A 57415-nucleotide genomic window follows, 5' to 3' on the forward strand; every position below is an offset into this window, starting at 1 on the left:
GAAAGACACAGCCATATTACTAGTAAAAAAAGTGCATAAATAGACTTCATTACGATTCCTTGTTAAATATGTCTAACGCCCAAATTTAGCGCGGAAAGCCGCGCAGCGGGTTGACGTCGCAGCCAGCGCTTTTTGCTGGCGATAATATTTTTTTGTTATGTTCACTTGCTATTTGAAATGCACCCATGCAAAAAGCTTTAAAAAATACAATTAGTTAATCCAGCAAAAGCCTATCCTGAAAAGGTTTGGCTGACTAACTTTGAAAAGTTCTCTTTCTGGTAATCTTCCATTGATGCGTAAAATGCAACGCACCCAAGCACTAAAACCAAAGCAGTGTATGCAGCTGTTCTTCTTAAATTTTTACTCATGTGTAACTCCGTGATTATTATTTGAGGTGAACATAACGCTGCCATAATTTGCAGCATGGAGCAAAGCGAAATGCTGTCAAATTAATGGCTTTGTTAAGCATCTTTTCATAAGGAAAGGTAATGTTCTGCATAGTAACTTTGCATAAATTCCAAGGCCTGCTCTTCTGACCAATCATATTCACCATCTACTAGATTAATAAATTCTGCTTTAAACATCTCAGTTTGTTTAAATGCTTGGAACTTTTTATCTCTATATGCAAGAAACTCTGAATGAGACATATTTAAATGACCAATGACTGAGCCGCTTTTAATATTTATGATCTGATATTTTTCATAAGTAGAACCGTAGCCCATATGAACATAATTTGTCATTTCACCATCAGGTATAATCAAAGCTCCATTAAACCAGTCAGCAACAACCTGCTTTTTCTCAGGAAAAACGGTTTCTATTATGCTCCTACGCTCTCTTTTATCCTTAGATGGGTCACTGTCAATCTCTATAGTCATATTAACAAGGACAAGACTCTCATTTTTGATTTCCCATGTCGCTAGGTATCCCCTCCAGTTAGAGGACCATATTACGGCTTCTTCTGGCGGCTCCCAGTTAACACTTTGCAAAAATGATTCCAATGGATTTGTATTTAAAGAAAACTCCTCGCCATTAATTAATATTTTATCTGGGCTCTGTGCTGTAGCTTCAGCTCTAGCCGACAGAAAGAGCAAAATCAAAATTGTAAGTACTTGTCGAATCATGGTGTATCCCTAGATGCTTAACGCAGCCAGCAGCGGATTTGAGGTCCAGGCCACGCAGTGGCCGTTTGTGGCTGCACTTGTTGAACGAAGCCGCTACGCGGCAGAGTGGATCATCAGCTGTACTTCTTATGCCCTTCAATCGTGAAGGCTCTGTAAGGAGTATTATCATGAATACCAACGAGCAACACCGCTTTAATAATTTGTATCAAGAATATCTTAATGCGTTAACCTTGCAAGGAAAAAGTCCTAAAACGGTTGATATGTATAGCCGCTATTTGCGCCAGGTTTCACTGTTTTTTGACACCTGCCCGGATGCCCTCACCGCCGCTGAGCTTAAAGGTTACTTCTTGTCTTTGGTGGAAACCAAATCCTGGAGTGCGGTTAAAATTGCCCGCAACGCGATTCAGTTTTTTTACCGCCATGTGCTGAATAAACCCTGGGATTGGATCCCCATTGTTAAACCGCCCGTGGTGCAAACCCTGCAAGACGTGCTATCCCCCGCTGAAGTGGCGGCCATTATCAATGCGACCCGTGAACTGCGCTATCAAACCTATTATTGGGTGACCTACAGCTTAGGTTTACGTTTAAGCGAAGCGCTGAACTTAACCATCGCTGATATCGACAGCCACCTGATGCGGGTGCATCTGCGCTTTACTAAAAGCAAAAAAGACCGCTTTGTGCCCTTGCCACAAACCACCTTAACGGCACTGCGCCGCTATTGGGCAACGCATCGTCATCCCACATTATTGTTTCCCGGTGGCAAAGCGCCGCATGTGCGTGAGGGTAAGCCAATGGTGATGGATAAAGGTGGCGTGCAGCAGACCATTAAGCTCGTCGCGAAACACTGCGGCATCAGCAAAAACGTGCATGTGCATACCTTAAGGCATTCGTTCGCCACCCACTTACTGCAACGCGGCGTCAGCTTACGTGCCATTCAAACCCATTTAGGCCATGCCAGCCCGATTACTACCGCCCGCTATACCCGAATGACCGAGGAAGTAACACAGAACAGCGCCCTGATGATTAACGACATGCTAAGTCTGCTGAACATTACCTGGGCTGATGCCAATGCGCCGGAGGCGGATGATGAGTAGCCTGGCCGCTATCTTACGTGACCAGCAGACTGATTTTATCCGCGATTATGGCGCACGGATGCGGGGCGTGCACCACCGTGCTATCGCGCATATCCTCGCGTGCCACACCCCGCAGTGCGGTGAAATTCATAGCCATTGCAAGGACTGCCAGCAAGATACGGTGCACTATTGCTCTTGTGGTGACCGTTTCTGCCCGGCCTGTCAGCACAACGCCAACAGTGACTGGCTTGCCCGGCAACAACAAAAACTGCTGCCGGTTAACTATTATCTGGTGACTTTTACCGTACCTCGGCAACTGCGGCCTTTTATCTGGCATCATCAACGCTGGGCTTACCCCGCGCTGTTTGATTGCGCTGTCGCAACCTTGCAGTCCTTCTTTACGCGCGATAAGAAACTACAAGGTAATGCCGGGTTAACCGCCGTGCTGCACACCCATGCCCGTAATCTGGATTATCATCCGCATGTACATCTTATTGTGCCGGCAGGCAGCCTGAATAAACGCCGCAATCTCTGGCGTGAAAAAAACAGCAAATACCTGTTCAAAACCGATAACTTAGCAGAGGTGTTTCGCGCTAAGTTTATACAGGCACTGACACAGGCTGGCTATCGTTTGCCGTATCAATGCCCTAAAAAGTGGAATGCTGATTGTGAGTGCGTCGGTAGCGGTAACAGCGCCTTAACTTACCTGGCCCGTTACTTATACCGTGGGGTAATTAGCGAAGATAACATCTTGTCTTATCAACACGGCAGGGTCACCTTCAGGTACAAAAACAGTTCCACTAAGCAATACCAGCGCATTACCGAGCCTGCCGTCGATTTTTTATGGCGGGTGCTGCAGCATGTGTTACCCAAAGGCTTTCGGCGCACCCGGGACTATGGTTTTTTACACGGCAACGCCAGGCGCACCTTATTGCGTATTCAATTGCTGCTTAAAGTCAGGTTATCGCCGCCACCCAGCCGGCAACAGAGTAAAAAGTGCTGCCCGCATTGGCAGGGCCAGTTACACATAATCTGGGTCAAACATCGCTGGGAGGCCACAACGGCAAAACAGTCAGCACATTTAAAACGAACCAACTAAGCAAGGGATTGCGCCAAGGCACAGGATGCGCCCCACCCGTGATAAAAATACTGAACCTGGAGGTGAGTAACGGCTAAACGAAAACATAAAAGAACAACGGATTGCTGCTGACAAAAGCGGCGATTATGGCTAAACTCGCCCCTAATTTACTGCCGCTAACCAGCGCAACCCAAGCCACTCAGGCTGTCATCGATATATCTACTATATAAGCAGAAAAACCAACCACCGGGCTTGTCCAACAACAGGATTAAGTCGCGGCTGCGCGCGACCTATCCTTGTTTATTAGACGCCAACTGCATCCGCCCCCACTTGTAGAAATTTAGAACTCTGACGAGTTTCTTTTGCCCCGCGACTCCTCCGGCAAGCTCTCAGATTCTGTGAGCATGGTGCGTTCGCTCAAAGCAGGCCGACCGCGACAATCGCCGTAAAAAAGACGTTTGTAGAAATTATGTCCATACAGGTCCGGCCCAATAAATTCGCTCTCTAGATCATGGCACTGTCACCGCCGGCAATACTCGCCTGTATGTACCTTGCCACCATTAGTTACCGTTTGCGTGATGAAGTCATAACAGCCGGGCTTAGTCGAGGGGGTGTAGCGAATGTAATAATCTTTTCCCTTAAAGCTGTAATCCATGCTCCGGCTTCCATCTGCATTTTCTGTAAAGACGAGATCCTGAACCCCGCCTTGCGGTGGCCGACCGGGCGCAGCACCACCCCCATTTGCCGTCGCGAGTGGCCGCACGCGGGGGAGTCGTTCGAAGTCGGCCACTTTGCCCATCAGGCACTGCACGATATACGGCGCATCGGTGGAGGTGTGATAGCGATAGCCGTAGTTTGCATCCTGCTGTCCGTTGCACAGGTCCAGATCTCCCTCGGCGATTACCGACCCATCTGGGTTGTTGTCGCCATAGATCGGAAAGCCATCAAAAGCCCAGCCGATGATCGCATCATCTCCAGCATTGGCCATCTGCGCGATCATGCAGGTCGGTTTGGCGTGGTAGTGATAGTCATCACCGCGCCCCGCATGGCCACCACAGACATCAAGCTGTCCGGTCTGAAGCGTATCGTGGTGAGCCTGATGGTGGGCCAAATCCTCCTGGCTCATTTCGCCGCCCGCGGTGTAGTCGTAGATCGGCACACCGTTTACTGCGACGCCCAAAGCAGCATCCCGAGTAAGCGGCGTTGTGCCTAGGGTCGGGGAAAGAATGATCGGTGCACCATATTCAGCCGGGACCGGCACCTGCTCGTTTGTACCGACAATCCCAGTCATCTTTTTATGGTCCGGGTAGGTGTCAGAGTGAATGATCGCGTGGCTGTCGGTGCACCTGACGGTGACGCGCGTATCGAACCCCGCGTCGGAAACTGACTCTTTGACAGCGGAGCAGTGGTCGTCATGGGCGGCTGCGGTGGAGACGGTGGCGATCAACATTAGCGTGGCCATCGTAATTGTGGCGGGATGGGTCATGTCTATGGCTCCGTTCTGTAGGGGCGATTGACTACGAAGCGGCAGAGGATGGTGTTGCTTTGCTCTAGATCGGGCCCCCAGATCAACTTGGCTTCGTCTACCCAGTCGATCCGGTCATAGCCGTCTTTTGGGCTGACCTCGCGTTCGGTATAAACACTTGCCTTTGGCCAGTCCGAGGCGTCAAAGCCTGCCTGATCCCAGCCAGCGGGCTCCTCTCTCACCTGAAAGGTACAGGCACCTTTGCCCGCAACGGGATTTGCCTCGCGTTCACAGGATTTGTCTAGCGGCGCGCTATGAATAACCAAGCACTGCCACTTCGCGTTGCTGACGACGACAGGCTCACCTGAGCCATCCTTGATCTGCAGGATGACGCCCCCGTCCCCCATCTGTTGCCGCCGCGTCCCAATATATTCCAGACCGGTGTCATTTTCTTTGAAATCCTTTGCTACGAGACCAATGACGAAAGGTCGCTCTGCTACGAACTCGAAGCTCTCGGCATTGAACGAGCGCTCGGTCGTGATGGGCACGCTGTCTTCGGCCACTTTCGTGCCATTGATTCGCATTTCGAACCAGTTGTCGGCCCAGACGTCTGCGGTAAAGGTCTCCGCAGAGAATACAGGCGAGGTAAGGCAGAGTAATGCCAAGGTGGCGATGGTACGTTTCATGTAGTAATCCTCACGGTGAGCGCCCAAGTTGGAGTGTTGGATGGCTTATTAGTTCTCCATTGGCGTCTAACAAATTATTAGTTTGGAAAACCCCTTCTATCAATCGCGGGATTTTCCCTTCTATCATGATTTTACATTTCGCTAAATTAGCCAACATTTTTCACTAAATCAACTACATATTTAGAGCGTGCTGCTGTAGCTATGCGTGAAAGCGGGTTTTAAGCTCGCGATCCACAAATTTACACCATATTTACTATAACTGTTTATATATACATATATTAATTACGATATGTGGCTTTTCATCGTTTTAATGACGCAGAGGAGGATACGGCAGCCACTTTTATCAGTGTGTCGATATGAAAACGGCATAAAAAAACCTGCCGTAGCAGGTTTTTTATTTCGTTAAGTTGGCTTTAGCCTAACCAGACGCGGGCGTTGCGGAACATACGCATCCACGGGCTGTCTTCTTGCCAGCCGTCTGGCTGCCAGGAGTTGGCTACTGCGCGGAATACCCGTTCTGGGTGTGGCATCATAATGCTGACACGCCCATCCGTTGTGGTAAGTGCCGTAATACCGGCAGCTGAACCGTTCGGGTTTTGCGGGTATTGCTCAGTAACTTTACCGTAGTGATCAACAAAACGCATGGCTACGGTGCCGCTGTGGTTGGCTTTAGCGAATGCTTCGCCAGAGGCAAATTCAGCATGGCCTTCACCGTGCGATACGGCAATTGGCATACGTGAACCGGCCATACCATTGAAGAACAATGACGGGCTTTGCTGAATTTCAACCAAACTAAAGCGCGCTTCAAAACGCTCAGACTTATTGCGCACAAAGTGTGGCCACAAATCTGCGCCCGGGATCAGGCTCTTTAAGTTTGACATCATCTGACAGCCGTTACACACACCTAGTGAGAAGGTGCTGTTACGCTCGAAAAATTCGGCAAACTGCTTACGGGCCATATCATTAAACAATACTGATTTTGCCCAGCCTTCACCGGCGCCTAATACGTCACCGTAAGAGAAGCCGCCACAGGCAACCAAGCCGTTAAAATCGCTAAGCTTGGCTCGGCCAGCTAAAATGTCGCTCATATGCACGTCAACGGCTGTAAAGCCCGCACGGTTAAAGGCAGCGGCCATTTCCACGTGCGAGTTAACGCCCTGCTCGCGCAGTATGGCAACTTTGGGTGCGGCGCCTTTTAAGATATAAGGCGCTGCGACATCTTCGTTAACATCGAAGCTGAGTTTTACATTTAAACCCGGATCGGCAGCATCGGCTTTGGCGGAAAATTCTTGTTTGGCGCCTTCAGGGTTATCACGCAGTGCCTGCATTTGATAAGTTGTTTCCGCCCAGATGCAACGTAAGCGAATACGGCTGTCGCTTAAAATAACCTTGTCGCCACGGCTGAATACCAGCTCGTCGTTGTTACTTACGCTACCAATAACATGGCTGCAATTACCCAACTGGTGCTGCGCCAGCACCTGCTTAACGTACTGAAGCTCGCTGTTGCTTACCTGAATAACCGCGCCTGGCTCTTCACAGAACAATACCGCCATATCGTCGTTACCCAGCGCACTAACATCGGCGCGCACACCGGCTTTACCGGCGAAAGCCATTTCAGCCAGGGTAACAAACAAACCGCCGTCTGAGCGGTCATGATACGCAAGTAGCTTCTGCTCACGCGTAAGTTGCTGCACAGCATGGAAGAAATTAATTAGCAGTTCAGGGCTGTCTAAATCAACCGGCGTCTGGCCCAGTTGCTTATACACCTGCGCTAAACAGGATGCGCCTAAACGGTTCTGGCCCTGGCCTAAATCAATAAGTATCAGGCTGGTATCGCCTTTGTCGGTGCGCAACTGTGGTGTTACCGTTTTACGAATATCTTCTATGCGGGCAAAGGCGGTGATCACCAGCGACAACGGCGAGGTTACTGCTTTGTCTTCACCGTTTTGCTGCCATTTGGTTTTCATTGACATCGAGTCTTTGCCTACCGGAATAGTGACTTCCAGCGCAGGGCAAAGTTCTTCGCCAATGGCTTTAACCGCGGCGTACAAACCGGCATCTTCACCCGGGTGCCCGGCAGCGGCCATCCAGTTAGCCGATAACTTAACGCGCTTCAAATCACCAATGTCGGTAGCCGCAATGTTAGTAATGGCTTCGGCCACTGCTAAACGGGCTGAGGCGGCAAAGTCTAGCAGTGCCACGGGTGTGCGTTCGCCCATTGCCATAGCTTCGCCATGATACGTATCGTAGCTGGCGGCGGTAACACCACAGTTCGCCACAGGAACCTGCCACGGGCCAACCATTTGATCGCGCGCCACTAAACCGGTAACGCTGCGATCACCAATTGTAACCAGGAAGGTTTTTTCGGCAATGGCTGGTAAACGTAACAAACGCTCTGCCGCATCTTTTACCGTAACGCCGGTTAAATCCAATGCTTTGCCTGCGGTTTGTACGCTTTGTACATCGCGGTGCATTTTCGGCGCCTTGCCCAGCAAGACGTTAAGCGGTAAATCTATGGGTGTACTGCCAAAATGAGTGTCAGTAAGGGTTAAATGCTGCTCTGCTGTGGCTTCGCCAACAACCGCGAACGGTGCACGCTCACGTTTACATATTTGCTCAAACACCGGCATTTTGTCTGCCGGAATGGCCATAACGTAGCGCTCTTGCGACTCATTACACCAAATTTGCAGCGGTGACATGCCCGGTTCGTCGTTTGGCACATTGCGCAGTTCAAACTTACCGCCAACGCCGCCGTCGTTTACCAGCTCCGGAAAGGCGTTAGATAAACCACCGGCACCTACGTCGTGGATAAATACGATAGGGTTGTCATCACCCAGCTGCCAGCAGCGGTCGATAACCTCCTGACAACGGCGTTCAATTTCCGGGTTCTCGCGCTGTACTGATGCAAAGTCTAAATCTTCTGCCGACTGGCCTGACGCCATTGACGATGCCGCACCGCCGCCCAAGCCAATGTTCATTGCCGGGCCGCCCAATACCACTAACTTGGCACCAACCGGTAAATCACCTTTTTGCACATGCTCTGCGCGAATATTACCTAAACCACCGGCCAACATTATCGGCTTGTGGTAGCCCCGCACTTCTTCGCCATTGTGGCTGGGTACTTTTTCTTCGTAAGTACGGAAGTAACCGTTAATGGCCGGGCGACCAAATTCGTTGTTAAACGCTGCGCCACCTAATGGGCCTTCCAGAATAATGTCTAATGCCGACACGATACGCTCTGGCTTGCCAAAGTCCGTTTCCCAGGGCTGTTCGAAACCTGGAATACGCAGGTTAGACACAGAAAAACCGACTAAACCAGCTTTGGGCTTAGAGCCTACACCGGTGGCGCCTTCGTCACGAATTTCACCGCCTGAACCGGTTGCTGCGCCTGGGTAAGGTGAAATTGCCGTTGGGTGGTTATGAGTTTCTACCTTCATCAACACATGGATTTCTTCATGGTGATACTGGTAAGTATTGTTGCCAGGCTGGGCAAAGAAACGCCCTGCCGTTGAACCTTCCATTACCGCGGCGTTGTCTTTATAGGCAGACAACACGTAGTCCGGTGTTTGTTCGAAGGTATTTTTAATCATTTTAAACAGCGATTTAGGCTGTTCTACGCCATCGATAGTCCAATCGGCGTTAAAAATTTTGTGGCGGCAATGTTCCGAGTTCGCCTGGGCGAACATATACAACTCAATGTCGTTCGGGTTGCGGTTAAGTGCTGTGAAGTTGTCGTACAGGTAATCAATTTCATCATCGGCCAGTGCCAGGCCCATTTCGGTATTGGCCTTTGCCAAGGCCGCTTTGCCACCGTTGATAATGTCTACTGAACTTACCGGTGCTGGTGCCGCTTTGGCAAACAGTGCTGTCGCCTGTTGGAAGTCGTTAAACACCACTTCCATCATACGGTCGTGCAGTAAGGCTGCAACCTGCGCTAACTGGGCAGCATTCAGTGCTGTTGCCGCTTCAACGTAGTAAGCAATACCACGCTCTAAGCGCGATACCTTGGCTAAACCACAGTTGCGGGCAATGTCGGTTGCCTTTGATGACCAGGGCGAAATAGTGCCGGGGCGCGGGGTTACCAATACTAATTGGCCATGAGGCTCATGGCTTGCAATAGCCGGCCCATAGGTGAGCAGTTTATCCAGCGTTTGCTGTTGCGCATCAGTCAATGCGCTGCTGATATCTGCAAAATGGACAAACTCAGCATAAATATTGCTGACGGTTAAGCCACTTTGGCCGCATTGGTCTAGTAACTTCTGAATTCTGAAATCGGACAGTGCTGGTGCACCACGCAGGATCAACATAGGTTTTCTTTTCCCGTGGGTTGAACGACGATGGAACCTAAAACAGGCGCGCCATTATAAAGAAATTTCTGCCTAAGTGGTATGAGTAAACACTGACGTCGAACAAGAAGTTTGCTATAACAGCCCCAATCAAGCTTGTAACGAGTGGAACTGCATGCGTAGAAGTGGCTTTTTGCTACTGGTATTAGTCTGGCTTATTGGCTGTAGCCCCGAACCACAGCAAAGCCAGCTTTATAATATATATCAGAGAGATAACATAAGGGTTGGTGTACTACATGGCCCCACAAGTTACTATGTTGGCATTGATGGCCCAACCGGTTTCGAGCTGGAACTGACTCAGGCACTGGCTGACAAGCTGGGTGTGACATTAGAATTATTTCCCAGTTATCATTTAGACGAGTTACTACAAAAGCTCGATAGTGGGCAGGTAGATTTTATTGCCGGTGGACTTACGCTAACCGAATTGCGCCAGGGCAAATACCGTGCTTCACCAGCGTATCGTTGGATAAACGAAGTGTTAGTGTTTAAACAAGGCAATGTATGGCCGCGCTCGATAAATGAACTTACCGACAGTGTAGTGGTGGTAAAAGACAGTAGCCATGCTGAAACCCTGCAACAACTTACTCAGGAACACCCTGAACTTGTCTGGCGACAGCATCCAACATTAGACGCCGATGAAATTCTGCAGCAGGTAGTCGACGGCAATATTACCTATACGCTGACGGACTCTAATCAGTTGGCTCTCAACCGGCGTTTTTACCCTAACTTAAGCATTGCTTTTACCGTTCGTGACAATTTACCCGTTACCTGGTTATTGGCAGATAATCAGGACGATTCATTGTATGCCGTATTAATTGAATTTTTTGGCGCTATGTACCAGGGCGGTGAACTTATCGCATTGGAAGATAAATACTTTGGTCATGTACAACAGTTTGATTATGTTGACACCCTGGCTTATATCGAGTCGATTGAGCAAACCCTTCCAGCCATAAAGCCCTGGTTTGTGCAGTACGCAGGTGAACTGGATTGGCGCCTGCTGGCGGCACTCAGTTATCAGGAATCGCACTGGAACCCTAAGGCTAAAAGTCCAACGGGCGTGCGCGGTCTGATGATGCTTACTTTGCCAACGGCGCAACAAATGGGTGTCACCAGCAGGCTGGATCCTCAGCAGAGCATTCAGGGAGGCAGCCGTTATTTGCATCGGTTGGTTACCCGTATCCCTGAACGAATTGCCATGCCAGATAGGCTTTGGTTTGCTTTAGCATCCTATAACATTGGCTGGGGCCATGTAGAAGATGCCAGAGTATTGACACAACGCGACGGTGCAGACCCGGACAAATGGCTGGATGTTAAACAGCGTTTGCCTCAACTGCGGCAAAAAAGTGTTTATCAGACGACAAAATATGGTTATGCCCGCGGTGACGAAGCGGTAACCTATGTCGAAAATATCCGTCGCTACTACGATACCTTGCTATGGGTCGATGAACGCCAGCAAGCAGAACAGCGGTTACAACAACAGAAACAACGCTTAAGCGAACAAATCAGTACAGAAATATTGCCACCACTGCCGAATGAGAACAACTAGTATGCATATTGAAACTTGCCACTGTTGTGCCCATAGTAGCGTTTATTAAGTTTTAAGAGACATGACATGCTAAAACGAAAAAAACCACAGCTACAGGCTAAACGTCGGCGCTTAGTCGACGTTGCGTCTAGTCGGCGCCGGATTAAACGTAATCTCGCAGTGAAGAAGTTACATCAACGCCGGCGTCATTATCTGGGTTTTGTTATTCAAGCCGAAGAGCACGTTTAAGCGCTTTTTGCTCCGCTCTTCGCCGCTTGAAAAAACTGGATAATTGTTCGGCGCACTGCGCTGCCAAAACGCCAGACACAATGTCTAGTTGATGATTAAACTGATGATGTTGTACCACATTAAGTACGGAACCGGCAGCACCGGTTTTGGCATCATGGGTACCAAAAATAAGTCGTTTTATTCGACTATGTACCATAACACCTGCACACATACAGCATGGCTCTAATGTTACATATAAACTACAGTCAACCAGACGATAATTCCCCACATTAACAGCAGCGGCACGAATCGCCTGCATTTCAGCATGAGCTGACGGGTCATTTAAACTGATCATCTGGTTCCAGCCCTCGCCCAGAATGTGATCATTCTTTACCAGAACCGCACCTACCGGTACTTCGCCCTGTTGTTCTGCTCTTGCTGCTAGCGTAATCGCATGCTGCATCCAGTGTTCGTCAGTCATAATGGCTTACAATTAATCGCTAGATAGAACACAAAGTTTACCACTATATTATGGTGTAATTGACTAACTTTTATGTAATAGCAAATTAAACTGAATAGCGAAAAATAGGTAACAACATGATATTTATATATTTATTGTTTGGCATCCATTTTGCTTTCATATAAAAAAACGGGAGGCAACACCATGGGACCATTTGAAATTGCAGCGTTAGCGATCATTGGCGGCATATCACTGTCGGCTTTCAAGATTTATCACGGCAACAAAAACAATGCTGACTCACGCGAGCTGGACGAGCTGAAAACAGAACAAGAACGAATTAAACAGCGTTTAGCAACACTTGAGTCAATAGTGACCGACAAATCTTATCAATTAAAAGACCAAATTAACCGTCTGTAACCGTTGTGGTTTATACCGCTTCTGACAGCGTGGCAGTTATCGTTCAATATGTTACACTGCCCCCAACTGCTGACAGGAGCTAACAATGTCGACGGAAATTCTGGTTAATCGAGCACGCGCCATCTGCGATCAAAATGGCGCCCGTTTTACCGCAATCCGAGAAAAAGTATTTCGCTTGCTGGCCAACCTTAGTGGCGGTATTGGCGCATATGAACTATTGGAACAACTAAAACAAACAGAGCCTGGTGCAAAACCCGCAACCGTATATCGGGCACTGGAATTTTTAACCGAACAAGGCTTTATTCATAAAATTGAATCAAGCAATGCATTTTTGCTCTGTCATCATTTTGGCCAACATCATCCTGCGCAGCTTTTGATCTGTGACCAATGTGGTAATGTAACTGAGTTACACTCAGATTTGTTGCAGGAAGAATTTAACCGTCAGGCAGTAGCGCAGGGTTTTGTTATTCAGCATCAGACCATTGAAGCGCATGGTTTGTGTAAAGATTGCAAAGCAGTACAATAAAACTTATTTATATCAAGGATCTGGCTTGTTAATTCACTAAAAGCTTTCTAATCTTAATAAGCTATAGCCCTTATCCCGTATTCTGATAGGCAAAAACATGAATGTTGAGTTTATAAATCCGTTTTTATCGTCTTTGGTCAATGTGTTAAGTACCATGGCCAATACCACTATCGTTCCAGGGCAGCCCCGGATTAAAAAAGATGAAGTCGCCCGTGGCGATGTGTCTGGCTTAATTGGCATGGTAAGCCCGCAAACCAAAGGCTCGTTCTCTATTACCTTTGAAGAGTCATTAGCGGTAGAAATTATGTTTCGTATGCTGGGCGAACGGCCTAAAGGTATTACTGCCGATGTGACTGACATGGTTGGTGAAATTACCAACATGGTTACCGGTGGTGCAAAGCGGGTACTAGGCGAAAAAGGTTACGACTTTACCATGGCCACCCCGGTTGTGGTATCTGGCAAAAACCACACTATTTCGCATAAATCAGAAGGCGCAAAGATTTTAATGCCGTTTGATTCGGATTTTGGCAAGGTACATATCGAAGTCAGCTTTGATAAGTAACTGTTGCTTCCTCAATAAAACATAACTCGATCTTCAATACTTGATCGGAAAAATGATGCTACTTCATTTCTGCAGTTGCAGATTGTAGTTATCAAAATGTGTTTACAACACCTTAGCAACCAAATTGTTAGTATCATGGTGTACGTAAATGAACTTAGCTTACATTTAACGTAAAAACGACTTTGACCCGAATGACTTGAACAAAAAATTTAAAATTTAAAAGAGATTGGCACTCTGCATACTTTTAAGGTACACCAGTAGAATGCCATCTCCGGATATCATAATACTCTTAAAATTAAGACTTATCTAAAAAGACGTATCACCACAAAATGCTATGCCGTTTCTCGGGTCACCCACCAAGTTCAAACGGCCTCCGGGAAAGTAAATATTTTGGTGGTTGTGAACCGGGCCAAATCGACCACCTTCGTATCCGTCATAAGAATATATATTGCTACCGGCGAACCAAGTGTCTTGAGCAACAGCAATGAGGCCATCTATAGGATTTCCTGAGAATATACTTGGAGGAAGATTTCCGTCTCTAGTTTGGAGAAACGTCTTCCAGACTATGCCTTTAGTATATTTTTCTACATATAAAACGCTATCGCGAGTAACAATCGAAATTCCTGTCTTGTTATTTCCAAATATACCATGTATTTCCCCAGCACCAGCGTCCTTGAATACTTGTTTTCTAACCCAAGTCCCGCGATAACTCGTCAGATAAGCTAATTCTTCTCCATTAGTAATAACTATCCCAGTCTTATTGTTACCAACAATACCTCGTATATTAAAAGGTGGCCTCGGAAGACTTTTCCAAACGTTGGCAGCATAAGAATCCATATACTTAATTGTATAACCATCTTCACCAACAACAATAGGTCCTGATTGATTCTCACCAGCGAGGAATTTAACAGGAATGCCGGGATCGCTAATGTCAGCTATATACCCTGATGCGTAAGACTCGATTCGTTTAATAGTCCTATTTTTGTGTCCCCCTGCAATAATAAGACCTGAGCTATTATTGCCAGCCAACAGACCGCAATTCATAGGCAAAGGAAAATAGTAGCCTCTAAGTTCTTTGAAATTGGTAATAACACTTACACTATCAGCAGAAGCATTAGTTACAACGCCACACATTGACACAACTAAAGCCAATAAATTTACTAAAATAACTCTCATAGATAACACTCCTCGTTAAATCAATGAGGATTGTACACGCTAAATAAACCAAATCAATAAATCACACGCAAACTTATAACAAATTAATCACATTGGCCATTTAAAATTTATTGATAAAGTTGAGTATTGTTTGTGGGCAGTGCAAAAAATCACTGAACCAAGTCCCAGTGACGATTACCTTAGTGAATCGGATGTCAAGACTCAGGCAGATTGGCTTAGATAGCTAAACTGTACGCGGCTGGTAATATTGCAAAGTAACTCGTAAGGAATGGTATCTACCCGCCGCGCCAGCTCTTCTACGGGTAAATCTGCTCCCCAAAGAACCACCTTATCGCCAACTGCGACTGGAGCAGTACCAATATCTACCGTAATCATATCCATAGATACCCGCCCAACGATAGGATGGCATTTGCCGTTAATTAACACATCGGCGTTGTTACCGGCGCCCCGTGGGTAGCCATCACCATAACCGATTGCTACAACGGCTAAGCGTGTGTTGTGTGCCGCTATCCAGCTACCACCATACCCCACAGCATCACCTGCGCTAACCTCGCGTACCGCTATCACGCTACTGCACAATGTCATGACCGGTTGCAGTTGATGATCGGCACTGCATTGCGCCGCCATAGGGGATACACCGTACAGCATTAAACCCGGGCGTACCCAGTCGCCATGGCTTTGTGGCCAATTAAGCACCGCAGCTGAATTTGCCAGCGATAGCTCGCCCGGCGCACCTTGTAAGGTCTGTTGAAACAGCTGTAGCTGTTTTAGTGTGGCTGGGTTTTGTAGCTCATCTGAACTGGCAAAATGCGTCATCAGACGCATTGGCCCTTGTACATTCGGGCTTTGCTGTAAACGCTGATATAGTTCGGCAAATTCATGCGGATAAATACCCAGCCGGTGCATACCAGAATCAACTTTTAACCACACCCGTACTGGCGCATCCAACACTGCGGCCAATAGCGCTTCAGCCTGCTCACGATGGTGAATAACCAGCTGCAGGTTAGACGCCACCACTTGTTGTAATTCATCGGCATGAAAAAAGCCCTCCAGCAGCACGATAGGTTTAGTTATACCGCCTGCCCGCAATGCTAAGGCTTCATCGATGCGCGCCACGCCTAATGCATCAGCATGCTTTAAGGCCTGTGCTACGGCTAACATGCCGTGGCCGTAAGCATTCGCTTTAAGTACGGCGAGTACTTTGCTGTTGGGTGCCAGCTGTTTTACCTGCTGATAATTATGGCTTAAGGCATTAAGATCAATAATGGCTTGTGGCCGCCGGCTATGCATTAATCGTCCTCGAACCGCGCGCTACCGGCATAGTTGTCAAAGCGTGAATAACGGCCGTGGAAAGTTAAGCGTACCCGGCCTATCGGGCCGTTCCGCTGCTTGCCAATGATGACCTCTGCCGTGCCTTTATCCGCGCTGTCGTCGTTGTACACTTCGTCACGGTAGATAAACATAATTAAGTCGGCATCCTGCTCGATAGAACCGGACTCACGTAAATCGGAGTTTACCGGCCGTTTATCAGCGCGCTGCTCCAGTGAACGGTTTAGCTGCGACAATGCGACCACCGGTACTTTTAATTCTTTCGCCAGGGCTTTGAGTGAACGTGAAATTTCGGCAATTTCCAAGGTACGGTTTTCGCTCATACCCGGCACAGTCATTAACTGTAAGTAGTCGACCATGATCATGCTTAAGCCGCCGTGTTCACGTGCCACCCGGCGCGCCCGTGAGCGTACTTCGGTGGGTGTTAACCCCGAGCCATCGTCGATATACATTTTTCCTTTGGTGTTCAAAAGCTCTATTGCAGAAGACAGCCGCGCCCAATCTTCATCTTCCAGCTGGCCGGTACGCACCTTAGTTTGGTCAATACGGCCTAAAGAGGCCAGCATACGCATCATAATTTGTTCGGACGGCATCTCTAAGCTGAAAATCAGCACCGGCTTGTCACTGGTAATAGCGGCGTGTTCACACAGGTTCATCGCAAAGGTGGTTTTACCCATTGAAGGCCGCGCAGCGACGATAATTAAGTCTGACGGCTGCATACCGTTGGTCATTTTATCTAAATCGACATAGCCGGTAGACACCCCGGTCACCCCGTCGTAAGGCGAGCGAAACAGCTCATCAATTTTCTCAATGGTTTTGGCCAGTATGCTATTGATTGGCTCTGGGCCTTCATTGGCATTGGTGCGCTGTTCGGCAATTTTAAATACTTTGGTCTCGGCAAAGTCCAGCAACTCAGCCGAGCTGCGCCCCTGCGTGTCGTAACCGGCATCAGCAATATCATGCGCCACAGAAATCATATCGCGCACAACAGCGCGCTCACGCACGATTTCGGCATAGGCCAGAATATTCGCTGCGCTGGGGGTATTTTTGGCAATTTCACCTAAATAGGCAAAACCACCGACATCATCCAGTTTGAGGTTGGCTTCTAAATCTTCTGATACGGTAATAATATCGATGGGCTGGGTAGCCTCGGCCAAACGTGACATGGCGGCGAAAATAAACCGATGCGCGCGCAGATAAAAGTCTTGCTCGACCACTTTTTCAGCTACACGGTCCCAGGCATCGTTATCCAGCATTAAACCGCCAAGTACTGACTGTTCAGCCTCTATAGAATGGGGCGGCATTTTTACCGCGGCAACTTGCTTATCTTTAGTACTGCTCATATCACCGGTATCAGTTAGCGAAAACAGCATAATGCTAACCTGCCACAAGCAGATCACAAAGCGATGTCAGAGAAATTTTTATATGAAGGCAAAAATACGAGAAAAGAAAGAAGAGAAAACAAACAAGAGAAAAAGCACACCGCAAGCGCAGTGTGCTTTTAAGCAATTAAGCTTCTGCGATTACAACAACTTTAACCGTTGCAGTAACTTCAGCGTGTAACTGAACGTCGATATCGTATTCGCCAGTTTCACGTAAAGTACCTGTAGGCAGTTTAACTTCTGCTTTAGATACCTTAACGCCAGCTTCAGTGATCGCATCAGCGATATCACGGGTGCCAACTGAACCGAACAGTTTGCCTTCGTCACCGGCTTTAGAAGCGATAGTCACTTCACCCAGCGCAGCAAGTTTGGCAGCACGATCATTTGAAGCAGCTAAGTCAGATGCTAATTTAGCTTCTAATTCAGCGCGACGTGCTTCGAATTTTTCGATGTTAGCCTTGGTTGCCGGAACTGCTTTACCCTGTGGGAATAAGAAGTTACGTGCATAGCCAGACTTAACAGCTACATTGTCACCTAAACCACCAAGGTTAGCGACTTTGTCTAACAGAATAATTTGCATTACTTATACCCCTTCTGTATTAACTGTGTGAGTCGCTGTACGGTAACAGAGCCAGGTAGCGTGCGCGCTTGATAGCACGAGCCAGTTGGCGCTGATACTTAGCGCTGGTACCAGTAATACGGCTAGGTACGATCTTGCCGCTTTCTGTAACGTAGTTTTTCAGAACAGCGGTATCTTTGTAATCAATCTCTACAGTGCCTTCTGCAGAAAAACGGCAGAATTTACGGCGACGGAAAAAACGTGACATTTGCCTGTCTCCTAACTTATATGTTCAATTTGTTGCGCATGCAGCACCAGCTTAGCTTGTCCGCTGCGGCTTTGGTGGCGGTTTAAAAAACCAGTCACCTTTACCATGTTGCCCAACGTTAACTGTCGGGTATGTTGTGTTAGTGCGGCTCCGGTTAGTACAACCTGAATTCTGACGTAGGCTTGGCGGTTTAAGCCGGCTTCCATCTGATTACTGCGGTGTTCTAACACCAGAACCGTATGCGGTATTCCCGCCGGACTCTCGCTATGTTCAGGTTGACGGCAGATACTGCCAACCAGTACGGTGCAATTGTCCATTAACAACAACTTACTCTTCGTTTGCTACTTGCTCTTCATGTTCGCGAGGAGCACGCTCACGACGTTCATCACGTACTTTAGCCATTGGTGATGGCTCAACTACGGCACCATCGGTGCGCATAATCAGGTTACGTAATACCGCGTCGTTGTAGCGGAAGTTAGTTTCCAGCTCATCAATCACAGTTTGTGGTGCTTCTACGTTCATCAGAACATAGTGAGCTTTATGCAACTTCTGGATTGGGTAAGCCAGTTGACGACGGCCCCAGTCTTCCAGACGGTGAATAGAACCACCCGCTTCTTTGATCGCGCCAGTGTAGCGCTCGATCATGCCAGGTACTTGTTCACTCTGATCAGGGTGAACCATAAAAACGATTTCGTAATGACGCATTGTAGCTCCTTACGGTTAGTAAGCCTCGGGGGAACTCGGCCGGGGTTCTCATGGAGGCAAGGAACGTTGGTGTATGGCCGAAGGTCGCGTATTTTACGGACTTAGCGGGCAAATAACAAGCAGATATTTCAGTTAACTACGCTGGCGCACTGCTTCGAACAAGCAAATGCCGGCTGCTACCGATACATTAAGGCTGGATACGGTGCCAAACATCGGAATTTTTACCAGGCTGTCACAGGTTTCGCGGGTTAACCGGCGCAGGCCTTCACCTTCAGCACCCAGCACTATCGCCAACGGGCCTTTAAAATCAGCCTGATAAATCGTTGTTTCAGTTTCACCGGCAGTACCCACCACCCATAAACCAGCATCCTGCAATTCGCGCAAGGTACGGGCTAAGTTGGTGATGGTAATGAAAGGTACGCTCTCTGCTGCGCCACAGGCCACTTTACGCACTACTGACGTTAGCTTTACTGAACGGTCTTTTGGCGAGACCACCGCATGCACACCGGCGGCATCGGCACTACGTAAAATAGCACCTAAATTATGCGGGTCGGTAACGCCATCAAGAACCAGAATAAAGGGTTTATCATGCTGCGCAACAATAGCAGCTAAATCAGCTTCGCTGCCGCTGCTTTGTAAACGGGCTTTGGCAATAATACCCTGATGCTGGCCGCCGACCATATCGTCCAGCGTTTTTCTGTTACAAAACTGAACCGATATACCACCCTGACGGGCTTGCTGGATTAACGGCTGCATGCGTTTATCGTCGCGATCTTTCATCACGAACATTTCCAGCACATCTTGCGGTGCACGTTGCAGTAATGCGCCTACCGCATGAATACCAAAGACCAGATCTGCGTTCATTGTTAACCCTTAATGCCGACACGTAAAAAAGGCCGGCAGTTTACCTGAATTTATTGTATTAACGAACCGGTTTGCCCACGCCAACACGCCGTGAATATGTCCCTATAGGCTCGACTCAGGCATCCATGCCTTCAACGGTTGGCTTAGGGCAAGCCGATTCTCATTTAGAAAAGCTATCTACTTAGCTTTACGCCGTGGCTTTTTCCGTGCGGTAATATTGCGTGCGCCTTTAGGTTTGGCTTCGCCGCCTTTGGCCGGTGCGCTTGCCGCTTTACCGGTCGCACGTTTACCGCCTTTGCCAGCACCTTGCTTAGACGCCTTGATTTGCTCTTTGCTAACAATCCGTCTTGGCTCGCCCACTAAAACTAAATCAATTTTGCGTGCTTCCAGATTTACCGCTGCCACTTTGACTTTAAGTAAATCGCCCATCCGATAGGTGATTTTACCATGCTCGCCCGTGAGCGTATGACGCTCGGCATCAAAGTGGTAGTAATCGTTTTGCAACGAGGTGACATGCACCAGGCCTTCGATATAAAGCTCAGTTAAACGCACAAACAAACCAAAGCTGGTAACGGTAGATACCACGCCGTCAAACTCTGTACCTAAGTGATCTTGCATATACTCGCATTTAAGCCAGTCTGCTACTTCACGGGTAGCATCATCGGCACGGCGCTCTGTCATTGAACATTGCTCACCTAAAGGCGTAATTTCAGCCTCGGTGTAAGCGCGTGCGCCGGTTACCTGTTGGTTTTGTTTTGCCAGTAAAGCTTTAATACCCCGGTGTAATATCAAATCAGGATAACGCCGAATAGGTGAGGTAAAATGCGCATAAGCTTCCAGCGCTAAACCAAAGTGGCCTTGGTTGTCGCCCTGATAAACCGCCTGCTTCATTGAACGTAACATGGTGGTTTCAATTAGCTCGCGATCCGGCCGGTCACCAATTTTTGCCAGCGTTTGCGTTAACTCAAGTGGTGTTGGCTCAGCAGAGATATTGGCTTCGATACCCAGCTCGGCCAAAAAACGACGGAAATTGTCAAAACGATCACCATCCGGCCGCTCGTGAACGCGAAACAAGGTATGGGCTTCGTGCTTTTCGATAAAGCGCGCGGCGGCTACGTTGGCCATGATCATACATTCTTCAATGATCTTATGTGACTCGACCCGGTGCACGGGTACAATTTGCTCTATTTTACGGTGACTGTTAAACACAAACCGAGTTTCTACCGTTTCAAATTCTATTGCGCCGCGCTGACCACGCACCTTAGCCAATTTGTGATACAGACTATTTAGCGTTTCAATGTTAGTGAGGTTAGCCGCATATTGCTGGCGTAATTCAGGGTCGCCCTGCAGAATTTTATGCACCTTGTTATAGGTTAAACGCGCACTGGAATGCATCACAGCTTCATAAAACTGGTAACTATCCAGTTTACCGTTCGCGTTAATGTGCATATCAGCCACTAAACATAAGCGATCGGTATGGGGGTTTAACGAGCACAAACCATTGGATAAGGCTTCAGGTAACATCGGTACTACATGGTCAGGAAAATACACCGAATTACCGCGTTCCAGGGCACTTTTGTCCAGTGCCGTTTCTGGCAAGACATAAGCGCTCACATCCGCAATAGCGACCCATAAACGCCAGCCTCCGTTGTCTTTGGCTTCTGCGTATACCGCATCATCAAAGTCACGCGCGTCTTCGCCATCAATAGTAATTAACCCTAATTGGGTTAAATCAATACGGCCTTGCTTGGCTTCTGCAGGTACTTCTTCGCCGTATTTGGCAACTTGTTTTAATACTGCATCAGAGAACTCATGCGGAATTTGATGGTTGCGAATCGCAATTTCAATTTCCATACCGGGCGCCATATGCTCACCCAACACTTCAATAACCTTGCCTACGCCATTAACCCGCTTAGACGGACGCTGCGTTATCTCAACCAGTACAACCTGGCCATGACGTGCTGCACCTTGTTCACCATCGGGGATAACAATATCCTGCGTTATACGCGGGTCATCCGGCACCACTACGCCTAAGGCGAAATCTTTGTAATAACGCCCGACTATTGGCTCGCTACGTGGCTCTAACACACGTACTACACGAGCTTCAATTTTGTCTTTACTGTTTACGCTTTGTGCGGTTGCCAATACCTTATCGCCATGCAACAAGCGCTGCATTTCAAAATTAGGGATAAACCAGTCAGGCCCGCCCTGCTCCAGCTTTAAAAAACCAAAACCTTCGCGATGGCCCAATACAGTACCTTTTACCAGGTCCATGTTGTCTACTAAGCCGTATCGGCGGTTTTTGGTATAAATTAACTGACCATCACGCTCCATAGCACGCAGTCGTTTTTTCAACGCAAAAATAGCGTCATCATCAGTTAAACCAAGCTCTGCAACTAATTCTTCAAAGTAAGCGGGGCTTTGGCGTTTTTCGATGTGCTCGAGAATAAATTCACGACTAGGGATGGGGTTGTCATATTTTTCCTGCTCACGCGCAAGATGCGGATCATTTACCGTCATTAAGTTGTCTTTTGTTTCCTAAATTATGTTAAGTGTAACAGCTAAACGGCAGTATGAGTATGAACTTCATTTTACTGGCCGTTTCGCGTTTGCTACCACCCGCGCAGGCATTTTCTTTGCCAACTGGGCGAGTAAGCGGGTTATTTGCTGATGCACATTGGTATCAGCTGTTACCGCATGGTGTAACCAGCGATAACTTTGTTCAAAATCTTGTGGACTGCCATCGCCATTAACTAATATTTGAGCCAGGCGTAATTGCGCTTTTAAATTACCTAACGCAGAGGCTTCCCGTAAATAAACTATAGCATTATCGATATCTGGTTGAACAAAACGCCCAATGTGGTAGTAGCGTCCAACCTGTTCCAGCCCCTCCGGTAAACCTTGGGATGCCGACTGCAACATTAAATCCCAGCCACGTTCAATATTGCGTGGCACACAAACACCGTAAGCTAACATATCACCGTACAAAAACTGATACACCGGCAGCTGCATGATATCTGCCCGAGCTTCAATATCAAGCACCAGCTGACAGTCGTCGGCCTTTACCCGTTGCAAATGCGTGTTCTCACGGATAAGCATGACAAGCTCATCCTGAGAGTACAACTGTATGGCTTCAAGTTCTTGCGCCTGAACACCAATACACTGCAGTAATGTTGCAACCAGAAGACATTTTAACGGTTTAATCATAATATGCGCCTGAAAATTGTCAGCTATAACCTTATCGGCCGTTCATTGCTATAAATAAGCAATTTTCGCGCCGGTTATTGCTCATTGTTCATGGCCCAAGGTGATCTAAGCATGGGTTTTACTTTTGGCGTACGTATTGACATAGCGGCCGCACTTACTGAGGCTTCATTGCAGCCATTTCCATCAATATACCCTAACGCCTTCGCATACAGGGGATCTGTTGTTACACCCCAGTCACCTGTAATGTTGTTCGTTACAGGGCATTCTGGCTGTAAGCCGTCAAAGTAGTCTCCTTGGTTCTGTGCATTCACGGTCTGAAAATTAATGGCAAACAACACATGGTCGCCAATTATATCAGGTTGCATGCCAACGGGTTTACCGCACGTTGTCTCACCAATTTGTACTACATCGACAAACGGTGCTAATGCATTAATGACGAGCTCACTGGCAGAGCAACTACTTGGTGACGTCAACACAAATAGCCTGTCTAAATTCAGCACTGTGCGCCCTGCTCCTGTTGAGAAAATAGTGCTGCTATTTTTTCCGCTATTTTTGTCATTGTACTGATACTTGACAAAAACCTGCCCTTGCACAGCATTACGGGCAATTTGCGTACTTAGCTGATTAGCTACGCGGATCAAACCACCGCCGTTATAACGCAAGTCTAATACCAGCTCATCAATATTTTGTTGTCCAAAGTAAGCAAACGCTTGTTCCAGCTCGATTTCTGACAACTCAATAAAGCTGTTAAACACCAGATAACCAACGCGTTTATCACCTTGCATGGCAACAGAGCGGTGCAACACAGTATTCGTTGTTACCTGACGTTTGATTAAATCAGCCGACATTTCACTAGTATCAGGCTTTGTCCAAACAAAATTGCGTACAACGCCATCCTGGTTAGGACCATAAATATCATCGGAGGTTACAGTGCCGGCATCAAGTTGACTTAGCCAACTAGCAACACTTACCCCTTCAATTTCAATAATTTTATCACCACGGCGCAAGCCACTTTGTGCCGCAGAACCATCATCAAACACGTAGGCAATTTGCAATGCGGTATTATTATCCGTTCGTACTGTTGAAAAACCATAGCCAAAATAAGTCGCATTAATGTAACGGTCTTCGTATTCTTGTTGCGTTATAGCAAAACTATAACGATCTTGCGGTGCAGCGACTGCATCAAGTAAAGCTTGAGGTGTGTTGTAATCTGCCGGATTAATGGTAGCCGGCAAGTCCTTGTACCATAAATAGTCCTGTTGCAGCGCGCAAAAAATCTTCGCGTTTAATTCGGGTCGCTGACACAGAGCAGTTTGGCTACTACCTTCTTCGCTACTGCTACCACAGCCAATCAACATCACTATGACCAGGCAAAAAATACTATTTCGCATCGTTAGCTCCCGCAAAACTATTTGCTATAGCATAAAACAAAAACGCTACCTGTAGGCAGCGTTTTTTATACGTTCTAACTTAGTATTTAGATGTCGTCAAGCAAACGGATGACGCAACACTATAGTCTGTACCCGATCTGGCCCGGTAGACACAATATCAACCGGTACACCGGTCAACTGCTCTAAGCGGCTGATATAGTTACGCGCAGCTTGAGGCAATTGCGCAAGTGTCTGCACACCAAAGGTGCTGTCCTGCCAACCGGGTAATTCTTCATAAACCGGTGTAACCAGCTCATAGCCTTCAGCCGCCAAAGGTGGCACTTCAGTGACATTGCCTGCGGCGTCTTTATAGCCAATACAAATTTTTATGGTATCCAGGCCATCTAACACGTCAAGCTTGGTTAAACAGAAGCCTGAAATGCTGTTTAACTGCACAGCACGTTTCACCGCGACGGCATCAAACCAGCCACAACGGCGCTTACGGCCTGTGGTAGCACCAAACTCATGGCCTTTGACACCAAGGTGTTCACCAACAGCACAATCGAGCTCCGTTGGAAACGGACCAGAACCAACACGCGTGGTATAGGCTTTGACGATACCCAGCACATAGTCAATGTAACGAGGTCCAAAACCGGCACCTGTGGCAACACCACCCGCTGTCGTATTGGACGATGTAACGTATGGGTAGGTGCCATGGTCAATATCCAACAAGGTGCCCTGGGCGCCCTCAAACATAATTTCCTGGCCAGCTTTACGAGCACGGTCAAGTAATTCTGTAACGTCAACCACTAGCGGTTTAAGTATCTCAGCAATGGCCAAAGCATTGTCCAAAGTCGTTTGATAATCAACGGCAGGCACTTTGTAGTACTGAGTCAGCGTAAAGTTATGCAAATCCATTACTGTTTTTAACTTTTCAGCAAACAGTTCAGGATTAAACAAATCGCCGACACGCAAACCGCGACGGGCAACTTTATCTTCATACGCGGGGCCAATACCACGACCCGTGGTACCGATAGGTTTATCACCACGCGCCAGCTCACGTGCTTTGTCCAATTCAACGTGGAACGGCAAAATAAGCGGACAGGCTTCACTCAACAGTAAACGCTCTTTAACCGGTACGCCACGCTGCTCCAGCATGGTCATTTCCTTTAAGAACGCTTCAGGTGATAACACTACACCATTACCAATGACGCATTTGACGTTTGCACGTAAAATGCCCGATGGAATTAAATGCAATACGGTTTTTTCACCATCGATAACCAACGTATGGCCAGCATTGTGTCCGCCCTGATAGCGCACAACAAAGCTTGCTTTGTCTGTTAATAAATCGACGATTTTACCTTTACCTTCGTCACCCCATTGGGTGCCGAGCACTACGACGTTTTTGGCCATGGTTCCTACATCATGGGAAAAATTAGGCGGGGATTCTACCAAATTGGTAAGCAAGTTTCAGCCGTCTGGATGAAAAAAAGCCGCTTTTTTATCAGCGGCAGATTTTATAGTTTTTATTCAATAAGTTAAACGCTACCCTATCGCAAGCAGCTTAGGTCATACTCGTCACTGTTGTGATACAACGCAAAACCAAAACGCAAACGATCACCACGATAATCTGTTTCAATACCGCTAAGCTTCAACGTTTTTGCCAAGTCAGCGACCTCGGCGGCGCTGCCACAGCGAAAAGTTAAAAAATGCCCATGACAACTAAGGTCTTTACTGAGTAGTTTATCCACATTTAACTGAGGATGATTAAGGCTAGCTAACTTTGTTAGAAAAGCCTGCTGTAGCTGTTGTACATACTGATGAATACGTCCCACACTAATACCTTGCTGTTTAAATAAACGTAGCACCGCATTAAGACGATACAGCGCGGTGAAGTCCATCGTTGCACCCGCAAAACGATAACCATCTTCGCTGTACAAAACGGTCGCTGATTTTTCAGCCGCTAAGGTACCAAATTCAGCAAACCAGCCGGTGTATAACGGGCGGTCACTGTTGCCTAATGGCACCGACATAAAACAACATCCTTCACCACCCTGCGCATATTTATAACTTCCAGACAAATAAAATATCCGTTCAGCAATGGTCGACAAATCGGTAGGAAGTGCCATGAAACCATGATAGCCATCAATGGCGATCATGGCGTCGCTACCGGCCGCTAACTGCAGCACAAAAGTGGTTAAATCTGTTAATGCGACACCAGAATTGAAAAACACCTGGCTGCAAAATATCAGCTGGTAAGGTTGACTGGCTGCGGCAGCAACAAAGCGCTGTTCAAAACTATCAAAAGGTTGTGTGGGGATAATATCAACCTGCACATTGTCATATTCTGACAACCGTTTAACCTGCCTTGTAAAGCTATAAAACTCACTGTCAGTTGTTAAAATTCGTAGTGGCTTGCGTAAATCAAAGCAACTTAATAAGCGCATTACCAGTTCATGCGTATTTGGCGCAAATACCAGCTGCTCAGGCTGAGGTAACTGCAATATATCAGCGATTAATTGCTGCGTTTGTGGCACTTTTTCGCCAAAAATGTAATGCCATTTGTCATCAACTAAACGGGCAGTATCGTCCCAGTACTCCAACATTGCCTCGCGGGTAACATCTGGCCAATAGTGGTGAGAATGGCAAGCAAAATGTTGTTTGCCTTTGTTTTCCTGCAAAAAGCGCTGATAAAACTGCTGGTACATGGCTGCTCCGCTAGCTATTTTGACAAAAAAGGCCCTAACGGGCCTTTTTAAAATGGATTATTATCAGTTCTGTACTTTGTCTGACTTCATATATTTAAAGAAGTCGTTATCCGGTTGTACAACTAACACATCATTCTTACTATCAAAGCTCTTTTTATACGCTTCCATACTGCGTACGAAAGAGAAGAACTCAGGGTTTTTATTGTAGGCATCCGCATAGACTTTCGCTGCCAGAGCATCACCATCACCACGTACGGTACGTGAATTACGTTCAGCATCTGCAACCATTACCGTGACACGCGCATCAACGTCAGCCCGGATAATCTCTGCTTCTTCCATACCTTTTGAACGGTGTTCGCGCGCTACAGCTTGGCGCTCTGCTCGCATACGGGCAAAAATAGAATTACTGATTTCGTTTGGTAAGTTAATTTGCTTTACGCGAACGTCAATCACTTCAATACCAAACTCGTTTGCAGATGCCGCAACCTGAGACAAGGCTCCTTCCATCAGCTGCGTACGCTCACCAGAGACAATTTCTTTAATTGTCCGGGCACCAAATTCAGAACGAAGGCCGTTGTTAATAATGCCTTTAAGACGAGCTTCTGCTTGCGCCTTATTACCGCCGCGCGTTGCAACGTAATAGGCACCAAAATCGCGAATACGCCATTTTACATAACTGTCGACTAATAAATCTTTCTTTTCAGCCGTTACGAAGCGATCAGCAGGGTCATCTAAAGTCTGCACCCGAGCATCAAACATTTTAACATCTTCAATAAACGGTAACTTTATATGCAAGCCAGGTGAAAACACTTTAACGTTGTTTTCAGCGTCTTCCTGGATTTTACCAAACTGAATTACAATAGCGCGCTGCCCTTCTGGTACAACAAATAAAGAAGATACAACGATAACGCCCACTACAACCAAAATAGCAACTAGAAAATTTTTCATACCTTACCCCCTACCACTGCGCGGTTCACTGCCACGGGCAGTGTTTTGTCTTGGCTCAGTATTATTACTATCTAACTGAGTACGCGGTGAAGAAAGCGTTGCTGGTTGACTGCGTTCTGTCATTCCGCCTTGACCATTCATCATCTTATCAAGAGGAAGATACATGATATTATTGCCATTTTTCACATCAACAAGCACTTTAGACGTATTGCTATACACTTGTTCCATCGTCTCAATGTACATGCGATCACGCGTTACCTTAGGTGCTGCGATGTATTCAGGTAATAGTTTCTCAAAGCGTGCCACTTCACCTTGTGCCTTTAACACAATTTGCTGTTTGTAGGCTTCGGCTTCCTGCATAACACGGTTGACCTGACCACGAGCGCGCGGTTCAATTTCACGGGCATAGGCATCTGCTTCTTTAACAAAGCGTTCCTGATCTTCCTGTGCAGAAATAGCATCATCAAAAGCAGCGCGAACTTCTTCTGGTGGCCGTGCATCACGGAAATAAACATCAACCACACTTAAACCCAACTTGTAGGGCTCGATTATGGCCTCTAGCTCTGCTCGAGTGCTTTGACGCACCACTTCCCGGCCGCGGGTTAATACGTCGTCCATAATAGAATGGCCGATAACAAAACGTAACGCCGAGTCTGTCGCTTCTTTCAAGCTGTTGTCTGCATCAACAACAGAAAACAGGTATAACATTGGGTCCAGCACTTTATACTGCACTTCAAACGTCACCCGGACCAAATTCTGATCTTGCGTCAGCATAAAGCCATCGGTACGCAGTGTACGAACTTCGTCGACGTCGATTGGGATAACCGTATCAACAAAAGTCGGTTTCCAGTGAATACCGGCTGTTACTTCACTATGGTACTGACCAAAACGTAAAATCACGCCGCGTTCTGCAGTTTGAATAGTGTAAAAGCCACTAAAAGCCCAAACCAGTGCGGCAACGATTAATACCAGCATAAATGCCGCTGTTACGCCGCCGTTACTGTCACCACCAGATGATTTTCCACCGCCGAAGATCCCACCGAACTTTTTACCGAAGTTGCGAAATACTTCATCCAGATCGGGTGGGCCCTGATCACGACCGCCTTGCTTCCAAGGGTCGTTGTTTTTGCCATTATTGCCGGGCTCATTCCAAGCCATGCTCTACTCCGTTCTAAGTTATAAAATAAGGGTTAATGTATCAAATAACTGCCGTGCTGACGACATAGTTTTCCAACACGCCGTCCGATTGCTTAATACAGCGTTGCCAAACTGATTCACTCAGTTTTAAGGTCAACTCGCAGTTTCCATCGTCATCAAACCGTTCCGAAACAATGCAATGCAGTTGATGAAAACGTGCCCGCCATGCCGCTTTATGAGGCGGCAATAACAATACCATGTCAATAAAGCGTTCTGATAACAGCTGAGACAAGGCTTGCTCTAACAAATCAACGCCAAGACCCTTTGCTGCAGACAAAAACACTGCGGTTGGTTGGCCGTATTCGTTATATTCAATACGTGGCGCTTGCTCAAGCAGGTCAATTTTATTGAAAACGATTAACTGCGGTAGCTGATCAGCGTCTATTTCTTCAAGTACAGCAGCAACTTGCTGCATATTGTGATCTTTGCGTGGGTCAGCAACATCAACCACATGCAACTGTAAATCCGCGTCACGGGTTTCTTGCAATGTAGATTTAAATGCTGCCACCAGGTCGTGGGGTAAATGCCGGATAAAGCCTACGGTGTCAGCCAAGATTATCTCGCCGACACCTTTTAATTTGAGCTTACGTAGGGTGGGGTCTAACGTCGCGAACAGTTGATCTGCCGCATAGACATCAGCATGAGTCATCCGATTAAACAACGTCGATTTACCTGCATTGGTATATCCAACCACAGATACCACCGGTACTTCTGCCCGTTGACGTGAGCGGCGCCCTTGCTCGCGTTGCTTTTCCAATTTAGCTAACCGAGTTTGCAACGCTTTAACGCGTTCACGCAGTAAACGCCTATCGGTTTCTAGTTGGGTTTCACCTGGCCCACGTAAACCAATCCCCCCTTTTTGCCGGTCTAAACTATCCCAACCCCGCACCAAGCGCGATGCCAAATGCTGTAATTGCGCCAGTTCAACTTGCAGCTTGCCTTCGAAAGTACGTGCGCGCTGCGCAAATATATCCAAAATAAGCGTGGTACGGTCAATAACCCGGCATAAGCATTGTCGTTCAAGATTACGGGTTTGTGCCGGGCTCAGAGAGTGATTAAATATCACTACCGTAGCCTGCGTTTGCTCGACCAGCTCTGCAACTTCATTTGCTTTGCCAGAACCAATAAAAAATTTTGCATCGGGTGCACTGCGACTTGCCGTCACAACTTGCACACACTCAACACCAGCCGACGACACCAGCAGTTTGAGCTCACTCAAATCTTCGCTGGTGTGGTGCTGGGAAAAATTAACATGGACAAGGATCGCTTGTTCCGGAATAACGTTAATGACAGACAAGCGAACAACCCCTAATGTTATTCTGTGTCGTCTTCGTCACTCTGGCCATTATTGTGAACCACCATAGTATTCACGGCGCGAGCCGGCACTACAGTAGAGATAGCATGTTTATATACCATCTGACTCACCGTATTTTTCAGCAGAATAACGAACTGATCGAAAGATTCGATTTGACCCTGAAGTTTAATACCATTCACCAAATAAATTGATACTGGAATACGTTCCCGTCTCAAGGTGTTCAAAAATGGGTCTTGTAAAGATTGGCCCTTTGCCATGTGCCGCTTTCCTTTTTTTATTAGTCCGACTTATATAGGTATTATTTTTTTTATTTCAAGTTGTTAAAACATCTTTTTCTTTAACTTGTTTAGCTTAGCGAAGATAAAACGGCTTGCAAGTTTTCCTCCAACGATGCGTCGCTTTTTAACCATGTTAGTTCTTGCCAACCTCGTAACCAGGTAAGCTGCCGCTTTGCCAACTGACGTGTTGCAGCAATTCCGCGCTCTGTCATTTGTGCATAACTGCATTCACCATCCAAATATTGCCACATTTGCCGGTACCCGACACAACGCATTGAAGGCAAATCCGCATGTAAATCGCCTCTTTGTCGCAAAGCAACCACTTCAGCTTCGAAACCTGCTTTCAACATCTGTTCAAAACGCTCTGCGATACGCTGATGCAGAACGGCTCTCTCTACTGGCGCTATAGCGAATTGGTACACAGGAAAAGCAAAAGGTTCCCCTTTTTCTGCAGTTAATTCGGTCAAACTACGTCCGGTAATTCTATACACCTCAAGTGCGCGGTTTATACGCTGAGGATCATTGGGATGGATCCGTTGGGCAGAAACAGCATCAACTTTTGCCAGTTCTGCATGTAACGCAGCCCACCCTAACTTTGCGGCCTCTAGCTCAAGTTGCTGCCGTACTGCACTATCCGCTTCAGGTAATGGCGAAATGCCGTCCAGCAAAGCCTTGAAATACAGCATGGTTCCGCCAACCAAGACTGGAATGTTACCACGATGTTTAATTTCAGCAACTAACCTGATCGTATCCGCTCTGAAATCTGCAGCAGAATAACTCTGTGCCGGGTCAATAATATCAATAAGGTGATGTGGTGCCAGCGCTAGCTCTGCAGCTGTAGGCTTGGCCGTTCCAATATCCATACCACGGTATACCAGCGCACTATCAACACTAATGAGTTCTACCGGTAATTGTTTATATAATTCGGTCGCCAGAGCTGTTTTACCTGAGGCCGTTGGCCCCATTAAAAAAATCACTCCATTTGAGGCTGGCGTCATGAGCTCTGCTCCGATAACACACACAGGGTATCATCAAGCTGTAGTGGTGTACTTACCCAGTACTGGCTTGCTGCCAAAACCTGTGGAACCGAGTTTAACACTGCTGAGGCCATTACCCTATTAGCATTAAGTAGCATTGCCAATAGCGGTGTTACTACGTCGAGCTCTGGCGTCAGACTTAGCTTATCAAGCCACTCGGGTAACCATTGGCTTATCACTGTGTGTCGCAACCAGCCTGGCACTGCGCGTATTATCAAAGTCTGATCGTTCAACAACATGTCAAAACCCGCCAGGCTAAACTGTTCAGCCTGCTCAGTTAGTCGTGCTAGCTGTGCAGCACTGACCGTAATACGTTGCGGCAACAATATTGGCATCGGTTGCTGGCGGTGTGCTTTAAAGTACGCCACTAACGTAGGGACCAGATCAATTACCAGTATGGTGTCGTCTTGTTGGCGCAACACATAACGATTGGCAGCAATAAGCGGTTGCACACTGGCTATATCTTCTTGCGGCGGCGAAGCCTTAATACTTTGAGCGCTAACCTGCTCGACCGCTGCCTGTGACTGTTGCCAATATGACAATTCTCTGTTGACAGCACCAGCCGATGTTCGCCCAGCTGACGGCTGCCGATAATTGCTCTGACCACGATGGTCACGACTATTTTGCTGTTGGTACGAGGGCGCCACTGGTTCTTGCACGCTATGCTCTGCGGGTAAAGCAGCGCTTAATTCTGAGTGGGGTGTTAACTGTGATAAGGCATCGGTTAGTGCTGACACGACAAAATCATGAATTAATCTGGCCTGATGAAAACGCACTTCATGCTTAGCCGGATGCACGTTAACATCAACCTGGCGCGGGTCCAGTTCTAAATACAATACAAAAGCGGGCTGCTGCTCTGGCTGTAAGCTATCAGCATATGCCTGGCGAATGGCATGGTTCAGTAATTTATCCCGCATCATCCGGCCGTTAACATAGCTGTACTGACACTGTAACTGAGCTGAGCATGCGCCAGGCGCCACAATCCAGCCCCAAATTTTTACGTCACCGTACTGGTTTTCAATAAAGGCGGCGTGTTCAGCAAAAGCACGGCCACACAGTGTGGCAACACGTTTTTGACGCTGCTCTGCAGTTACGGCGGCTTTCAAACGACGTACACTCTGACCATTATGTGTCAATTGCCAGCTTACATCGTAGCGGCTTAATGCCAGGCGCTTAACCAGCTCATCGATATGGCCAAACTCAGTTTTATCGGTTCGCAAAAACTTACGCCGCGCGGGCGTATTAAAAAACAGATCCAATACTTCAATACTGGTACCGGTAGGATGAGCCGCCGGGCGAATATCAACCTGCATGTCTCGTCCTGCAGCGCTGGCTTGCCACGCTGCAGTTTGTTCCGCTGTACGGGAGGTCAATGTTAGTCTGGATACCGAGCTGATACTCGCCAACGCTTCGCCGCGAAAGCCCAGGCTGTTAATCGCTTCCAGATCGTCTAAATCGGCAATTTTGCTTGTAGCATGCCGGCTAAGAGCCAACACCAGTTCCTGCTCAACAATACCACTGCCATTGTCACGTACCCGTATGAGTTTACTGCCCCCCTTTTCAATATCAATATCGATATGGTCGGCACCGGCGTCCAAACTGTTCTCGACTAACTCTTTGACGACAGACGCGGGACGTTCAACAACTTCACCTGCCGCAATCTGGTTAGCCAATTGCGGCGGTAAGATACGGATAGGCATTGTTAGGGTATCCGCAGTGTTTGACCAATACGAATGCTATCAGATGTTAACTGATTAACATTACGTAACTCATCCACAGAGACGTTATAACGCTGTGCCAATAAAGAGAGAGACTCGCCAGCGCTAACCCGGTGCTCTTTAGCCCGTTGCATCGCAAACAACGAATCTGCAGGAGGCGCCTTTTCAAAATGTCGCTTTAATGCGGTAAACAAAGATGTCGCCAGTTTTGACTGATGGCTACCCGATTTTAGTAAAGCTTCTTCTTTAGGGTTGGAAATAAACCCCACCTCAACCAAAATAGAAGGAATATCAGGTGCTTTCAGCACACCTAAACTCGCTGCTTGCGGCTCTCTTTTGTGTAAATAAGCAATTTTATCCAGCTCTTGCAACACTTCATTCGCCGCCTGATAAGCCGTAACCATGGAGTGATTCATCGACAAGTCCAACACGGTTTGCGCCAGATAACGTTCATTGGCTGAATCTTTAATAATCTCAGCAACACCGCCCAGCAGCTCGGAATGACGCTCGGTTTGCTCCAGCATACGACCTACTTCAGTGGTCGCGCGACGCAATGATAATACCCATACCGACGCACCACGCGGCTGCGGTGATGTAAAGGCATCCGCATGTATTGAAACCAATAAGTCAGCTTGCTGGCCTCGGGCGATTTCAGTACGCTTATTGACGTGAAGATAATAATCATTGGTACGGACCATCATTGCCTTCATGCCTGGCTGACGATCTATCAGCTGTGCTAATTGTTTGGCAATTGGCAACGTAATATTTTTTTCGTAAAAGCCACTAGGCCCAATAGAACCGGGGTCTTCACCGCCATGCCCCGCATCAATAGCAACCACAATATCCCGCGCAGCGCGAATAGAGGGCGGTGGCAGATTTCTTACCGGTTGATCGTCTGGCAAATCAACCACTAAACGGTGGCCATAAGGAGGGGTTGGTGGCAACGCAAACACGTTGGCTTTAGTTGCTTTGGTTAAATCCAATACAATGCGCATCTTGTTTGCATCACCGCTACTACGGATAGATTTAATTAAAGCTGACTCGCCCGATAACGGGGGCAAGCTACTACTGCCAGTAGTATTATTTAAATCGATAACCAAGCGATCAGGGTTATCCAGGCTAAAACTAATATGCTCCGGCGCAGCAGCCATATCAAATACCACCCGGGTATTATCGGGTGACGGCCATACGCGCACACCTTTTACCTGATTCGACGCCACAGCCATAAAGCTGAATAACGTGAACAGCAGTAAACAGCCTTTGATTTTGTAATTGTTATTTTTCATCATCCAGTAAGGCTTTTATTATATTGGAACCAGCAAGGGTATTTGCACTAAGCGTTACCCGCCGATGTTCAGACTCAAAAACTAAGTGTATGTCGAGATCGGGCACAGGTAAATAACCCATACCCTGTTCTGGCCATTCAATCAAGCATAACGTATCGTGACGAAAATAATCACGTATACCCATAAACTCTAATTCTTCGGCATCACGCACCCGGTAAAGATCAAAGTGAAACACCGTTAACGCCCCAAGCTGATAGGGTTCAACTAAGGTATAGGTTGGGCTTTTTACCGTACCAGTATGACCCAGCGCATTTAACAGCCCGCGACTGAATGTAGTCTTACCCGCGCCTAAACCACCATGTAAAAACACGGTCTGTCCCGGCATCACATATTTCGCTACCTTCTGTGCCAACAACAATGTTGCAGCTTCATCTGTTAACTCAGCTTGATATTGCACTTGCGGTCACCACTTCGTCATAAGGGTTGTTAAATCAGTGCTATGTTAACAAATTTAACCTGCGCTGAGCCAGTAAAACCGTGTGTTATATCTAAAGTCGGCCGTTAGGGTTTTACTATGCCGAGCCGTTAGCTTAAGCCAGAACATCTATGTTAAATTAATGCCACGTTTGGGCTAATTAGTACCACTATGGATTACGCCGCACTGGCACAACAAATAAAACTCTGGGCGCAAGAGCTCGGTTTTGCACAGCTGGGTATTACAGGGGTGTCTCTTACTGATGCAGAAGCGCAACTACAACAGTGGCTAGATGCAGGTTATCACGGTGAAATGGACTATATGGCTAACCACGGCATGTTGCGGGCCAGACCGGCTGAACTCGTGCCGGGTACCTTGCGCGTGCTTAGTGTGCGGATGAACTACCTGCCAGAAGGGGCCGGTTTTGCTACCAATTTAGCCGATCCTACCCAGGCCTATATCAGCCGTTATGCCTTGGGACGAGACTACCATAAGTTAATACGTAACCGTTTAAAGCAGCTGGGACAACGTATTAATCATCACGTGGCTGAACTAGGCTATCGCCCCTTTACCGATTCTGCGCCAATTTTAGAGCGCCCGCTGGCACAACAAGCAGGGCTTGGCTGGGTGGGTAAACACAGCTTGTTACTAAATCATGAAGCCGGTTCCTGGTTTTTTCTTGGTGAATTGCTGGTGAATTTACCACTCCCCGTTGATTCTCCGCACGACGGTAATTGTGGCAACTGTGTCGCCTGTATTACCAGCTGTCCAACAGGTGCCATTGTCGAACCCTATATCGTTGATGCCAGACGATGTATTTCGTACCTGACCATTGAACTCAAAGGCGCCATACCGGAGGAATTCAGACCCTTATTGGGCAATCGTATCTACGGATGTGATGATTGTCAGTTAGTATGTCCGGAAAATCGTGATGCGCCTCTCACTATTGAAGGTGATTTTCAACGCCGGCCACAATGGCAAAGCCAGAGTCTACTCAGTCTGTTTGCGTGGCAAGAACATGACTTTTTAACAAACACCGAGGGCAGTGCAATAAGACGTATTGGCTATGAACGCTGGCAGCGCAATATCGCTGTTGCGCTTGGCAATGCGCCCTATCACACCGACATTGTTGAAGCACTGCAACACGCAATAAACCACTGCAGCGAATTAGTTGCAGAGCATGTGCATTGGGCATTGGCTCAACAAAAACGCAAAGGCTGGCAGGCTGAATCGTTATTACCTCGAAGCACAGAACGCTTGGTACGCATCATTCAGAAGGGTTTACCCCGAGACGCCTGAAAGCAACTTGCTGATGCGTTTCGGCCATCCGCGCTGCAGCAAACACTAGAATTTGCTGGCGACGCAGGTCAGTTGCCTGATGCCATTCCATGATTTCGTCTATTTTACGGCCGCAACCTAAACAGCAATCCTGTTGATCCAAGCAACAATTTCGCACACAAGGAGAATCTACCATCCACAGAACCGTATCGCTTTGTAAGGTATAATAACTATATCGCAGAAAATAAAAAACGCACTGAGCTTGCGCAAAGTGCGTTCTTTATCGAATTTGGAGCGAGTAACGAGGTTCGAACTCGTGACCTCGACCTTGGCAAGGTCGCGCTCTACCAGCTGAGCTATACTCGCATCAACAGACACTGTTGCGTCGTGATGGCGCGCATTTTACAAAATCAGTTGGCTTATGCAAGCACTTTATTACGCTAATTTGAAAAAATGCGTGCGATAGGTTACTAATTCAGCAATTGACTCACGAATATCGTCCAATGCTAAATGGCTGCCAGATTTTTGTACGCTCTCCAACACCTGAGGGTGCCACCGTTTTGCTAACTCTTTTACAGTGCTAACATCTAAATTGCGGTAATGAAAAAACGCTTCCAGTGCCGGAGCATACTCCACAAGAAAACGCCGGTCCTGGCCAATACTATTGCCACACATGGGTGATTTGCCTGCACCAACATATTGCTGTAAAAATGCGATAGTCTGCTGTTCTGCTTCTGCCAAAGTCACAGCACTGGCCCGACAGCGCGCGGTTAAACCACTTTTGCCGTGTTGTTCAACACACCACGCACTCATGTTATCCAGTACATCATCAGGTTGTTTAATCGCAAACACCGGCCCTTCGGCCAGAATATTTAACTGACTGTCGGTTACAATGGTTGCCATTTCCAGAATAACGTCCGTTTTTGGCTCTAATCCGGTCATTTCCAGATCTATCCAGATTAAATTATTGTTATTTACACTCATCTAAAGCCCTTACGCAGCATGCTGCTTTGTTCATTTACAGAATACGGGTATCATACACGCCATAAGCTTAGCAGTAATAGCATCCTTTACATCAGAGCGAAAACAGCCAACCGTGACAAAGAAAAAACATCTAACCCAACGCCAGCAACAACGTATTACAGATAACGCGAACAAAAGGCTGCGGGTAGCCAAAAACAAAGGTGTCGAATCCGTTGATGATGCCAGCTTTGCCGCTGTGGAAACCGGTTTGGTCTTAAGTCGCTTTGGCCAACACGCCGATGTCGAAGACAGTGCCGGCGCCGTAGTGCGTTGCAATATGCGCCGTTCAGTCGCGTCATTAGTCACGGGGGACCGCGTAGTGTGGCGCCGGGCATTGCACCCAACCGGTGGCATCGATGGTGTTATTGACGCGGTAGAGGAGCGCAGCTCGGTATTATTGCGGCCTGATTTTTATGACGGGTTAAAACCGGTTGCCGCGAATATTGACCTGATGATTATCGTCTCGGCTATTTTGCCTGCGCTATCGCTAAACATTATTGACCGTTACCTGGTTGCCGCCGAAATTACAGGTATAAAACCGTTGTTAGTTATTAACAAAGCCGATTTATTGTCTGCAACTGAGCACAGCGCGTTAGAACAGCAACTGGCTTTGTACCAGACATTAGGCTATGACTTTTTACTGGTAAGTGCGAAAAGTGGTATAGGCATGACACAACTGCTGGACTATCTGCATAGTGGCACGAGCATATTCGTAGGTCAGTCTGGTGTGGGTAAATCTTCTTTGATGAATAGCTTAATGCCGGGGCTAGAAGCGCATACACAAGACGTCTCGGCGAATTCTGGCCTTGGTCAGCATACAACAACAGTTTCACGTCTGTACCATTTACCCAACGGCGGTGATTTGATTGACTCCCCGGGTATTCGTGAATTTGCGCTGTGGCACTTAACCCCAGAAGAAGTGACGCGCGGTTTTACCGAGTTCACGCCCTGGCTGGGTCGCTGCAAATTTCGCGACTGTAAACATATATCAGATCCTGGCTGCGCCATACAACATGCAGTAGAAAGTGGCGATGTCAGCAGCGAACGTTACGAAAGTTATTTAAAAATCCTCACCAGCATGGCGCAGGATAAACCGAATTATTTTTAACCTACTAACTGATTATTGGAAATATAATGGATAATTTAAAAATTACCCTGCAGTACATTATGCCAAAGCATTTAATTTCGCGCCTGGTAGGCAAACTGGCCGCAGCGAAATTGGGTTGGTTTACTCATTTTCTCATTAACCGCTTTATAAAAGCATACGGTATTGATATGCGTGAAGCGCAATTTGAACGCGCCCAAGACTACGTTAGCTTTAATGAATTTTTCACCCGGCCATTAAAAGACGGTATCCGGCCATTAGCCAGCGACGCCAATATTATTGCTCATCCGGTAGATGGGTGTATTAGCCAGCTGGGTGAAATCATTCAGGGCGAGTTAGTGCAGGCAAAAAACCACACTTACTCGCTACAAGCTCTCCTCGGTGGCGATAATGCTAGCGCTGAACCCTTTATCGGTGGCGATTTTGCCACTATTTATCTGGCGCCAAAAGACTACCATCGTATTCACATGCCCGTTTCAGGCACCTTACGTCAGATGATTTATGTGCCGGGTGATTTATTCTCGGTTAACCCGTTAACCGCAGAAAACGTGCCCGACTTATTTGCCCGTAATGAGCGCGTGGTAACCATTTTTGATACCGAGCTGGGCCCAATGGCACTGGTGTTGGTGGGTGCAACTATTGTAGCCAGCATTGAAACGGTTTGGGCCGGCACAGTAACTCCCCCTGCAGGGAAAAATGTATTTCGTTGGACCTATCCTGCACAGGGAAAAAATGCCATTACGTTGGAAAAAGGCGCTGAGATGGGCCGCTTTAAGTTAGGCTCAACAGTAGTATTGGCTTTTGCTGCCGATAAGCTGTCTTTCCTGGACGATCAGCAGCCAGGCACCATCACCCGCATGGGCGCGCCTTTTGCTGAACTAAAATAATATGCAAATCATTGCTCATCGTGGCGCCAGCGGCGACTACCCGGAGAACACCCTGCTGGCTATTGATCAGGCTATAGCTCAGGGTGCTGATGCTATTGAAATAGATGTATTCGCCGTTGAAAACGAGCTTATCGTTATTCATGATCATCATCTGGCTCGCACCACTAACGGCAGCGGTAGTATTTACCAGTACAGCTTAGCGCAGCTGATGCAGCTGGACGCCGGCCGCGGTGAACGCATCCCTACTCTTTGGCAGATATTGCAACGTTTACAACACAACTCGCTATGGTTGAACATCGAACTAAAAGGCGACAATACCGTAGCTCCGCTTCTGGCTTTGTTGGATAAAGCCGAGCGTGAACTTAACTTTAACAGTCAACGCTTGGTTATTTCCTCTTTTAACCATCATCTGCTCGCTGTCATTAAACAACAACGGCCAGATTTAAAAACCGGCGCACTAACTGCAAGTTTACCACTGGATTACGCAGCCTTTGCCCAAGCGCTGCAAGCCTACTCTGTTAATTGTGATGTCAGCTTTATCAATCAGGCTTTTGTTAACGATGCTAAAGCACGGGGGTTAAAAGTGTATGTTTATACCGTGGATCAAGGCGACGATATCCACCGTATGCAGCAATATGGGGTCGATGGTATTTTTAGCAACTATCCGGCAAAGAGCCGGCAACGATTGACAATATCGTAACCCTTAAAAGCAAAAATCCCGCCAAGGCGGGATTTTTTTATGCTGTCTATCTAGTGCTCGTCTTCACAACTATTACAGTTATTACACAACCGCATGTTCATAATATGCGCTAAAACAACGAGTGCAGCCCCAACCATTAACACAGCATGTTCGTTTTGTGGGCCCCAGGCGTCTTTTTGCCAGTAAATAAAACCGCCAAGAAACAACGAGTAAAACGGATAGAGTTTACGATGGTAGCGATGAAAACCAATAAAAAGGGTTATAAAACCCAATACCATGGTGACCAATAACACAATACGTTCAAACGCATGGTTATGCACAGCACTAAGCCCCAACAAGGGTAAAACCGGTAAGATAACGGGCAGCATAATACAGTGAATGGCGCAAAGCGACGTCACCGTAATTCCGATTTTATCAAACATACTTCTAACTGTTGCTAACACAGTGCTCACTCTGGCGACTAAAACTTAAGAAACGAGATAATATAACAAAACGTTTCTTAAGGAAACGGGTAGACAAAAAAATACTTTGTATCACAGATAAACATTGCAGCTGCTGAAGCCGCCGTCGCCTTATGGCATAATAGCGCTACTTATTCGCCATTAAGCTTTATTATGGATACTTTACTGACTCAACTTGATGACAATTTAAAAGAGCTGTATCGCAAAGCGCTCGATGCCGATGCCCTGTTAGACAACCTGCAGCAACAAGGCCATGCCAAACATCAGCGTATCTTTGCCGACAATAAGCTATTTCAGGCATCAAGTAACCGTTTTATGCCGTACTTGGCTGAAACTGCTGAACAGGTTGCGGCAATGCGCCAAAGCCAGCAGTTTAATACTGCGACACTCCAGCGTGTGGTACAGCAGTTAAAACAGCTGCATGCCACACTTGCAGAATTTAGGATGCTGCTAACAACACAATAATATTTCATACGGGTTCTTGCTGTTTATAGGACATTTTCATTGCTATGTCTGCCACACATTAAAAGTGACAGACATAGTGATAGCAAATTAATGAGATCTACACTGCAGGTTTAACACTCACTTTAGGTAGCATATGTTGATGCTGCTCGACTCCGGGCTTTAATTCACGCTCAAACCAATCTTCCAGCATTCGTTTTTCATAACGAAACTCATCTGAATTATGCGCCGAACGTATCGATTGCATAAACCCCATATCACGCAGTTTTTCATCAGCCTGCATGACTTGTTCACCATGGTTATCCCGCAACACGTAACTAAACTTCATTGCAGGCGAGTAAATGTCTTTAACAACGCGAAGCGCATTACCTGCGCCACTGATAAAGTAATCGACATCGCCAGCCAAATCGATGTCCGTTACCGTAACATCCCAGCTGTAGCCCTCAGGCAATTTAGTGGCCATCTGCTGAAAGAATTCATCAAACTTACGAATAACGCGCTCGCGATAGCTTTTGCGGCTATCGTTTGCCGGACGAATATCGGTAAACTTTTCCGGGTCTTGCCATTGCACTTTCACCTCGGCAGCGTGTACTGAGCTGAATGCCAGTGCGGCCAACCCACAAAGCACTATAATGTTACGCATAACCTGTCTCCTGCTTCTACTCACGCAATAGCGTGCAATACCTTGTTAGGGTGTATATTTTGCACAAAGTTTAGTTAACTTGGCTAACTATAGCCCGATTTATCGACCAAGGACTGTAGTGTTTTGTATAAAATTGTAGCGCCCGCCGTTAACATACGATATTGCTGGCATAAAAAAACCCCGCAAATAGCGGGGCTTTACGTTAGTGAGCGCTAACGAGTTACATCATGCCGCCCATGCCACCCATGCCGCCCATATCTGGCATTGCTGGGGCATCACCTTTAGGCAACTCAGTAACCATGGCTTCAGTGGTAATCATTAATGAACCTACTGATGCAGCAAATTGCAATGCTGAACGGGTTACTTTAGTTGGGTCAAGAATACCCATCTCCAGCATGTCGCCGTATTCACTGGTCGCTGCATTGTAACCGTAGTTACCTGAACCGTTTTTCACGTTGTTTACTACAACAGACGCTTCTTCACCGGCATTATCAACGATTTGACGTAACGGTGATTCCATTGCACGCAGTGCAATCTTAATACCGTGGTTTTGATCTTCGTTAATGCCACGCAGGTCGCCTAACTTAGCCGCTACGCGAACTAACGCTACACCACCGCCAGGCACTACGCCTTCTTCTACCGCAGCACGGGTTGCATGCAGAGCATCTTCAACGCGGGCTTTTTTCTCTTTCATTTCGATTTCAGTAGAAGCGCCAACTTTGATAACCGCAACACCACCAGCTAATTTAGCCAGACGCTCTTGCAGTTTTTCTTTGTCGTAATCTGATGTTGCTTCTTCAATTTGTTGGCGAATTTGTTTAACACGGCCATCAATTGCAGCCTGATCGCCAGCACCATCAATAATGGTGGTGTTATCTTTTGTAATAACAACGCGCTTAGCAGTACCTAATTCTTCCAGACCTGCTTTTTCCAGTTCCATACCAATTTCTTCAGAAATCACGGTACCACCGGTTAATGTCGCAATGTCTTGCAGCATGGCTTTACGACGGTCACCAAAACCTGGTGCTTTTACTGCAGAAATTTTAACGATGCCACGCATGTTGTTTACTACTAACGTTGCTAAGGCTTCGCCTTCAACATCTTCAGCAATTAACAACAACGGCTTACCTGACTTAGCCACAGCTTCTAATACTGGCAATAACTCACGGATATTAGATACTTTCTTATCAATAGTAAGAATATACGGGTTATCCAGTTCTACCTGGCCTGCTTCCTGGTTGTTGATGAAGTACGGAGACAAGTAACCACGGTCAAACTGCATACCTTCAACCACGTCAAGCTCGTTGTCTAAACCCTGACCTTCTTCAACAGTGATTACGCCTTCTTTACCTACTTTATCCATTGCGTTTGCAATAATCTGGCCGATTTCATCGTCAGAGTTGGCAGAGATAGTACCTACTTGCGCAATAGCTTTGCTGTCTGCACACGGCTGAGATAACAGCTTAAGTTCAGCTACAGCGGCTATTACAGCTTTGTCGATACCGCGCTTTAAATCCATTGGGTTCATACCCGCTGCAACCGCTTTAACACCTTCATTAATGATGTTTTGCGCTAATACCGTTGCAGTAGTGGTGCCGTCACCAGCTTCATCATTGGCTTTAGAGGCAACCTCTTTCACCATCTGTGCGCCCATGTTTTCGAACTTATCTTCCAGCTCAATTTCTTTCGCAACAGATACACCGTCTTTAGTGATCATTGGTGCGCCGAAAGATTTATCCAGAATAACATTGCGGCCTTTCGGACCTAAGGTAACGCGTACTGCGTTAGCCAGAATATTTACACCTTTAAGCATTTTGTTGCGGGCTTCATCGCCAAAACGTACGTCTTTTGCTGCCATTTCTCTTAATCCTTACATTCAGTTAATGCGTAATACGGTTCGAATAGAATTAATCCAGGATCACACCTAAGATATTGTCTTCTTTGGTGATCACATACTCCTGGCCTTCAATTTTCTCAGTACGCTCTACATAAGCGCCGAACAATACTTTGTCGCCAACTTTCACATCTAACGGTTTTACGTCACCGTTATCTAAAACACGGCCCAAGCCAACGGCTACCACTTCACCCCGAGTAGATTTCTCGGCAGAAGCACCCGTTAAGACTATGCCACCCGCTGATTTACTTTCAGCTTCTAAACGTTTGATAATGACACGGTCGTGTAATGGACGAATATTCATGCTCTATCTCCTAAAGCTATTTTGTGTTTTAACATGGGTGTTAAATTGTGTGCAGGATATATGGGGCGAACAGGAAAAAAATCCAAGGGCAAAAGCAAAAATTTCTTAATGTTGTCTTAAGGCGGGTAGATTATCGTCAGCCCAAATGAAATATTCTGCCACAGTTACAGGTCTGAGCTGGAGTGGCATTTATCGCATAGACAGCAACCTTTTGTCGCTATCACCGTATATGTTCACATGTTAATGTTAGGCTGTTGCAACGCAATTGCGTAAATAAGGAAGTAGAAGCTGATGTTTAAAGTGTTTTTTCTGCCATTGATACTCTGGTTAAGTTTGCTGGTGCCGGTTCAGGCCCAACAAAGTTCCGTCTTAGACAGCTTGCTTAAAGCTGATGATAGCTTCCTGCCGGTAGAACAGGCGTTCGTTTTTGACTACGTACAAAAACAAGATGAGTTAGTGATTAGCTGGACTATCGCTGACGGCTACTATTTATACAAAGACAAAATAAAACTGGGTGGCATCGCCGTAAGTTTTTCGCACCCGTCTTATCCAGCCAGCATGCAAATTGAAGATGAATACTTCGGCGTTACTAACGTGTATTTTCATCAGCTAACATTACGCATCCCGCTAACCGATGTCAGCGAAGATGGCGTGTTTAAAATTCAATATATGGGGTGTGCAGAAGCCGGCTTGTGTTATCCACCGGTAACTAAAGAACTGCCCTTGTTACCCTTATCAGCAACTGCATCAGACACTTCGTCCAGTGCCGCAGCCAATAATAGTTCAAACATCGCCGCCAGTGTTACATCAGGCGACAGTGCCAATAGCATTCCGGTGTCCAGCCAAAATACTCTGGCGGAGAAACTGACTGATGGCGCCAGTATCGCCACCTTAGCCGGGTTCTTTTTACTCGGCATTGGCCTGGCGTTTACCCCGTGCGTGTTCCCAATGTACCCCATTCTTACCAGCATTATTGTTGGCCAGGGTTCACAACTGTCTAACAAACGCGCCTTTAGCTTGTCGTTTTCATACGTTCAAGGTATGGCTATCACCTATTCGTTGCTTGGCTTAGTTATTGCCAGTTTGGGCGTAAAGTTTCAAGGTTACATGCAACACCCTGCGGTGCTTATTGTAGCCAGCGTGATTTTTGTGTTGTTAGCGCTATCGATGTTTGGTGTATTTAATTTAAGTTTACCGTCCAGCTGGCAGGAGAAAGTCAGCGGTATTAGCAATAAACAGCAAGGGGGCTCATTAAAGGGCGCGTTTGTTATGGGCGCGTTATCAGGCCTTATTGCTTCGCCTTGTACTACTGCACCGCTGTCAGCAGCCCTGTTGTATGTCGCACAAAGCGGGGATTTATTGCTAGGTGCCATAACGTTGTACATTTTAAGTTTAGGGATGGGCTTACCACTACTGTTATTGGGTAGCTCTGGTGGCAAACTACTACCCAAAGCAGGCAACTGGATGAATGCGGTAAAAACAACCTTTGGTTTTTTATTGCTGGCAGTACCGCTAATTTTACTCGACCGCTTCCTGTCGTTTGACTACGTTATCGCTGCAGGCTCATTGTTGACATTAGCCTTTGTTATCTATTTGTACCGGGTACTGTTTAGTTTGCAAAATGCGACCGCGAAAGCCGTGTTATTGATCGTCGGGCAGTTGCTGTTAGTCACAGCCTTATACCTAAATGTATCTCACTGGTGGCCAGCGCCTGCAGCCAGCCAGGCCACAGAGCAAAACGCCAGTTTCGAGCTTGTCGATGGTTTAGATGAACTACAGCAAAAACTGGCTAATACCGACGGGCGCTACACGATAGTCGATTTTTATGCCGACTGGTGCATTGCCTGTAAAGAGTTCGAGCATTTAACGTTCCCTAAGCCTGAGGTACAGGCGCAAATGAAAAAAATGCAATTGCTGAAAGTGGATGTGACAAAAAACAGCCTGAAAGACCAAAAGCTACTGAGTAACTATCAAGTGCTAGGCCTGCCAGCATTATTGATATTTGATCCCCAAGGTAAAGAGTTAACGCAAGCCCGTGTTATCGGTTTTAAGAACGCCAGTGACTTTGCTGCCCACCTGAAACAAATCCAACAGTAAGTTTTATTGCGGCGCTTTTACCCAGCGCCGCTTACTCCTGCCTGCCTTCTGGCTGATAAGACCAGTATTTTGCTGCCATTTGTCACGATTTCACTATAATAAGGCGCTATTGTTAAGCCAATTGCTCAGCTTTTGACAGAAAGTTGTCAAACAGATGCAATTATCACTTAGCTTTGGCAAGATAGTGCCGGATTAAAACAATTAGCGGGAATTACGCACAAATGGCGGCAACTTATCGAATTTTAGTCTTAAACGGCCCTAACCTGAATATGTTGGGTGTGCGTGAGCCTGCGGTATATGGTTCAGCAACCTTAGCTGACATTATTTCAGATTTGACGGAACAGGCTGTCGTAAAACGTGTCGAACTGACACATTTACAATCTAATGCCGAGCATGAGCTGGTGACTGCGATTCAACAAAGTCTGGGGCAACAAGATTTTATTTTGATTAACCCGGGTGCTTTTACCCATACCAGTGTGGCTATTCGAGATGCCCTGCTGGCAGTAGCCATTCCCTTTATTGAGGTGCATTTATCAAATGTACATGCGCGCGAAGAGTTTCGCCGCCATTCGTATTTATCTGATATCGCCAAAGGGGTGATCTGTGGTCTGGGGGCCAGAGGTTATCACTATGCTTTAGACGCGGCGATAACAGCATTACAAACAACCAAATAGTAATAACTAAATCAGGCTAAATAGACATGGATATTAGAAAGATTAAAAAATTGATCGAGCTGCTGGAAGAGTCAGGTATCTCTGAGCTTGAGATCACCGAAGGTGAAGAATCTGTGCGTATTAGCCGTAATGGCCCGACACCACAGTACGCGCCAATGCAGCATTATGCTCCGGCACCACAGCAATATGCACAAGCACCGGCGCCTGCCGCCGCGCCAGCTGCAGCACCTGCGGCCGCAGCTCCGGCAGCCGTTAGTGGCCATGTAGTTAAATCGCCTATGGTGGGTTCTTTCTACCGTGCCGCCTCTCCTACCGCGAAGAATTTCGTTGAAGTGGGCCAAACAATTAAAGTGGGCGATACATTGTGCATTGTCGAAGCGATGAAAATGATGAACCAAATCCAGTCTGATAAGGCCGGTGTGGTAAAAGACATTTTGCTTGAAAACGGCGAGCCGGTTGAATTTGACCAGCCACTCTTTGTGATCGAATAACGCAAAAGGCAGACTGATGCTAGAAAAAGTACTGATTGCCAACCGTGGCGAAATTGCATTGCGTATTTTACGCGCTTGCAAAGAGCTGGGCATTAAAACGGTGGCGGTGCACTCCACCGTCGATCGTAATTTAAAACATGTGTTGCTAGCTGATGAAACCATTTGTATTGGCCCGGCACCTTCACCACAAAGCTATCTGAATATCCCGGCATTAATTGCCGCGGCTGAAGTGACCAATGCGCAGGCTATTCACCCTGGCTACGGTTTTTTAGCCGAGCGCGCAGATTTCGCGCAACAGGTAGAAGAAAGCGGCTTAGTATTTATCGGCCCACACCCGGATTCTATCCGTTTAATGGGTGATAAAGTCTCTGCCATTGAAGCGATGAAAAAAGCGGGCGTTCCCTGCGTACCTGGCTCAGATGGTGCAGTAGGTGACGATGCGGCCACTAACATGGTCATTGCCAAGCGCATTGGTTATCCCATCATTGTTAAAGCTGCAGGCGGCGGCGGTGGCCGTGGTATGCGCGTGGTTCGCAGCGAAGAAGAATTGGTAAGCTCTATCGAGATGACCAAAGCTGAAGCCAAAGCCGCTTTTGGTAATGACATGGTGTACATGGAAAAATTCCTTGAGAACCCACGTCATATCGAAATTCAGGTATTAGCAGATGGCCAGGGTAATGCCATTCACTTAGGTGAACGTGACTGTTCTATGCAACGTCGGCACCAAAAAGTCGTTGAAGAAGCGCCAGCGCCGGGTATAACACCAGAGCTACGTGCCTTTATCGGCGGTCGCTGTGTTGATGCCTGTAAAGTGATGAACTATCGTGGTGCCGGCACCTTTGAGTTCCTGTTTGAAAACGGCGAGTTTTTCTTTATCGAGATGAATACCCGTATCCAGGTAGAGCACCCTGTAACAGAAATGATAAGCGGCGTCGACCTGATTAAAGAACAACTGCGCGTTGCCTCTGGTATGCCACTGACCCTGAAGCAGGAAGATATTATCATCCGCGGCCATGCTGTGGAATGTCGTATTAATGCTGAAGATCCAAAAACCTTTATGCCTTCGCCAGGCAAGATTAGCCGTTTCCATCCACCCGGTGGTAACGGTATTCGCTGGGATTCGCATATTTATGCCGATTACACTGTGCCACCAAATTACGACTCTATGGTCGGTAAGTTAATTACTTACGGTGAAACCCGTGATATCGCCATTGCGCGTATGCGTAATGCACTGGATGAACTGCTGGTAGAAGGTATTAAAACCAACATCCCGCTGCACAAAGACATTATGCGTGATGAAGGTTTCTGCCAAGGTGGCACCAACATCCACTATCTGGAACATAAACTGGGTATCAAGTAGCACTCAGTTATAGATTAAAGGCCGCTTTTGCGGCCTTTTTGCTATAATGCGGCAAAATTTTATCTGCGAGACTATTTATGCCCTGGATCCAACTGCGAGTGACAACCACTGAAGAAAAAGCCGAGCAAGTTAGTGATATGCTTATGGGCTGGGGCGCGCAGGCGGTGAGTTTTCTTGATGCCCACGACACCCCCATTTATGAACCGATGCCCGGCGAGGTAATTTACTGGACTAACACCGTGGTAGTTGGCCTGTTTGATGCCGAGCATCCGATGGACAAGGTACTAAAGCTGCTAGAGCAAGTGTCGTTTTTTAAACAGGGTGTGGAGTACAAGCTAGAACAGCTGGAGGATAAAGACTGGGAACGCGAGTGGATGGATAACTTTCATCCTATAAAGTTCGGTAACCGGCTATGGGTTTGCCCCAGCTGGCGTGACATTCCAGATCCTACAGCAGTCAATGTGATGTTAGACCCGGGGTTAGCCTTTGGTACCGGCACCCACCCTACTACAGCGCTTTGCATGCAATGGCTGGATGCGACTATTCAACCAGAGCAAACTGTAGTCGACTTTGGCTGTGGTTCTGGCATCTTGGGTATCGCCGCATTAAAACTGGGCGCTAAGCGCGTCATTGGTGTTGATATTGACCCGCAAGCTATAGAAGCCAGTACCGCCAATGCCAAGCGCAACCATGTTGAAGGACAGATAGAGCTGTATTTACCGCAAAATCAGCCGCAAGACTTTCAGGCAGATGTCGTGGTGGCTAACATTCTGGCCGGCCCCTTGGCTGAGCTAAAAAACATTATTAGTGCTTATGTAAAACCCGGCGGCAAACTGGCGTTATCAGGCATATTGGAAAGTCAGGCGCAAAGCGTGATTGACGCTTATAGCGACGAGTTCAGCTTTGACCCTATCGCCGTACAGGATGAGTGGGTGCGACTAAGCGCAACTAAACACCCCTAAAACTATTTAATAACGGCGTGCTGTGGCGCGCCGTTTTTTATCACGGTACATCTCTTCATCTGCCCGCTTTAGTAAATGGCTTATTTTTTCACCGGGTTCAGCAATCACTAATCCGACACTGCCTCCTTTGTAATGCAAGAACGTATCTGCAATATCAAAACGGCCCTCAGTGCTGTTAAAAAGCTGCTCACGCAGTGCCTTGGCAGCATGCATAATATCGTTACCCGTTAACAAACCAAAAACGACAAATTCATCACCGCCTACACGGGCAATAAAGTCACCTTCCCGACGGCCTTTTTTTAAATTGGCAGCTATCGCTAATAACAATCGGTCACCTGCATCATGACCATATTGGTCGTTAATTGTTTTGAAGTTATCTAAATCAATATAGGCAACAAAGATTGCACTGCCACTGCGCTGGCTATTGGCTAACTCGCGCTGTAATTCCAACTCTAACTCGCGCCGGTTTCCAAGACCCGTTAACGGGTCGGTCAGCGCTACATTACGATAATGCCGATTCTCTAACGCCAGTTGCTGTAACAGTTTTTCGCGTTCAACCTGTACTGCAATAAGCCGACCAATAAGTAGCAGTAAACTGGCACTTTTATCTGAGACGGCGGTTTTTTCTGTGCTAGCAGCACATACGGTGCCATACAAATGGCCATCGGATAATTCAACTGGGGCACTTATATACGTATTGATACCTAATTCAGCAGCCGCCGCTGAGTCGCCCCAACAAGCAGACACATCAGTAGTCACAAATTGTTGCTGTTCTATTGCCCTTTTGCACAACGTATCATCCCAGTTAACTGACAAGCCTTCATTTAATTGCAACTGACCTGTATTTATTGAATAAACAATATGTTGCACACCTTTATCAACATCGATGCGGGTAAAATAAGCGGACTCCAGCCCAGTAGACTGCTGCAGTAACTGGATAAGTGCCCTAACTTGAAGCTCTAAATTATTGTTGTCGATTGATTGTGTTAGTTCTTTTAGAATGTCGTCCATTATATGTACACGTCTGTAAGCACTGCTACTAAAGCTAACACCACTTTTTAGCGCTGGCAAACCTAACTTTTTATAAGCAAGTGGCTGCTTATAAAGCCCAGGTAAGATCTGTTATTTACAGCAATACGCCAGACAACAAAAAGTAGTGCGACCCAATATTACCTACTATAACGCAGCGAAAAACCGCTCACTGCGAGGCAACAAGTAGTTATCGTAATCCAGTGAAAACAGCACCGTACTGGCTCGGCCAACAATCTCGTTACGCGGCACGAAACCAATTACCCTGGAATCTGCGCTATTGTCCCGATTATCACCCAATACCAAGTAACTGTTGTCGGGCACGGTTACCGGGTTAAAGCTGTCACGGCCGGTAGAAAATGGCGCTAATTTCACCTGATGCGTAATCGCGTCCAACTGTTCGGTTAACACCATCGCATTATCGGCAACGGCAGCTTGTGCAGCATAGTCTAAACGTTTGCCATTGATGCTAAGCACATTGTTATGCATTGCAACCACATCGCCGGGTACACCAATAACCCGCTTAACCAAGCGATCACCCGCCGCTTCAGACATAAAAATAACAATGTCACCACGCTCAGGATCGGCACGTTTAATTAACGATTTAGTAGTAAAGGGTACTCGCAGATCGTAGGCCATTTTATTCACTAAAAGACGATCGCCAATTTGAATAGTCGGCTGCATTGAGCCGGTGGGTACATCGTTCCAATCCGCCACAGCACTTCTAAACACAAACATCAGGCTTAAAAATACAATAACACCGCGGTTGTCCCGCCACAATTTCGCTAATTTATTCATTCCGTTTACTCCGATCCGCCCTGGGCTAACAGCCGTAAGACCCGGTTCAGCGGGCAAAGTTCGCCTTAGGGTTCAGAGAATATTCACGCTTTTTTTGATGTATAAAGAGTAGTAACTGCCGGCAACAGGAAGTGCCGGCGTTATCGGGAATGAGACAACAAATCAGAACGTATACTGGATACCTAAGCTGGCGTAGTCGACTTTAGTGTCAAAGTTATCAATTTCAGCCAGAATGCCTATTTCATCACGGTTAAACTCAACATCGAAACGGGTGTAATCCAGACGCAAGTCTAAATTCTCTGTCAGTGCAAACGAAACACCAACGCCGTAGAAAATATCCGAACCGTCAACATCATCATTATCATCGGTTGCATTAATATCAGCTTTCCACCAGATATTACCGCCCTGCGCATACACAGTGAAACGATCTGACACAGGTAAACCGGCTTTCAGCGCTAAGGTGTAGCCGTCTAAATCCGTGTTAAATACGCTGTTACCATAATTACCAAAATCGATATAGCCACCTTCTAACGAGATAGCCTGATTAAATTGGGCACCGGCAAAGATGCGGGTAGCATTGTCTTCGCGGTCAAAATCTTCATCGTCACCATCAACATTCAGTAAACCATAGCCAGCGCCGACATAAATGCCCATATGGTCAACTTCATCACCCGGAGCAGCATGAGCAGAGGAAAGGAAAAGCGCAGAAACCGTTAATGCAGCCAGATAAGATTTTTTCATTGTAGCCTCCATAAAATGCACAAAATAACTAACAGCCCGTTGGGCCAGAGTCAGTTACCTTATTACAAGCTTTATGCCAGCAAGGAGGATGAAATTAATTTCAATTTTTTCAATAATTTACAATAAAAACATGCAAGGTGCAGCTAATCTTAGGGCGTTAACAAAGTGTAATACCAACATAGCAGTAGGAATTATTTACACTGCCCAAACTGAATGAACAGCTCAGTTCACTTCATTTAACTCACTAAAAATCAACGGCATGTGCTCACAATCTGATTCAGGGTTTGTTTGCTCAACGGCTTAACAATGCTTTGCTGTACTATAGCGCTGGACGATACAGCCGGCTCATAATCATGGCCACTGACAATAATGACAACATTTTCCGGATAGCTATGCTCTATACGTTCAACCAGTTGCAAGCCGTTGCAATCGGGTAGCCCCATATCCAGCAGAATGCGGTCAAAGTGATGATGCAATGCTAACAGCTGCATACACTCTTCCGCACTTTGTGCCAACGTTGCTGTTACCCCCAGGCTTTCGAGCAAAATTTGCATCAGCTGCGCAGCTTCTGCGTCGTCTTCCACCACCAGAAAATGCAGCTTTTTCTCTGCGGGTTGCACGTCAGACTGTAACACTGTCGGCCCGGTTAAATAGGAGCGCAGTGTGCGATACAGATGATGTTTCGTTATCGGTTTAGACAGTACGTCGTTAAATCCTAATCCTGCTAACTGCTGCCTGATGTCTTTCGCCATGGCTGCAGTCAGAGCAACAATTGGATACTGATACCCCAGCGAGCGGATCATTGACGTGGCTTCACGACCATCAATATCCGGCATGTGCAAATCCATCAGTATCAGGCTGTAACTGCTGCCCGAATCAAGCTTGCGTTTCACCTTCTCAATGGCCTGTGAGCCGTTCTCAGCAAAATCTACACTGGCGCCAGCAGCTTTAACCCAATAACCCGCCAGTTTGCGTAAGTCTGCCAGGTCGTCAACAATCAGCACCTCGCCGCTTAGCGTTATTTTACCCTGTCTGTTGTGACCATCATTTAGTCGTTGCTCCGGATTAAAATAGCAGCGTTGGGTATCACTAATATCCCCCGGGTCAACACAAAAGGTAAAGACGCTGCCTTTTCGCTCTTCAGACACAACATCGATGCTACCGCCCATACGCTGGATCAGCTCTGCTGAAATAGCTAACCCCAGGCCAGCGCCACCTTTTTTCCTTGTCAGATAATCTTCAACTTGCATAAAGGGCGCAAAAATATCTTTCAGCTGCCCGGCAGGTATACCGACGCCGGTATCTGTGACGCGAAAATACAGCATTTCTTTACCGTCAGCTTTTTGCACCCACAAATCAACCGTAATACCGCCACTATCTGTAAACTTAATAGCGTTATAGATCAGATTTATCAGTACCTGACGTAAACGGGTGCTATCCACCGTAATGAGCACAGGCAAACTGGTCAACGAATTAACCGTTAACGTCAGACCATTATCAACTGCGGTTACTTTAAGCAGCGTATAGATATCGAGCAAAATATGGCGCAGGCTGGTTGGCTCAGGCCGCAATTCCAGCTTGTTGGCAGTAATTTTAGACAGGTCTAATATGTCGTTCAGCAAACTAAGCAGATGCTTGCCGTTATTCAGAATAATATTTAATTCGGGCCGCGCTTCTTCTGCGGTATCCGATTCGAGCAGTAACTCGGTATAGCCCAATATCGACGACAGCGGCGTTCTGAGCTCATGGCTTAAGTGAGCCAGGAAGCGGTCTTTTGACCTGTTATCAGCTTCAAGCTGCATCCGGTTCAGGCGTTCAAGCTCAAACTCGCGCCGGCTTAATGCATAGCGTATGGCTCTGGCAAAGCGGGCCTCGGTCAGCTCACTCTTCACCAGAAAATCAGCTGCGCCATATTCCAGTGCTTGTAAATCCAGCTGTTTATCCGGTTGCCCCGTTAGCATGATAATGGGTGTAGAAATACCAGCAGCAACGGCCTGCTGCAGTAAAGACAAGCCGGTCTCTGCACCGAGCTGATAATCCAGCAGGCACACATCAAAGTAACCTTCGGTCAATTTCTGCAAGCCATCCGTGGAATTGGTAACCCAGGTCAGCTGACTGTCGAGCGATGTTAACTCATCAAGATGACTGCGGGTAATAATGTAGTCATCTTCATCATCCTCAACCAACAGAATTTTGGCCCGAACGACCGGCTTTAATAACTCAGTCATCGTCTTGTTCTGGCAACTCGACAAATTCAACCCAGTATTTGCCCAAAGTACGCATCAGCTCAACCAGGCCATCAAAGTTAACCGGCTTGGTAATGTAAGACGCCGCGCCCAGATTATAACCCCTTACCATATCTTCTTCTTGCTTAGACGTAGTCAATATAACCACCGGAATACCACGCAAATTCTCGTCATCTTTAATCGCACGCAGCGCTTCTCTGCCGTCCATACGCGGCATATTTAAATCAAGCAGAATTAAACTTGGCCGGGGGCATGGTGCGCCGATAGCATATTTACCCTGCTTACGCAGATACTCCAGCAGTTCAACACCGTCTTCAACACAATACAGTGAGTTCAGCACCCGGCTTTCGCGCAGCGCATCCTGTGTTAATAACCGGTCGTCTTCATCGTCATCCGCCATCAAAATAGTGATAGGCCGGGTTTTAGTAATAAGTGGCATTATTTAGTCTCCTTTGCTGCCAAATGGTGTGGCATCGGCAGGCAAAACTAAAGTGAAGGTAGAGCCGGTACCCGGTTCACCTGATGCGTAAATCAACCCGCGATGGCGCTCAACAATGCGCCGGCACACTGCCAGGCCAATTCCGGTCCCCTTGTATTCTGAGCGTCCATGCAAACGCTGAAACGGCGTAAAAATCTTTTCAGCATATTCCTCAGCAAAGCCAATACCGTTATCTTTAAATTCTATATGATACCAGTTGTCGCAGATGGCTTGTTGCATAATGTTTGGCTCGTGAATGGCCACAGTAATGCTAATAACCGGCGCGGTGTCCGGCTTGCGAAACTTAATCGCATTTGACAGCAAATTAAGAAACAGCTGATGCAGTTGGCTGTTATCTGCCTGAATAACGGGCAAAGTGCTGGTATTTACCTGAGCGCCGCTTTCCTGCATAGCGATTTCAAGATCGTCCAGCGCATCATTAACGACCTCATTCAGGTCTGTGTCGGCGAAGTCTCTGCCGCGGGTATTGATGCGGGAGAAATCCAACAGATCACTGATAAGCAATGACATTCTGTTTGCTGCATTGCGCATCCGTTTCAGATAGTCCAGCCCCTTCTCGCCTAAGTCCTGGCTGAAAGACGACTCTAACCTGTCACCAAATGCCTGAATTTTGCGCAGTGGTTCCTGCAAATCATGCGATGCAACAAAGGCAAAATCTTCAAGCTCTCTGTTACTTCTACTCAACTCCTCGGAATACAAGCGCAGCTCCTGAGTACGTTCCTCAACCTTGATTGCTAAATTCTCATTCTGCATTTCGAGTACGTCCAGGTACTTGCGCTCTTTCCTGACGTTTATAAAAGACAGAAATAGCATTAGCACAACCAGCACGCTACTCATGACTCCTGACAATATAAAATTCAGTAATGCATCTTTACGGCCTTTTGACAGACGTAAAAATAAGTTTTCACGATTGGATTTTTCGGTTTGCCCCACTACATCAAACAAAGCACGCAGCTCCATATAGATATTTTGGCCGCGGTCTGTTCTTAACAATTTCAGCGCAAGCGCTTCTTTATTTTGCCGCGCTAACTCTACCGTTTCTGTAAGCTCGGCTATTTTAGCCTCACTGAGACGGACGATCTCGTTGATGCGCAGCTGCTGTTCAGGCATCTCAGACTGTATAGTCTTAACATCAGCAACCTGTGCTCTTACCTGCAGCAATGCCTCCTGATAAGGCTCAAGATATAATTCGTCGTCTGTTAATAAATACCCCCGCTGACCAGATTCGGCAGACAACAATGACAAATGCAAATTGTTTAGCTTGGTGATAATGTCACCCGTATTGGTCAGGCTGGTTTGAGTACTACTGAGTTCTTTAACCGAACTGACAGCAAGATAACCATTGAAAGCGATCAGACACATCATGACAGCCCCCAACAAAAACCAGCTGGCACGCGCGCTGTCAAATACACGTTTTGGCATCTATTAATTCCTTAGTTGGGATATCACGGTGAGGTGTCTACGAGGCTTTGCAGTAAAATACTGCAGTCCTGACAGGACTGCAGTATTTTATCCACCGCCTCTATCGCTTTCTCCGGTGGTAAATTATTTTCCAGCACCAGCTTGATGAGCTCAGCCTGCATTGATATTCGGTTTAGCGGCTTACGGATATCATGGATCTGTTGTGCTAATCTTTCCGGCGTAATGTCAGCCATCCGTCTTACCTCCCGTTTGCAAACTTAGCTAAGCTCGCCCAGGCCACCATACGCATTTAAGCGGTTATACAGAGTTTTAACACTAACACCCAGCATATCGGCCGCCAATGTCTTGTTACCATTTACTTTTTTGAGTGTCAGATAAATCAGTTCTTTTTCAACTTCCTCTATCGTTTTACCCGGTGTCAGCCCTGTCTGCTCCTTTTTAACCGCCGAAAAGGGTGATGCAAAAGAGGCTGGCAGCTCAATTTCTTTTTTCGCCGGGTCACTCATGATATAAGCGCGGTGAATGGTGTGGCGCAGCTCCCTGACGTTACCCGGCCAATCAAAGCTGGCCAGGCGCTGCAGCTGTGCGTCAGTTAAGCGATAGTCAGTATTATTTTCTTCATTTAAATTGGCTAAAAACGCTTTTGCCAGCAACGGAATATCTTCAGACCGTTCGCGCAGCGGCGGGATCTCTATCGGAAACACCGCCAAGCGAAAATAAATATCCTCACGCAGAATATTCTGTTCGGCAATGTTCTGCATGCTTCTGTTCGTCGCCGAAACTACCCGGCAATCGACAGCGATTTCTTTGCTACCGCCAACACGGATAATTTTCTTCGTTTCCAGTACCCGTAATAAATTCGGCTGCATATCCAGCGGCATTTCAGTTACTTCGTCCAGAAACAATGTGCCGCCCTGTGCCCGTTCAAACACACCCGCTTTTTGTGCAACAGCACCGGTAAAAGCGCCTTTTTCATGGCCGAACAGCTCACTGCTGATAAGCTCTTTTGACAAGCCACCACAGTTGGTCG

58 protein-coding genes and 1 tRNA gene (1 of these 59 cut by a window edge) are annotated in these 57415 nt (G+C 47.0%); 17 read left to right on the forward strand and 42 right to left on the reverse strand.

Annotated elements, in window-relative coordinates:
* Positions 1–230 precede the first annotated feature (230 nt).
* Together ORJ00_RS17605 and ORJ00_RS17610 are read right to left on the reverse strand one after the other, a co-directional pair.
* Positions 231–368 (reverse strand): hypothetical protein, encoded by a 138-nt coding sequence (locus ORJ00_RS17605; RefSeq protein WP_306140461.1) that lies wholly within the window; start codon positions 366–368, stop codon positions 231–233.
* Between the two features lie 105 nt (positions 369–473).
* A complete protein-coding gene (locus ORJ00_RS17610; RefSeq protein WP_306140462.1) occupies positions 474–1121 on the reverse strand; it encodes a hypothetical protein in 648 nt (215 codons plus the stop codon).
* 167 nt (positions 1122–1288) lie between these two features.
* On the opposite strand from ORJ00_RS17610, the gene ORJ00_RS17615 reads away from it, so the two are divergent.
* Both ORJ00_RS17615 and ORJ00_RS17620 read left to right on the forward strand, forming a co-directional pair.
* Positions 1289–2215: a tyrosine-type recombinase/integrase gene (locus tag ORJ00_RS17615; RefSeq protein WP_306140463.1), complete on the forward strand. Its 927-nt coding sequence runs from the start codon at positions 1289–1291 to the stop codon at positions 2213–2215.
* On the forward strand, positions 2205–3293 hold the full coding sequence (locus ORJ00_RS17620; protein WP_306140464.1) for an IS91 family transposase: 1089 nt from the start codon (positions 2205–2207) through the stop codon (positions 3291–3293). Before ORJ00_RS17615 ends, ORJ00_RS17620 begins: the two co-directional genes overlap by 11 nt.
* A 499-nt stretch (positions 3294–3792) precedes the next feature.
* Here ORJ00_RS17620 and ORJ00_RS17625 read toward each other — a convergent pair whose 3' ends face one another.
* From ORJ00_RS17625 to purL, 3 genes are all read right to left on the reverse strand, one after another.
* Entirely contained in the window at positions 3793–4758 is a 966-nt protein-coding gene (locus ORJ00_RS17625; protein WP_306140465.1) for a YHYH protein, read from the reverse strand.
* A 2-nt stretch (positions 4759–4760) separates the two neighbouring features.
* On the reverse strand, positions 4761–5423 hold the full coding sequence (locus tag ORJ00_RS17630) for a hypothetical protein (RefSeq protein WP_306140466.1): 663 nt from the start codon (positions 5421–5423) through the stop codon (positions 4761–4763).
* Positions 5424–5836: 413 nt separating this feature from the next.
* Positions 5837–9730, reverse strand: a complete 3894-nt coding sequence (gene purL / locus ORJ00_RS17635) for a phosphoribosylformylglycinamidine synthase (protein ID WP_306140467.1) — start codon at positions 9728–9730, stop codon at positions 5837–5839.
* A gap of 154 nt (positions 9731–9884) precedes the next feature.
* On the opposite strand from purL, the gene mltF reads away from it, so the two are divergent.
* Together mltF and ORJ00_RS17645 are read left to right on the forward strand one after the other, a co-directional pair.
* Positions 9885–11315, forward strand: coding sequence for a membrane-bound lytic murein transglycosylase MltF (mltF, locus tag ORJ00_RS17640; protein ID WP_306140468.1), 1431 nt, complete (start codon positions 9885–9887; stop codon positions 11313–11315).
* A 66-nt stretch (positions 11316–11381) separates the two neighbouring features.
* The gene (locus tag ORJ00_RS17645; RefSeq protein WP_169338567.1) at positions 11382–11543 is read left to right on the forward strand and encodes a hypothetical protein; all 162 of its coding nucleotides are present in this window, start codon (positions 11382–11384) and stop codon (positions 11541–11543) included.
* Here the strand turns inward: ORJ00_RS17645 and tadA are convergent.
* Positions 11518–12003, reverse strand: coding sequence for a tRNA adenosine(34) deaminase TadA (tadA, locus tag ORJ00_RS17650; protein WP_037055180.1), 486 nt, complete (start codon positions 12001–12003; stop codon positions 11518–11520). The two genes, ORJ00_RS17645 and tadA, sit on opposite strands and share 26 nt — an antisense overlap.
* A 183-nt stretch (positions 12004–12186) precedes the next feature.
* Here tadA and ORJ00_RS17655 point away from each other — a divergent pair, with 183 nt between their 5' ends.
* From ORJ00_RS17655 to ORJ00_RS17665, 3 genes are all read left to right on the forward strand, one after another.
* Positions 12187–12399, forward strand: coding sequence for a hypothetical protein (locus ORJ00_RS17655; protein WP_306125642.1), 213 nt, complete (start codon positions 12187–12189; stop codon positions 12397–12399).
* A gap of 85 nt (positions 12400–12484) precedes the next feature.
* Positions 12485–12925, forward strand: coding sequence for a transcriptional repressor (locus ORJ00_RS17660; protein ID WP_306140469.1), 441 nt, complete (start codon positions 12485–12487; stop codon positions 12923–12925).
* 97 nt (positions 12926–13022) lie between these two features.
* Complete coding sequence (locus ORJ00_RS17665) at positions 13023–13487, forward strand: chemotaxis protein CheX (RefSeq protein WP_027672328.1); 465 nt, start codon at positions 13023–13025, stop codon at positions 13485–13487.
* A gap of 306 nt (positions 13488–13793) precedes the next feature.
* Here ORJ00_RS17665 and ORJ00_RS17670 read toward each other — a convergent pair whose 3' ends face one another.
* The 21 genes from ORJ00_RS17670 to tsaE form a co-directional block, all read right to left on the reverse strand.
* Complete coding sequence (locus tag ORJ00_RS17670) at positions 13794–14663, reverse strand: hypothetical protein (RefSeq protein ID WP_306140470.1); 870 nt, start codon at positions 14661–14663, stop codon at positions 13794–13796.
* Between the two features lie 201 nt (positions 14664–14864).
* Positions 14865–15953 (reverse strand): alanine racemase, encoded by a 1089-nt coding sequence (alr, locus tag ORJ00_RS17675; RefSeq protein ID WP_306140471.1) that lies wholly within the window; start codon positions 15951–15953, stop codon positions 14865–14867.
* Positions 15953–17335, reverse strand: a complete 1383-nt coding sequence (dnaB, locus tag ORJ00_RS17680) for a replicative DNA helicase (RefSeq protein WP_370298047.1) — start codon at positions 17333–17335, stop codon at positions 15953–15955. Before dnaB ends, alr begins: the two co-directional genes overlap by 1 nt.
* Before the next feature lie 166 nt (positions 17336–17501).
* Positions 17502–17954, reverse strand: coding sequence for a 50S ribosomal protein L9 (gene rplI, locus ORJ00_RS17685; protein WP_027672331.1), 453 nt, complete (start codon positions 17952–17954; stop codon positions 17502–17504).
* A gap of 19 nt (positions 17955–17973) precedes the next feature.
* Positions 17974–18201: a 30S ribosomal protein S18 gene (gene rpsR / locus ORJ00_RS17690; protein ID WP_008218940.1), complete on the reverse strand. Its 228-nt coding sequence runs from the start codon at positions 18199–18201 to the stop codon at positions 17974–17976.
* Between the two features lie 11 nt (positions 18202–18212).
* Positions 18213–18518, reverse strand: coding sequence for a primosomal replication protein N (gene priB / locus ORJ00_RS17695; RefSeq protein WP_305976403.1), 306 nt, complete (start codon positions 18516–18518; stop codon positions 18213–18215).
* A 10-nt stretch (positions 18519–18528) separates the two neighbouring features.
* Positions 18529–18906 (reverse strand): 30S ribosomal protein S6, encoded by a 378-nt coding sequence (rpsF, locus tag ORJ00_RS17700; protein WP_205311382.1) that lies wholly within the window; start codon positions 18904–18906, stop codon positions 18529–18531.
* A 132-nt stretch (positions 18907–19038) separates the two neighbouring features.
* Entirely contained in the window at positions 19039–19770 is a 732-nt protein-coding gene (rlmB, locus tag ORJ00_RS17705; RefSeq protein WP_027672334.1) for a 23S rRNA (guanosine(2251)-2'-O)-methyltransferase RlmB, read from the reverse strand.
* Positions 19771–19947: 177 nt separating this feature from the next.
* The gene (gene rnr, locus ORJ00_RS17710) at positions 19948–22290 is read right to left on the reverse strand and encodes a ribonuclease R (RefSeq protein WP_306140472.1); all 2343 of its coding nucleotides are present in this window, start codon (positions 22288–22290) and stop codon (positions 19948–19950) included.
* Between the two features lie 66 nt (positions 22291–22356).
* Entirely contained in the window at positions 22357–22977 is a 621-nt protein-coding gene (locus ORJ00_RS17715) for a tetratricopeptide repeat protein (protein ID WP_306138076.1), read from the reverse strand.
* 74 nt (positions 22978–23051) lie between these two features.
* The gene (locus tag ORJ00_RS17720; protein WP_306125647.1) at positions 23052–24368 is read right to left on the reverse strand and encodes a S41 family peptidase; all 1317 of its coding nucleotides are present in this window, start codon (positions 24366–24368) and stop codon (positions 23052–23054) included.
* 96 nt (positions 24369–24464) lie between these two features.
* Positions 24465–25760 (reverse strand): adenylosuccinate synthase, encoded by a 1296-nt coding sequence (locus ORJ00_RS17725; protein WP_305976397.1) that lies wholly within the window; start codon positions 25758–25760, stop codon positions 24465–24467.
* A 137-nt stretch (positions 25761–25897) separates the two neighbouring features.
* Entirely contained in the window at positions 25898–27055 is a 1158-nt protein-coding gene (locus ORJ00_RS17730) for an aminotransferase class V-fold PLP-dependent enzyme (RefSeq protein ID WP_027672379.1), read from the reverse strand.
* A 63-nt stretch (positions 27056–27118) separates the two neighbouring features.
* Positions 27119–28003: a protease modulator HflC gene (hflC, locus tag ORJ00_RS17735; protein WP_027672380.1), complete on the reverse strand. Its 885-nt coding sequence runs from the start codon at positions 28001–28003 to the stop codon at positions 27119–27121.
* A 3-nt stretch (positions 28004–28006) separates the two neighbouring features.
* Complete coding sequence (gene hflK / locus ORJ00_RS17740; protein WP_027672381.1) at positions 28007–29161, reverse strand: FtsH protease activity modulator HflK; 1155 nt, start codon at positions 29159–29161, stop codon at positions 28007–28009.
* A gap of 40 nt (positions 29162–29201) precedes the next feature.
* On the reverse strand, positions 29202–30497 hold the full coding sequence (hflX, locus tag ORJ00_RS17745) for a ribosome rescue GTPase HflX (protein WP_306140473.1): 1296 nt from the start codon (positions 30495–30497) through the stop codon (positions 29202–29204).
* A gap of 17 nt (positions 30498–30514) precedes the next feature.
* Positions 30515–30772: an RNA chaperone Hfq gene (gene hfq, locus ORJ00_RS17750; RefSeq protein ID WP_027672383.1), complete on the reverse strand. Its 258-nt coding sequence runs from the start codon at positions 30770–30772 to the stop codon at positions 30515–30517.
* 89 nt (positions 30773–30861) lie between these two features.
* The gene (gene miaA / locus ORJ00_RS17755) at positions 30862–31791 is read right to left on the reverse strand and encodes a tRNA (adenosine(37)-N6)-dimethylallyltransferase MiaA (protein ID WP_306140474.1); all 930 of its coding nucleotides are present in this window, start codon (positions 31789–31791) and stop codon (positions 30862–30864) included.
* The gene (gene mutL / locus ORJ00_RS17760; RefSeq protein WP_306140475.1) at positions 31788–33530 is read right to left on the reverse strand and encodes a DNA mismatch repair endonuclease MutL; all 1743 of its coding nucleotides are present in this window, start codon (positions 33528–33530) and stop codon (positions 31788–31790) included. Before mutL ends, miaA begins: the two co-directional genes overlap by 4 nt.
* A gap of 2 nt (positions 33531–33532) precedes the next feature.
* A complete protein-coding gene (locus ORJ00_RS17765; RefSeq protein WP_305976391.1) occupies positions 33533–34837 on the reverse strand; it encodes an N-acetylmuramoyl-L-alanine amidase in 1305 nt (434 codons plus the stop codon).
* Positions 34824–35291, reverse strand: a complete 468-nt coding sequence (gene tsaE, locus ORJ00_RS17770) for a tRNA (adenosine(37)-N6)-threonylcarbamoyltransferase complex ATPase subunit type 1 TsaE (protein WP_027672387.1) — start codon at positions 35289–35291, stop codon at positions 34824–34826. The genes ORJ00_RS17765 and tsaE overlap by 14 nt, the downstream gene beginning before the upstream one ends.
* A 189-nt stretch (positions 35292–35480) precedes the next feature.
* Here tsaE and queG point away from each other — a divergent pair, with 189 nt between their 5' ends.
* Positions 35481–36608 (forward strand): tRNA epoxyqueuosine(34) reductase QueG, encoded by a 1128-nt coding sequence (gene queG / locus ORJ00_RS17775; RefSeq protein WP_305976389.1) that lies wholly within the window; start codon positions 35481–35483, stop codon positions 36606–36608.
* Here the strand turns inward: queG and ORJ00_RS17780 are convergent.
* The 3 genes from ORJ00_RS17780 to orn form a co-directional block, all read right to left on the reverse strand.
* A complete protein-coding gene (locus tag ORJ00_RS17780) occupies positions 36577–36783 on the reverse strand; it encodes a DUF1289 domain-containing protein (protein ID WP_305976387.1) in 207 nt (68 codons plus the stop codon). The genes queG and ORJ00_RS17780 overlap by 32 nt on opposite strands.
* 94 nt (positions 36784–36877) lie before the next feature.
* Positions 36878–36953: transfer RNA gene (locus ORJ00_RS17785), tRNA-Gly, on the reverse strand.
* A gap of 69 nt (positions 36954–37022) precedes the next feature.
* Positions 37023–37571, reverse strand: a complete 549-nt coding sequence (gene orn / locus ORJ00_RS17790) for an oligoribonuclease (protein WP_305976385.1) — start codon at positions 37569–37571, stop codon at positions 37023–37025.
* A 112-nt stretch (positions 37572–37683) separates the two neighbouring features.
* Between orn and rsgA the strand changes: the two genes are divergently transcribed.
* From rsgA to ORJ00_RS17805, 3 genes are read left to right on the forward strand one after another with little or no spacing between them, the layout of a single operon-like run.
* A complete protein-coding gene (gene rsgA / locus ORJ00_RS17795; protein WP_305976383.1) occupies positions 37684–38718 on the forward strand; it encodes a small ribosomal subunit biogenesis GTPase RsgA in 1035 nt (344 codons plus the stop codon).
* Between the two features lie 26 nt (positions 38719–38744).
* Complete coding sequence (gene asd / locus ORJ00_RS17800) at positions 38745–39602, forward strand: archaetidylserine decarboxylase (RefSeq protein ID WP_306140476.1); 858 nt, start codon at positions 38745–38747, stop codon at positions 39600–39602.
* A gap of 1 nt (position 39603) precedes the next feature.
* The gene (locus ORJ00_RS17805; protein WP_306140477.1) at positions 39604–40302 is read left to right on the forward strand and encodes a glycerophosphodiester phosphodiesterase; all 699 of its coding nucleotides are present in this window, start codon (positions 39604–39606) and stop codon (positions 40300–40302) included.
* A gap of 50 nt (positions 40303–40352) precedes the next feature.
* On the opposite strand, the gene ORJ00_RS17810 is transcribed toward ORJ00_RS17805, so the two are convergent.
* The gene (locus tag ORJ00_RS17810) at positions 40353–40724 is read right to left on the reverse strand and encodes a MerC domain-containing protein (protein WP_240474938.1); all 372 of its coding nucleotides are present in this window, start codon (positions 40722–40724) and stop codon (positions 40353–40355) included.
* Positions 40725–40916: 192 nt separating this feature from the next.
* Between ORJ00_RS17810 and ORJ00_RS17815 the strand changes: the two genes are divergently transcribed.
* Positions 40917–41228 (forward strand): primosomal replication protein PriC, encoded by a 312-nt coding sequence (locus ORJ00_RS17815; RefSeq protein ID WP_306140478.1) that lies wholly within the window; start codon positions 40917–40919, stop codon positions 41226–41228.
* A 97-nt stretch (positions 41229–41325) separates the two neighbouring features.
* On the opposite strand, the gene ORJ00_RS17820 is transcribed toward ORJ00_RS17815, so the two are convergent.
* The 3 genes from ORJ00_RS17820 to ORJ00_RS17830 all read right to left on the reverse strand — a co-directional run bounded on the left by ORJ00_RS17820 (position 41326) and on the right by ORJ00_RS17830 (position 44066).
* A complete protein-coding gene (locus ORJ00_RS17820; protein WP_305976377.1) occupies positions 41326–41868 on the reverse strand; it encodes a DUF3016 domain-containing protein in 543 nt (180 codons plus the stop codon).
* Positions 41869–42088: 220 nt separating this feature from the next.
* Positions 42089–43726 carry a chaperonin GroEL gene (gene groL, locus ORJ00_RS17825; RefSeq protein ID WP_027672495.1) on the reverse strand — a complete coding sequence of 546 codons (1638 nt, stop codon included), beginning with the start codon at positions 43724–43726 and terminating at the stop codon, positions 42089–42091.
* Between the two features lie 49 nt (positions 43727–43775).
* Positions 43776–44066 (reverse strand): co-chaperone GroES, encoded by a 291-nt coding sequence (locus tag ORJ00_RS17830; protein WP_027672496.1) that lies wholly within the window; start codon positions 44064–44066, stop codon positions 43776–43778.
* A gap of 291 nt (positions 44067–44357) precedes the next feature.
* On the opposite strand from ORJ00_RS17830, the gene ORJ00_RS17835 reads away from it, so the two are divergent.
* The 5 genes from ORJ00_RS17835 (at position 44358) to prmA (ending at position 49650) form a co-directional block, all read left to right on the forward strand.
* Positions 44358–46163, forward strand: coding sequence for a protein-disulfide reductase DsbD (locus ORJ00_RS17835; RefSeq protein ID WP_306125653.1), 1806 nt, complete (start codon positions 44358–44360; stop codon positions 46161–46163).
* 221 nt (positions 46164–46384) lie between these two features.
* Entirely contained in the window at positions 46385–46837 is a 453-nt protein-coding gene (gene aroQ, locus ORJ00_RS17840; protein ID WP_027672498.1) for a type II 3-dehydroquinate dehydratase, read from the forward strand.
* 26 nt (positions 46838–46863) lie between these two features.
* Positions 46864–47328: an acetyl-CoA carboxylase biotin carboxyl carrier protein gene (gene accB, locus ORJ00_RS17845; protein WP_027672499.1), complete on the forward strand. Its 465-nt coding sequence runs from the start codon at positions 46864–46866 to the stop codon at positions 47326–47328.
* A gap of 16 nt (positions 47329–47344) precedes the next feature.
* Complete coding sequence (gene accC, locus ORJ00_RS17850; protein WP_027672500.1) at positions 47345–48688, forward strand: acetyl-CoA carboxylase biotin carboxylase subunit; 1344 nt, start codon at positions 47345–47347, stop codon at positions 48686–48688.
* 77 nt (positions 48689–48765) lie between these two features.
* Positions 48766–49650, forward strand: a complete 885-nt coding sequence (gene prmA / locus ORJ00_RS17855; RefSeq protein ID WP_306125654.1) for a 50S ribosomal protein L11 methyltransferase — start codon at positions 48766–48768, stop codon at positions 49648–49650.
* A gap of 6 nt (positions 49651–49656) precedes the next feature.
* Here prmA and ORJ00_RS17860 read toward each other — a convergent pair whose 3' ends face one another.
* The 8 genes from ORJ00_RS17860 to ORJ00_RS17895 all read right to left on the reverse strand — a co-directional run.
* A complete protein-coding gene (locus ORJ00_RS17860; RefSeq protein ID WP_305976369.1) occupies positions 49657–50661 on the reverse strand; it encodes a sensor domain-containing diguanylate cyclase in 1005 nt (334 codons plus the stop codon).
* A gap of 165 nt (positions 50662–50826) precedes the next feature.
* Entirely contained in the window at positions 50827–51477 is a 651-nt protein-coding gene (gene lepB / locus ORJ00_RS17865) for a signal peptidase I (RefSeq protein WP_306125655.1), read from the reverse strand.
* Between the two features lie 162 nt (positions 51478–51639).
* On the reverse strand, positions 51640–52218 hold the full coding sequence (locus ORJ00_RS17870; protein ID WP_305977331.1) for an outer membrane beta-barrel protein: 579 nt from the start codon (positions 52216–52218) through the stop codon (positions 51640–51642).
* A 251-nt stretch (positions 52219–52469) separates the two neighbouring features.
* Positions 52470–54446, reverse strand: coding sequence for a response regulator (locus ORJ00_RS17875; protein ID WP_306140479.1), 1977 nt, complete (start codon positions 54444–54446; stop codon positions 52470–52472).
* Positions 54439–54903 carry a response regulator gene (locus ORJ00_RS17880; protein WP_305977333.1) on the reverse strand — a complete coding sequence of 155 codons (465 nt, stop codon included), beginning with the start codon at positions 54901–54903 and terminating at the stop codon, positions 54439–54441. Before ORJ00_RS17880 ends, ORJ00_RS17875 begins: the two co-directional genes overlap by 8 nt.
* 3 nt (positions 54904–54906) lie before the next feature.
* Entirely contained in the window at positions 54907–56385 is a 1479-nt protein-coding gene (locus ORJ00_RS17885) for a sensor histidine kinase (RefSeq protein WP_306140480.1), read from the reverse strand.
* A 23-nt stretch (positions 56386–56408) separates the two neighbouring features.
* On the reverse strand, positions 56409–56618 hold the full coding sequence (locus tag ORJ00_RS17890) for a histidine kinase (RefSeq protein WP_305977335.1): 210 nt from the start codon (positions 56616–56618) through the stop codon (positions 56409–56411).
* Between the two features lie 24 nt (positions 56619–56642).
* On the reverse strand, positions 56643–57415 hold the 3' portion of the coding sequence (locus tag ORJ00_RS17895) for a sigma-54-dependent transcriptional regulator (RefSeq protein WP_306140481.1). It continues 562 nt past the right edge of the window; 773 of the gene's 1335 nt are visible here — the last part of the coding sequence; its start codon lies off the right edge, out of view; the stop codon is at positions 56643–56645.

It is taken from the genome of Rheinheimera baltica, from assembly GCF_030731985.1.
GTDB classification, from domain to species: domain Bacteria; phylum Pseudomonadota; class Gammaproteobacteria; order Enterobacterales; family Alteromonadaceae; genus Alishewanella; species Alishewanella baltica.

What these genes read in the sequence shown, in the direction of transcription:
- purL (WP_306140467.1), bottom strand. Translation starts at nt 9,730, where the DNA reads ATGTTGATCCTGCGTGGTGCACCAGCACTGTCCGATTTCAGAATTCAG.
- ORJ00_RS17610 (WP_306140462.1), bottom strand. Translation starts at nt 1,121, where the DNA reads ATGATTCGACAAGTACTTACAATTTTGATTTTGCTCTTTCTGTCGGCT.
- ORJ00_RS17720 (WP_306125647.1), bottom strand. Translation starts at nt 24,368, where the DNA reads ATGCGAAATAGTATTTTTTGCCTGGTCATAGTGATGTTGATTGGCTGT.
- accB (WP_027672499.1), top strand. Translation starts at nt 46,864, where the DNA reads ATGGATATTAGAAAGATTAAAAAATTGATCGAGCTGCTGGAAGAGTCA.
- ORJ00_RS17605 (WP_306140461.1), bottom strand. Translation starts at nt 368, where the DNA reads ATGAGTAAAAATTTAAGAAGAACAGCTGCATACACTGCTTTGGTTTTA.
- ORJ00_RS17885 (WP_306140480.1), bottom strand. Translation starts at nt 56,385, where the DNA reads ATGCCAAAACGTGTATTTGACAGCGCGCGTGCCAGCTGGTTTTTGTTG.
- aroQ (WP_027672498.1), top strand. Translation starts at nt 46,385, where the DNA reads ATGGCGGCAACTTATCGAATTTTAGTCTTAAACGGCCCTAACCTGAAT.
- ORJ00_RS17830 (WP_027672496.1), bottom strand. Translation starts at nt 44,066, where the DNA reads ATGAATATTCGTCCATTACACGACCGTGTCATTATCAAACGTTTAGAA.
- ORJ00_RS17890 (WP_305977335.1), bottom strand. Translation starts at nt 56,618, where the DNA reads ATGGCTGACATTACGCCGGAAAGATTAGCACAACAGATCCATGATATC.
- orn (WP_305976385.1), bottom strand. Translation starts at nt 37,571, where the DNA reads ATGAGTGTAAATAACAATAATTTAATCTGGATAGATCTGGAAATGACC.
- ORJ00_RS17665 (WP_027672328.1), top strand. Translation starts at nt 13,023, where the DNA reads ATGAATGTTGAGTTTATAAATCCGTTTTTATCGTCTTTGGTCAATGTG.
- ORJ00_RS17730 (WP_027672379.1), bottom strand. Translation starts at nt 27,055, where the DNA reads ATGTACCAGCAGTTTTATCAGCGCTTTTTGCAGGAAAACAAAGGCAAA.
- groL (WP_027672495.1), bottom strand. Translation starts at nt 43,726, where the DNA reads ATGGCAGCAAAAGACGTACGTTTTGGCGATGAAGCCCGCAACAAAATG.
- ORJ00_RS17630 (WP_306140466.1), bottom strand. Translation starts at nt 5,423, where the DNA reads ATGAAACGTACCATCGCCACCTTGGCATTACTCTGCCTTACCTCGCCT.
- mutL (WP_306140475.1), bottom strand. Translation starts at nt 33,530, where the DNA reads ATGCCTATCCGTATCTTACCGCCGCAATTGGCTAACCAGATTGCGGCA.
- ORJ00_RS17820 (WP_305976377.1), bottom strand. Translation starts at nt 41,868, where the DNA reads ATGCGTAACATTATAGTGCTTTGTGGGTTGGCCGCACTGGCATTCAGC.
- ORJ00_RS17725 (WP_305976397.1), bottom strand. Translation starts at nt 25,760, where the DNA reads ATGGCCAAAAACGTCGTAGTGCTCGGCACCCAATGGGGTGACGAAGGT.
- ORJ00_RS17860 (WP_305976369.1), bottom strand. Translation starts at nt 50,661, where the DNA reads ATGGACGACATTCTAAAAGAACTAACACAATCAATCGACAACAATAAT.
- prmA (WP_306125654.1), top strand. Translation starts at nt 48,766, where the DNA reads ATGCCCTGGATCCAACTGCGAGTGACAACCACTGAAGAAAAAGCCGAG.
- queG (WP_305976389.1), top strand. Translation starts at nt 35,481, where the DNA reads ATGGATTACGCCGCACTGGCACAACAAATAAAACTCTGGGCGCAAGAG.
- ORJ00_RS17625 (WP_306140465.1), bottom strand. Translation starts at nt 4,758, where the DNA reads ATGACCCATCCCGCCACAATTACGATGGCCACGCTAATGTTGATCGCC.
- priB (WP_305976403.1), bottom strand. Translation starts at nt 18,518, where the DNA reads ATGGACAATTGCACCGTACTGGTTGGCAGTATCTGCCGTCAACCTGAA.
- hflK (WP_027672381.1), bottom strand. Translation starts at nt 29,161, where the DNA reads ATGGCTTGGAATGAGCCCGGCAATAATGGCAAAAACAACGACCCTTGG.
- ORJ00_RS17880 (WP_305977333.1), bottom strand. Translation starts at nt 54,903, where the DNA reads ATGCCACTTATTACTAAAACCCGGCCTATCACTATTTTGATGGCGGAT.
- ORJ00_RS17670 (WP_306140470.1), bottom strand. Translation starts at nt 14,663, where the DNA reads ATGAGAGTTATTTTAGTAAATTTATTGGCTTTAGTTGTGTCAATGTGT.
- ORJ00_RS17815 (WP_306140478.1), top strand. Translation starts at nt 40,917, where the DNA reads ATGGATACTTTACTGACTCAACTTGATGACAATTTAAAAGAGCTGTAT.
- ORJ00_RS17715 (WP_306138076.1), bottom strand. Translation starts at nt 22,977, where the DNA reads ATGATTAAACCGTTAAAATGTCTTCTGGTTGCAACATTACTGCAGTGT.
- lepB (WP_306125655.1), bottom strand. Translation starts at nt 51,477, where the DNA reads ATGAATAAATTAGCGAAATTGTGGCGGGACAACCGCGGTGTTATTGTA.
- alr (WP_306140471.1), bottom strand. Translation starts at nt 15,953, where the DNA reads ATGCATAGCCGGCGGCCACAAGCCATTATTGATCTTAATGCCTTAAGC.
- rplI (WP_027672331.1), bottom strand. Translation starts at nt 17,954, where the DNA reads ATGCAAATTATTCTGTTAGACAAAGTCGCTAACCTTGGTGGTTTAGGT.
- miaA (WP_306140474.1), bottom strand. Translation starts at nt 31,791, where the DNA reads ATGACGCCAGCCTCAAATGGAGTGATTTTTTTAATGGGGCCAACGGCC.
- ORJ00_RS17660 (WP_306140469.1), top strand. Translation starts at nt 12,485, where the DNA reads ATGTCGACGGAAATTCTGGTTAATCGAGCACGCGCCATCTGCGATCAA.
- ORJ00_RS17620 (WP_306140464.1), top strand. Translation starts at nt 2,205, where the DNA reads ATGATGAGTAGCCTGGCCGCTATCTTACGTGACCAGCAGACTGATTTT.
- accC (WP_027672500.1), top strand. Translation starts at nt 47,345, where the DNA reads ATGCTAGAAAAAGTACTGATTGCCAACCGTGGCGAAATTGCATTGCGT.
- ORJ00_RS17805 (WP_306140477.1), top strand. Translation starts at nt 39,604, where the DNA reads ATGCAAATCATTGCTCATCGTGGCGCCAGCGGCGACTACCCGGAGAAC.
- hfq (WP_027672383.1), bottom strand. Translation starts at nt 30,772, where the DNA reads ATGGCAAAGGGCCAATCTTTACAAGACCCATTTTTGAACACCTTGAGA.
- ORJ00_RS17875 (WP_306140479.1), bottom strand. Translation starts at nt 54,446, where the DNA reads ATGACTGAGTTATTAAAGCCGGTCGTTCGGGCCAAAATTCTGTTGGTT.
- rnr (WP_306140472.1), bottom strand. Translation starts at nt 22,290, where the DNA reads ATGACGGTAAATGATCCGCATCTTGCGCGTGAGCAGGAAAAATATGAC.
- ORJ00_RS17810 (WP_240474938.1), bottom strand. Translation starts at nt 40,724, where the DNA reads ATGTTTGATAAAATCGGAATTACGGTGACGTCGCTTTGCGCCATTCAC.
- rpsF (WP_205311382.1), bottom strand. Translation starts at nt 18,906, where the DNA reads ATGCGTCATTACGAAATCGTTTTTATGGTTCACCCTGATCAGAGTGAA.
- hflC (WP_027672380.1), bottom strand. Translation starts at nt 28,003, where the DNA reads ATGAAAAATTTTCTAGTTGCTATTTTGGTTGTAGTGGGCGTTATCGTT.
- ORJ00_RS17835 (WP_306125653.1), top strand. Translation starts at nt 44,358, where the DNA reads ATGTTTAAAGTGTTTTTTCTGCCATTGATACTCTGGTTAAGTTTGCTG.
- dnaB (WP_370298047.1), bottom strand. Translation starts at nt 17,335, where the DNA reads ATGAGCAGTACTAAAGATAAGCAAGTTGCCGCGGTAAAAATGCCGCCC.
- tadA (WP_037055180.1), bottom strand. Translation starts at nt 12,003, where the DNA reads ATGACTGACGAACACTGGATGCAGCATGCGATTACGCTAGCAGCAAGA.
- rpsR (WP_008218940.1), bottom strand. Translation starts at nt 18,201, where the DNA reads ATGTCACGTTTTTTCCGTCGCCGTAAATTCTGCCGTTTTTCTGCAGAA.
- ORJ00_RS17765 (WP_305976391.1), bottom strand. Translation starts at nt 34,837, where the DNA reads ATGATGAAAAATAACAATTACAAAATCAAAGGCTGTTTACTGCTGTTC.
- mltF (WP_306140468.1), top strand. Translation starts at nt 9,885, where the DNA reads ATGCGTAGAAGTGGCTTTTTGCTACTGGTATTAGTCTGGCTTATTGGC.
- rlmB (WP_027672334.1), bottom strand. Translation starts at nt 19,770, where the DNA reads ATGAACGCAGATCTGGTCTTTGGTATTCATGCGGTAGGCGCATTACTG.
- asd (WP_306140476.1), top strand. Translation starts at nt 38,745, where the DNA reads ATGGATAATTTAAAAATTACCCTGCAGTACATTATGCCAAAGCATTTA.
- ORJ00_RS17870 (WP_305977331.1), bottom strand. Translation starts at nt 52,218, where the DNA reads ATGAAAAAATCTTATCTGGCTGCATTAACGGTTTCTGCGCTTTTCCTT.
- ORJ00_RS17615 (WP_306140463.1), top strand. Translation starts at nt 1,289, where the DNA reads ATGAATACCAACGAGCAACACCGCTTTAATAATTTGTATCAAGAATAT.
- ORJ00_RS17780 (WP_305976387.1), bottom strand. Translation starts at nt 36,783, where the DNA reads ATGGTAGATTCTCCTTGTGTGCGAAATTGTTGCTTGGATCAACAGGAT.
- ORJ00_RS17645 (WP_169338567.1), top strand. Translation starts at nt 11,382, where the DNA reads ATGCTAAAACGAAAAAAACCACAGCTACAGGCTAAACGTCGGCGCTTA.
- ORJ00_RS17655 (WP_306125642.1), top strand. Translation starts at nt 12,187, where the DNA reads ATGGGACCATTTGAAATTGCAGCGTTAGCGATCATTGGCGGCATATCA.